Source organism: Psychrobacter sp. Ps3 (genome assembly GCF_022129275.1).
Lineage (GTDB): Bacteria > Pseudomonadota > Gammaproteobacteria > Pseudomonadales > Moraxellaceae > Psychrobacter > Psychrobacter submarinus.
The window spans coordinates 1-49,033 of record NZ_JADQAL010000019.1; the positions used below are offsets into that span (position 1 = coordinate 1).

The 49,033-nt window shown below is 44.9% G+C and carries 41 protein-coding genes and 2 tRNA genes; 31 read left to right on the forward strand and 12 right to left on the reverse strand.

Annotated elements, in window-relative coordinates:
* Positions 1 to 36 precede the first annotated feature (36 nt).
* The 5 genes from I3248_RS07440 to I3248_RS07460 all read right to left on the reverse strand — a co-directional run bounded on the left by I3248_RS07440 (position 37) and on the right by I3248_RS07460 (position 3,210).
* Complete coding sequence (locus I3248_RS07440; RefSeq protein ID WP_238063155.1) at positions 37 to 693, reverse strand: integrase arm-type DNA-binding domain-containing protein; 657 nt, start codon at positions 691 to 693, stop codon at positions 37 to 39.
* Between the two features lie 163 nt (positions 694 to 856).
* Positions 857 to 943, reverse strand: a tRNA-Leu gene (locus I3248_RS07445).
* Between the two features lie 150 nt (positions 944 to 1,093).
* A tRNA-Cys gene (locus I3248_RS07450) sits at positions 1,094 to 1,167 on the reverse strand.
* Between the two features lie 137 nt (positions 1,168 to 1,304).
* Positions 1,305 to 1,439, reverse strand: a complete 135-nt coding sequence (locus I3248_RS07455) for a putative transporter small subunit (RefSeq protein WP_213017893.1) — start codon at positions 1,437 to 1,439, stop codon at positions 1,305 to 1,307.
* Positions 1,440 to 1,557: 118 nt separating this feature from the next.
* Positions 1,558 to 3,210 carry a sodium:solute symporter family protein gene (locus tag I3248_RS07460; protein WP_346268424.1) on the reverse strand — a complete coding sequence of 551 codons (1,653 nt, stop codon included), beginning with the start codon at positions 3,208 to 3,210 and terminating at the stop codon, positions 1,558 to 1,560.
* 486 nt (positions 3,211 to 3,696) lie between these two features.
* Between I3248_RS07460 and folD the strand changes: the two genes are divergently transcribed.
* Positions 3,697 to 4,593: a bifunctional methylenetetrahydrofolate dehydrogenase/methenyltetrahydrofolate cyclohydrolase FolD gene (gene folD / locus I3248_RS07465; protein WP_201558708.1), complete on the forward strand. Its 897-nt coding sequence runs from the start codon at positions 3,697 to 3,699 to the stop codon at positions 4,591 to 4,593.
* 117 nt (positions 4,594 to 4,710) lie between these two features.
* Positions 4,711 to 5,229 carry a phosphate-starvation-inducible PsiE family protein gene (locus I3248_RS07470; protein ID WP_075103016.1) on the forward strand — a complete coding sequence of 173 codons (519 nt, stop codon included), beginning with the start codon at positions 4,711 to 4,713 and terminating at the stop codon, positions 5,227 to 5,229.
* Between the two features lie 119 nt (positions 5,230 to 5,348).
* Here the strand turns inward: I3248_RS07470 and corA are convergent, their stop codons facing one another.
* Together corA and I3248_RS07480 are read right to left on the reverse strand one after the other, a co-directional pair.
* Entirely contained in the window at positions 5,349 to 6,569 is a 1,221-nt protein-coding gene (corA, locus tag I3248_RS07475; RefSeq protein ID WP_238063157.1) for a magnesium/cobalt transporter CorA, read from the reverse strand.
* Positions 6,570 to 6,750: 181 nt separating this feature from the next.
* Positions 6,751 to 7,140 carry a DUF2237 domain-containing protein gene (locus tag I3248_RS07480; protein ID WP_025643740.1) on the reverse strand — a complete coding sequence of 130 codons (390 nt, stop codon included), beginning with the start codon at positions 7,138 to 7,140 and terminating at the stop codon, positions 6,751 to 6,753.
* Positions 7,141 to 7,711: 571 nt separating this feature from the next.
* Between I3248_RS07480 and I3248_RS07485 the strand changes: the two genes are divergently transcribed.
* The 12 genes from I3248_RS07485 (at position 7,712) to I3248_RS07540 (ending at position 23,980) form a co-directional block, all read left to right on the forward strand.
* Positions 7,712 to 9,022: an ATP phosphoribosyltransferase regulatory subunit gene (locus I3248_RS07485; RefSeq protein WP_238063158.1), complete on the forward strand. Its 1,311-nt coding sequence runs from the start codon at positions 7,712 to 7,714 to the stop codon at positions 9,020 to 9,022.
* Positions 9,023 to 9,179: 157 nt separating this feature from the next.
* A complete protein-coding gene (locus I3248_RS07490) occupies positions 9,180 to 10,469 on the forward strand; it encodes an adenylosuccinate synthase (RefSeq protein WP_201558692.1) in 1,290 nt (429 codons plus the stop codon).
* 290 nt (positions 10,470 to 10,759) lie between these two features.
* Positions 10,760 to 11,191, forward strand: a complete 432-nt coding sequence (ndk, locus tag I3248_RS07495) for a nucleoside-diphosphate kinase (RefSeq protein WP_025643734.1) — start codon at positions 10,760 to 10,762, stop codon at positions 11,189 to 11,191.
* Positions 11,192 to 11,682: 491 nt separating this feature from the next.
* Positions 11,683 to 12,921: a 23S rRNA (adenine(2503)-C(2))-methyltransferase RlmN gene (rlmN, locus tag I3248_RS07500; protein ID WP_238063159.1), complete on the forward strand. Its 1,239-nt coding sequence runs from the start codon at positions 11,683 to 11,685 to the stop codon at positions 12,919 to 12,921.
* 317 nt (positions 12,922 to 13,238) lie between these two features.
* Positions 13,239 to 14,141, forward strand: a complete 903-nt coding sequence (gene pilW, locus I3248_RS07505) for a type IV pilus biogenesis/stability protein PilW (protein WP_227675604.1) — start codon at positions 13,239 to 13,241, stop codon at positions 14,139 to 14,141.
* Entirely contained in the window at positions 14,132 to 14,950 is an 819-nt protein-coding gene (locus tag I3248_RS07510) for a RodZ domain-containing protein (RefSeq protein ID WP_238063160.1), read from the forward strand. The genes pilW and I3248_RS07510 overlap by 10 nt, the downstream gene beginning before the upstream one ends.
* A 56-nt stretch (positions 14,951 to 15,006) precedes the next feature.
* Positions 15,007 to 16,122, forward strand: coding sequence for a flavodoxin-dependent (E)-4-hydroxy-3-methylbut-2-enyl-diphosphate synthase (gene ispG, locus I3248_RS07515; RefSeq protein WP_238063161.1), 1,116 nt, complete (start codon positions 15,007 to 15,009; stop codon positions 16,120 to 16,122).
* 67 nt (positions 16,123 to 16,189) lie between these two features.
* A complete protein-coding gene (hisS, locus tag I3248_RS07520; RefSeq protein WP_238063162.1) occupies positions 16,190 to 17,491 on the forward strand; it encodes a histidine--tRNA ligase in 1,302 nt (433 codons plus the stop codon).
* Between the two features lie 72 nt (positions 17,492 to 17,563).
* Positions 17,564 to 18,388 carry a tetratricopeptide repeat protein gene (locus I3248_RS07525; RefSeq protein ID WP_238063163.1) on the forward strand — a complete coding sequence of 275 codons (825 nt, stop codon included), beginning with the start codon at positions 17,564 to 17,566 and terminating at the stop codon, positions 18,386 to 18,388.
* Positions 18,389 to 18,556: 168 nt separating this feature from the next.
* Positions 18,557 to 19,762, forward strand: coding sequence for an outer membrane protein assembly factor BamB (gene bamB, locus I3248_RS07530; RefSeq protein WP_238063164.1), 1,206 nt, complete (start codon positions 18,557 to 18,559; stop codon positions 19,760 to 19,762).
* 618 nt (positions 19,763 to 20,380) lie between these two features.
* The gene (der, locus tag I3248_RS07535; RefSeq protein WP_238063165.1) at positions 20,381 to 21,823 is read left to right on the forward strand and encodes a ribosome biogenesis GTPase Der; all 1,443 of its coding nucleotides are present in this window, start codon (positions 20,381 to 20,383) and stop codon (positions 21,821 to 21,823) included.
* Between the two features lie 192 nt (positions 21,824 to 22,015).
* Positions 22,016 to 23,980 (forward strand): HAMP domain-containing sensor histidine kinase, encoded by a 1,965-nt coding sequence (locus tag I3248_RS07540; protein ID WP_238063166.1) that lies wholly within the window; start codon positions 22,016 to 22,018, stop codon positions 23,978 to 23,980.
* Between the two features lie 143 nt (positions 23,981 to 24,123).
* Here I3248_RS07540 and I3248_RS07545 read toward each other — a convergent pair whose 3' ends face one another.
* Both I3248_RS07545 and I3248_RS07550 read right to left on the reverse strand, forming a co-directional pair.
* Positions 24,124 to 25,290: a D-alanyl-D-alanine carboxypeptidase family protein gene (locus I3248_RS07545; protein ID WP_238063167.1), complete on the reverse strand. Its 1,167-nt coding sequence runs from the start codon at positions 25,288 to 25,290 to the stop codon at positions 24,124 to 24,126.
* Positions 25,291 to 25,853: 563 nt separating this feature from the next.
* Positions 25,854 to 26,288, reverse strand: a complete 435-nt coding sequence (locus I3248_RS07550; RefSeq protein ID WP_238063168.1) for a hypothetical protein — start codon at positions 26,286 to 26,288, stop codon at positions 25,854 to 25,856.
* Between the two features lie 468 nt (positions 26,289 to 26,756).
* On the opposite strand from I3248_RS07550, the gene surE reads away from it, so the two are divergent.
* The 7 genes from surE (at position 26,757) to I3248_RS07585 (ending at position 35,249) form a co-directional block, all read left to right on the forward strand.
* Entirely contained in the window at positions 26,757 to 27,641 is an 885-nt protein-coding gene (surE, locus tag I3248_RS07555) for a 5'/3'-nucleotidase SurE (RefSeq protein ID WP_238063169.1), read from the forward strand.
* A gap of 196 nt (positions 27,642 to 27,837) precedes the next feature.
* Positions 27,838 to 28,635 (forward strand): peptidoglycan DD-metalloendopeptidase family protein, encoded by a 798-nt coding sequence (locus tag I3248_RS07560; protein ID WP_025643710.1) that lies wholly within the window; start codon positions 27,838 to 27,840, stop codon positions 28,633 to 28,635.
* Positions 28,636 to 28,822: 187 nt separating this feature from the next.
* On the forward strand, positions 28,823 to 31,003 hold the full coding sequence (locus I3248_RS07565; protein WP_238063170.1) for an ATP-dependent helicase: 2,181 nt from the start codon (positions 28,823 to 28,825) through the stop codon (positions 31,001 to 31,003).
* 328 nt (positions 31,004 to 31,331) lie between these two features.
* Positions 31,332 to 32,594, forward strand: a complete 1,263-nt coding sequence (locus I3248_RS07570; RefSeq protein ID WP_025643706.1) for an FAD-binding oxidoreductase — start codon at positions 31,332 to 31,334, stop codon at positions 32,592 to 32,594.
* Between the two features lie 99 nt (positions 32,595 to 32,693).
* Positions 32,694 to 33,032, forward strand: a complete 339-nt coding sequence (locus I3248_RS07575) for a RidA family protein (RefSeq protein ID WP_025643704.1) — start codon at positions 32,694 to 32,696, stop codon at positions 33,030 to 33,032.
* Between the two features lie 122 nt (positions 33,033 to 33,154).
* Positions 33,155 to 33,595, forward strand: a complete 441-nt coding sequence (locus I3248_RS07580; protein ID WP_037058521.1) for a hypothetical protein — start codon at positions 33,155 to 33,157, stop codon at positions 33,593 to 33,595.
* A gap of 130 nt (positions 33,596 to 33,725) precedes the next feature.
* Positions 33,726 to 35,249, forward strand: a complete 1,524-nt coding sequence (locus I3248_RS07585) for an acetyl-CoA hydrolase/transferase family protein (protein ID WP_238063183.1) — start codon at positions 33,726 to 33,728, stop codon at positions 35,247 to 35,249.
* 114 nt (positions 35,250 to 35,363) lie between these two features.
* Here I3248_RS07585 and I3248_RS07590 read toward each other — a convergent pair whose 3' ends face one another.
* A complete protein-coding gene (locus I3248_RS07590) occupies positions 35,364 to 36,554 on the reverse strand; it encodes a glycerate kinase (protein ID WP_238063172.1) in 1,191 nt (396 codons plus the stop codon).
* A 327-nt stretch (positions 36,555 to 36,881) separates the two neighbouring features.
* On the opposite strand from I3248_RS07590, the gene I3248_RS07595 reads away from it, so the two are divergent.
* From I3248_RS07595 to I3248_RS07605, 3 genes are all read left to right on the forward strand, one after another.
* Positions 36,882 to 37,193, forward strand: coding sequence for a tautomerase family protein (locus tag I3248_RS07595; RefSeq protein WP_238063173.1), 312 nt, complete (start codon positions 36,882 to 36,884; stop codon positions 37,191 to 37,193).
* A 90-nt stretch (positions 37,194 to 37,283) separates the two neighbouring features.
* Positions 37,284 to 37,859, forward strand: a complete 576-nt coding sequence (locus tag I3248_RS07600) for a GNAT family N-acetyltransferase (RefSeq protein ID WP_238063174.1) — start codon at positions 37,284 to 37,286, stop codon at positions 37,857 to 37,859.
* Between the two features lie 106 nt (positions 37,860 to 37,965).
* On the forward strand, positions 37,966 to 38,823 hold the full coding sequence (locus tag I3248_RS07605; RefSeq protein ID WP_201559220.1) for a universal stress protein: 858 nt from the start codon (positions 37,966 to 37,968) through the stop codon (positions 38,821 to 38,823).
* Positions 38,824 to 38,888: 65 nt separating this feature from the next.
* Here I3248_RS07605 and I3248_RS07610 read toward each other — a convergent pair whose 3' ends face one another.
* Entirely contained in the window at positions 38,889 to 39,887 is a 999-nt protein-coding gene (locus I3248_RS07610) for a helix-turn-helix domain-containing protein (RefSeq protein ID WP_238063175.1), read from the reverse strand.
* Between the two features lie 167 nt (positions 39,888 to 40,054).
* Here I3248_RS07610 and I3248_RS07615 point away from each other — a divergent pair, with 167 nt between their 5' ends.
* The 4 genes from I3248_RS07615 to I3248_RS07630 are packed head-to-tail and all read left to right on the forward strand — an operon-like array spanning position 40,055 to position 44,528.
* Positions 40,055 to 41,860, forward strand: a complete 1,806-nt coding sequence (locus I3248_RS07615) for an acyl-CoA dehydrogenase (RefSeq protein ID WP_025643697.1) — start codon at positions 40,055 to 40,057, stop codon at positions 41,858 to 41,860.
* A 46-nt stretch (positions 41,861 to 41,906) separates the two neighbouring features.
* A complete protein-coding gene (locus tag I3248_RS07620; RefSeq protein ID WP_238063176.1) occupies positions 41,907 to 42,926 on the forward strand; it encodes an NADP-dependent oxidoreductase in 1,020 nt (339 codons plus the stop codon).
* Between the two features lie 3 nt (positions 42,927 to 42,929).
* The gene (locus I3248_RS07625; protein WP_238063177.1) at positions 42,930 to 43,733 is read left to right on the forward strand and encodes an SDR family NAD(P)-dependent oxidoreductase; all 804 of its coding nucleotides are present in this window, start codon (positions 42,930 to 42,932) and stop codon (positions 43,731 to 43,733) included.
* A gap of 33 nt (positions 43,734 to 43,766) precedes the next feature.
* Complete coding sequence (locus tag I3248_RS07630; protein WP_238063178.1) at positions 43,767 to 44,528, forward strand: SDR family oxidoreductase; 762 nt, start codon at positions 43,767 to 43,769, stop codon at positions 44,526 to 44,528.
* A 146-nt stretch (positions 44,529 to 44,674) separates the two neighbouring features.
* On the opposite strand, the gene I3248_RS07635 is transcribed toward I3248_RS07630, so the two are convergent.
* Positions 44,675 to 45,871: an amino acid aminotransferase gene (locus tag I3248_RS07635; RefSeq protein ID WP_238063179.1), complete on the reverse strand. Its 1,197-nt coding sequence runs from the start codon at positions 45,869 to 45,871 to the stop codon at positions 44,675 to 44,677.
* Positions 45,872 to 46,126: 255 nt separating this feature from the next.
* Between I3248_RS07635 and I3248_RS07640 the strand changes: the two genes are divergently transcribed.
* The 3 genes from I3248_RS07640 (at position 46,127) to I3248_RS07650 (ending at position 48,850) form a co-directional block, all read left to right on the forward strand.
* Positions 46,127 to 46,840, forward strand: a complete 714-nt coding sequence (locus I3248_RS07640; protein ID WP_238063180.1) for a hypothetical protein — start codon at positions 46,127 to 46,129, stop codon at positions 46,838 to 46,840.
* Between the two features lie 242 nt (positions 46,841 to 47,082).
* Positions 47,083 to 48,063, forward strand: coding sequence for a 23S rRNA pseudouridine(2604) synthase RluF (gene rluF / locus I3248_RS07645; protein ID WP_238063181.1), 981 nt, complete (start codon positions 47,083 to 47,085; stop codon positions 48,061 to 48,063).
* A 265-nt stretch (positions 48,064 to 48,328) separates the two neighbouring features.
* Positions 48,329 to 48,850 (forward strand): helix-turn-helix domain-containing protein, encoded by a 522-nt coding sequence (locus I3248_RS07650; RefSeq protein ID WP_238063182.1) that lies wholly within the window; start codon positions 48,329 to 48,331, stop codon positions 48,848 to 48,850.
* Positions 48,851 to 49,033 lie beyond the last annotated feature (183 nt).

Below are 49,033 nucleotides of genomic sequence, written 5' to 3' on the forward strand. Positions count from 1 at the left end.
ACTTTGGACTTCTTTTTTTATCTTTTTTTTGAGCGCTTATCCCGAACTGGGGTTAGACTTAGCCAATTGGCTTTTGATTAATGCTGCAGGATTGCTGCTACAAAAGCCACGCGCGCCCGCATAGACGAATACGTCACTAGCGATACCTGCACAGCGCTCAGCCTTATCTGTGGGCTTGCCGGCTTTATTTAATGAGTTGGCTTGGATGTCTAATAGTACTTCAAGCATTTTAGGCGAGCTGATCTCACTAATTGGCTCATCACCAATGTAGGAACAAATCAGCTCAAGCCGACCTCTTTTGCGAATAAGTGTATTGCTCTTTTGCGTTTGATCTAAGCTATCAAAATATTCCCAAGCAAAATGATTAAAAGAGTTTTTAGTTTTACTAATAACACTGTTCTTTAATTCTTCACGATGATCTTTAGGGTCAATGTTACGGCTCAAGAGCTCTTCATAGTCACGCCAGATTTCACAGGCACGAGTGAACGAGACGTTTGGATAAACACCAAGCGATATACGTTTATTTTTTGAATGAGTAGGAGACAAGTAGCGATAAACCCAAGACTTAGTGCCGTTAGGTCTGACCATGAGATACAGCATGGGGTAGTTTTTGACAGAGACTAGGTATTCTTTGTCATCGGCTTTATGACTGCTGATACTGCGATCAGAGCTAATAGGTTTGCGTGCTGTCATAACTGATACCCCAATGTACATTTAAAAACCAGTGTACATAGTAGTGTACATCAGATGCATGGATTAGGATAGATAGAGCAGGACAGTATAGAACGCCAGATACAACAAAGCCCCTGATATCAGGGGCTTTAGCTGTTCTATAAGATAGTATAGGACTATGTAATGGTACCCGGAGCCGGACTTGAACCGGCACGCTCGTTAGAGCGAGGGATTTTAAATCCCTTGTGTCTACCAATTTCACCACCCGGGCAAAACTTGTTTTATCTAAAAAAGTAAGCTAGCTGATAGACCATCTAGTTACTAGATAAGTGCTCGATATTATAAGCCGTTATCTCAATAATGCAAGTCAAAATTGAGCTAAATTATCAAAAACAACGCGTACAATAATTGAGCTAAAAAGTGGAGGCTGGGGTCGGAATCGAACCGGCGTCTACGGATTTGCAATCCGCTGCATAACCACTGTGCTACCCAGCCAAGGGTCACTATATTAGCAAAATTAATTCAAAATACAAGCTATTTTTTGGCTAAATTGTGCTTATTTATCGTCGCACGCACGCAAGTGTTAATTAATAGAGCGAATACAAGCAGTTAGCTTACTTTAATGACATTGATTAGACAATATCTTTGTTATCGCGTTTGGCTCGTTTGATATCACGATAGGTTGCAGTGCAAATCAAGACTAGCACGGCTAAAGTGATAGCGGGCCAAATCAGGATATACAAGCCGTAAATAAAAGTGTTATCCATGTTATCTCCTTTGTATGGCTAATAAATAGGGTTTCAGTCATAGCCACTAAATCAGTTTTCAATAGTGGCTATAGACTCAAGACCGTCCTAAATTAAGCTAAGTTTTATAGCCTACCGCTTACGGGTTCTTAGAGGCGGGGGCGACCTTAGCTTTTTTATCATAGTTGCCGACGCGTTGTTTGATTAAATCAAAGTCAAAGCGCTCATTACTCATTAAGCTCACTAGCGTACAGACGATCGCACTAACGCCATAAGCCGTTAGGGAAGCGACTAACACCATATAATCACGCAAGAAGCCAGTGGCAAAGATCAACATCAAGATTAGCGTTATCAGGGCTGCACCCATACCTGCCTTACGGCCTAAGAAACCAAAGACCATCAGACCAATAACGACAGCTGCGCCAACACTCGCCATCGCCTCGAAGAATAGAGCGGTAACACCTGTGATAGGGATTAGCTCAAAACGAGCGATACAGAAGAATATCAAGGCGACAATTACCGCAGAGGTAAACGCGACATTGGTAACGCGGTTCCAAAACACGCTTGCGATGACCGGGAAGACGACCGCGCCCCATAATGCACCGACGAATACGAGCATCACTAAGATATCGAGCTTAAAGCTTGCAAATATCAGACCAGCAGCGGTGGCGACAATCATCGTACCACGGCCGACTAGCATCATCGTTCTTGGTTTGACTTGACCTTTTTTGGCGATGTTTTTACCGTAGACGTCCGCCATCATAATCGTCGATAATGCAGACAAATCAGAGTCTGCCGTTGAAGATAATGAGCCGATAACTAAAATAAAGAACAGTGCAATAAATAACGGATGCAGATAAGTGCTGACCATTTGCGGAATCAGATTATTCATATCGCCATTTAGCGGCTCGACACCGATGGTCAAAGCCATTAGACCTATCATACCTAGACCGATGACGATACCTGCGTAACCGATAGTGGCAGTAACAAAGGTGGGTTTGATTTTGTCTTGATCAATGGCGAATAGCCTTTGGGTAATCGTCTGGTTACCGATAGCATATGCTAATACCGCGACGAAGAAAGGCGCACCTTGCTGCAAGAAAGCTTCTGATGAAAAGAAGTCTTGCTGCTCAAGAGTTAGATTGGACAGCCCTTCTACCATGACGCTAGGACCACCCATAGAGAACAATACAGCCGGAATAATTACCACGCCGATAGCCATTAAGGCGACAAGCTGAGCGAAATCGGTAAAGACAGATGCTCGAAAGCCTGAGGTTAGCGTATAGCTTAAGACGCCGATACCAGCGATAAGTACACCGGTCTGAAACGATAACGGTGAGAGTACGGAAACTAAGGCGCCGGCGGCGGTGAAGTTGACCATCAAGCTAATTAAGCTGCCCATAAGGTTAGATATGGCTAAAATCAATTGGCTTGATGAACCGTGGCGGGCGTGAATAAGCTCGCCTAAAGTGTGACCGTTAGGGGCCAGTTCGCGAAAGCGCATGCCAAATGGGTAGATGAATAAAATCATCAATGCGCCCCAAAAGCCATAATGAATCGGACCGGACACACCGTATTTATAACCAGAAGTGGCCGCAGCATAAAAGGAGGCTGCCCAAATCCAAGTGGCGGTCATACTAGCGGCGCCCATACCGAAACCAACGCCGTGCCCTGCGACCATAAACCCACTGGTCGATTCTTTGTCTTTTTTGATCAGTAAAGAGAGTAAGTAAGTACCCCCATAAAAAGCGACTAACAGTAAAATAACGGTTAGCGCCGAAAATTGAAACAGTGACTCGTTTTGCAAATTCGCACCTCACTATACTTATCATTGACGTCATAAACTGACATAGATAGAAACGTAAAAAAGATAAATACCAAAGGAGTAGACCATTAGTATTTGATTTTTGTGTCAATAACCTAACACAGATGTAACTTCAAATCTAATGACCGCCCAGTTAACTTTTCTTCGCTTAACTTTGTGAGAATGCAAGAATCGCAAGCTCAGCTCTTACTGCAAATCTTAATATATGCACTATTACTTACACTATTAGGAAGTAACGCGAGAAGGAATAAAAAGGCTTAATGCGTGTTAAATAAGCTTCAATGTAACTTCGATATAACTTGGATATAACTTGGATATAAAAAAGCAGCTAAGTTTATGAAAGGCATTTTAATAGGTATAAGTGGGTAGGCTTTTGGCTGTAACAGAGGTACAATATCACGCGTGAATTATACGGGTTTCCTTTCTGTTCATCGCCAAAACTTTGGAGTTATCATGTCAAGTGCGTCAAACACTACTGAGCCATCAACTGAGCAAAAATCCGCTACGCTGTTAGATGGCAAAGCGCTCGCCAAACAGATAGAGCAGTCTCTGAGCCAGCGCGTGGCTACGCTCAAGGATAAGACGGGACGTACCCCAAGCCTTGCGACGATTTTGGTCGGTGCCGATCCTGCCTCCGCAACTTATGTACGTATGAAAGGCAATGCCTGCAAGCGTGTCGGTATGGACTCAATCAAGGTGGAGCTGCCATCCGAGACCACCACCGAGCAGCTCAAAGCAAAAATTGACGAGCTCAATAATAATCCAGATGTGCATGGTATTTTATTACAGCACCCTGTACCTGCTCATATCGATGAGCGTGCTTGTTTTGAGCAAATCGACTTGGCAAAAGATGTTGATGGCGTCACTTGCTTAGGTTTTGGTCGTATGAGTATGGGAGAGGCGGCATATGGCTCTTGTACGCCGCAGGGCATCATGCATCTGCTAGCGCACTATGATATCGAGCTATCCGGTAAGCAGGCTGTGGTGGTCGGGCGTAGTCCGATCTTAGGTAAGCCGATGGCGATGATGCTATTAAATGCGAACTGTACTGTGACGATTTGCCATTCAAGAACCGAAGATTTGCAAGCGCATGTACAGCGCGCTGATATTGTCGTTGGCGCGGTCGGCGTACCTGAGCTGATTAAAGCCGAGTGGATTAAACCCGGCGCGGTAGTGGTCGATGCCGGCTTCCATCCTACGGATAACGGCGGCGTTGGTGATATCGAGATGACGGGCGTGGCTGATATTGCTAGTGCCTATACGCCAGTACCAGGCGGTGTCGGGCCAATGACGATCAATACCTTGATTCGCCAAACCGTTGAAGCTGCAGAAAAGGCTGCAGGTTTGTAGACTGGTACAACTATTAAATAAATGATAGATTCGAATATTCATTGCTCATAGATAAGGCGTCTGATGCTATAGATTATCAGACCAAATCAACCAAACAAAAAGTTGATAGGTTCCCACATGTCTAAAAAAAATGTAGATCTTCATGAGCGTTTACAGCATATTGGCAGAGAGTTCGTCGATATTTGCCACTATATTATTTTATTTTTGATCAGTTTGGTGGTGATCTGGACAGCAGGTAAAGAGTTTATTGTTATTATTCAAAAAGGTTCAGCGGCGCTAAAAGATATTTTGATGTTATTTATTTATCTAGAGCTGCTTGCTATGATTGGCATTTATTTTAAGACCCATCGCTTACCTGTACAGTTTTTAATCTTTATTGCCATAACAGCACTGTCACGACATCTAGTAGTAGATGTCCAAGCGGTATCTGACTACTTTCACTTGTGGCTACTCGCAACGATTTCTGTAGTGATAATCTTACTAAGTGCCTCGATAGTTGTACTCACATGGACAGCCCGAACCTATGGTCGACCAGAGGATAATTTAGATAGTGCTCACGTCAATTCTACTACAAAAGCGTTACTACCTGACAACGCTCAGGCACCTAAGAGCAACACGAAGCATCGCCGTGAATAGAGAAGTAATTGCCACAGTTAGACCATAAGAACAGTTAGACCATAAGAAAGGACGGAGTTCTGTGCAATACAGAACTCCGTCCTTGATATAAAATTAGCTCGTCTAAGATTTGTATGGCTTTACAGCCATTTTACCTTTTTAAACTTATAGTATAAGTAGCTACAAGTCGTCGCAATCAAAAATAGAATAACAAAATAAGAGTATTTCCAATGCAGCTCAGGCATAAAGTCGAAGTTCATGCCATAGAGCCCAGCGACGGCAGTCGGTACTGCCAGTATACCGGCCCAAGCAGCAAGCTTTCGCACCACCTCGTTTTGACCCATATTGACCATAGCCATATAGGTATCCATAGCTAAGCTTAGCATCTCATTGAGGCCATTAACCGCATCTAGTGAGCGCAGCAGATGGTCATTAATATCTCGAAAGTAAGGCTTAGCAGCGTTAGGGAAGGCGGGTACTAAATCGCTTTTTTGATGATTAATGAAGAAGTTACAGATGTCTTGTACTGGCAAGATTACCGCGCGCATATGTACCAGTTGCGACTTAATCTCATAGAGGTTTTTTAGGGTGTCTTTATTAAACTCATAAGTAAAGATATTACGCTCTTGCTCGCGTAAGTAGCTGCCGAGTCTATCGGTGATGGGCAAGTAGTTATCGACAATAAAGTCGAGAACAGCGTGCAAGATAAAGATAGGCCCCATTCTTAGCTTTTCGGGGCGCAGATGACAGTGCTCGCGGATCGGCGCATAGGCGTTTGAGGGACCCGTACGGATAGTGATGAGATAGTTTTTACCCATAAATATCGCAGTTGTGCCGTAGCGGATATAATTATTTTCAAGCTTGGCGGTACGAACGACCAAGAATACCGTATCATTGTTATAGGCTTCGATTTTGGCACGTTGGTTGTCCGAAAACGCATCTTCTATAGCCAGCTCATGCAGATCAAAAGCGTTTTGCACTTCGGCAATGGTCTGTAAGCTCGGCTCATAAAGCCCTAACCAAATAAACTGGTTATTATTGGTCAAAGCTTTATTCACATCGCCAAGCGCCAACTGACTGATTTGTTTACCGGTCTTACGCGAGTAGGAGTAGCAGTTGACCACTTCAGCTTCGCTTGAGACGACAATATCCTCATAACGCTCTGAGTCGGGGTCGTAGACGGTCATGGTCTCAAGCGTATCTTCTTCCGTCGCTTCTGCATCACCGTAAATATAGCTGTCGTAATCGACTAAGTTTAGCGGCGCCTCAACATTGTCACCATTGTCAGAGTAGATACGTTCGATGTTAGAATCTGGGGCGATACGTATCGTCTGGAGTGACGGCTCATCATCACGGTGCATACACGCTCTTCCTCGTCGTTAAAGCCTAGCTGTTAAAGATTAGTCGTTAAAATTAAATCTTTATATAAAAGTATCTTTATCACATAGGACTTGCCGCATCTTAGACAGTGCAGGGGACGCAAATGTGCAAGACACCTAATATCACTAGTCAAATATTGAGACCTAAATAGCAAGCGGAAGACTATAAAGCATAACGCTTTAAGGTGTCGATATCGACAAGCGTCAGTAAGCTCTCATGACAAGCTTCAAGCTTAATAGGCGGCGCGATATCGAAGTCCAATGCTTCAACCCAGCGTAATGCACAGATACACCAATAATCACCGGGCTTTAAACCAGCAAAATTATACTCAGGTAAAGGGGTGATGAGGTCATTACCGCGACTCGATGAAAAGTTCAAAAATTCGCTAGTCATCTTAGCGCAGACTGTATGTTGGCCAACATCTTGGTTGCCAGTATGACAAAAACCGTTACGATAATAACCGGTGATAGGATCAAAGCAGCAGCTAGCCAGTGCAGTGCCTAGTACATTGGTTTGATTGATCTCGGGGTTAGGATGATAATCTGTGGACATAAAAATTCCAAAAAAAATATGAGTTAGTGTAACACGGGTCTAGCGCATAGAGATAAGCCAAAAACGCCTACTTTGTTAGCAAATGATTATTGACGCTCCACTGCGCTTACCTCTACCAGGGGAGTCTTAGCGCTTTTTAAGGACTGCTGTCTATAGCTGTTGAAAAGTGCTGAGTAATCGGTAGCCATCGCTAGTGATTACTCAGAATTGTGACTAGTCGAATCTTAACGGCTATGCTAAACTAAATCCTCAAGTGCTGTGAGCATTTCGCGTCAGTGTGTTCAAACGTTTTATGTTATATATCTAATATAGTATGTCAAATGTTTGAAGTGCACAGCGATAGCTTTTATCACCCTCGTCTATTTATTATCATAATTAAAAACGACTATACTTAAATCGGTCAACTATATAACGATCTAGATTTTGCATGACCTAAACTGAAAAATATTTGGTATTGAGATGACCTAGTTGCTTTATACGGATTGGGTCAGTGATAGTGCGTGCTAAAAATACAAACCGCTCATAAACTTATCGTATCGCGTTTGCGCGATAAGCCAAACAAGGATTTATTGTGTCTGTCAGTTCTGATTCTACTAGTTTTGCTCACTCCTCTTCGGCGACTCAGCAGAGTACCCAAACGACACCTACAGGGGCTAATAATGGCCTATCTTACTTAAGTAATCATGCCGCTGAAGTGGCGAATAATTGGCTACTACCGGATGGGGTTGGCGATGTACTGTTTTCTGCGGCCCAAAAACAAGAAGTGCTGCGTTATCAGCTCATCCAGCAGCTGATCACTCATGGCTATCAGCCAGTCAGTCCTCCTTTGATTGAATATACCGAGTCATTATTGAGTGAGGCCTCAGAGGACCTTAAGCGGCAGACATTCAAGATTATCGATCAGTTGACCGGCCGCTTGATGGGTCTGCGCGCCGATATCACGCCGCAGATTCTACGTATCGACGCGCATCACGGTAAAGGCATAGCGCGCTATTGTTATGTGGGTCACGTCATCCATACGCTGCCCTCAGGATTATTTGGCTCACGCACACCGCTGCAGTTGGGCGCTGAGATCTTTGGCTATGATGATCTAAAGGCGGATATTGAGCTTATAGATGTATTATTTACTATGGTCAATGGCTTGAGTCTAAAGGCAAGTCTCCATATCGATTTAGGTCACGTGGCGATATTTAAACGCTTAGCTGAGCTGGCACAGTTATCTACCAGTGATACCGACCAGCTGATGACGCTGTATGCTAATAAAAACCTACCAGAGCTTAAGCGCATAAGTAAAGCTCTGCCGATGGGGGACGATTTTTATGCGTTAGCGCGCTATGGTCATGATATGACTGAACTGCTGGCTAAGCTATCTGCTACGGCTAAGCAAGATACCAAGATTGCGCAAGCAGTCGACGAATTACAACGCTTGAGTACACATCTGCAGCAGCAATGGCAGTGCGATGTCAGTATCGATGTCACCGAACTATCAGGTTATCATTATCATACGGGTATCGTCTTCAACGGTTATATCAATAGTGAGACCCAGCCACTAGTGCGCGGCGGTCGCTTCGATGGTATGCAAAGTCAGGACAGTCAACTGACCGATGCTCAAGCGCCGCGTGCCGCGACTGGGTTTAGTATGGATGTCAGCCGATTGCTGGCACATATTGAGCTTGCAGCGCCAGCGGTAGTCATTGTTGATTATACTGACATGACTGAGGCCGATAGTGCGCGCAAACAAGCGTTACAACAGCAAATCGAAAATTGGCGTCAGCAAGGGTACCGGGTTATAGTGCCTTTGAGCGAAGATGACTGTCCAGCTGATGTTACCCATCGTTTAAGCCTAGCTGATGAGAGCTGGCAATTAATTAATATCAATTAATCAGTACAGTACCGAAATATATAGTGGCGGGGTAACGCGCCCTAACACTGAATTCAATATCTGATTCAATCCATAGCTAAGTCTGATAACTCGCTTAGCTGTTTAATTTAATAGTCGTTTATTAACCTACTCAAATACATTACTGTAAGGATCTATCATGGGTAAGAATGTCGTAGTTTTAGGAAGCCAATGGGGCGATGAAGGTAAAGGCAAAATCGTCGATTTGCTTACCGAAAAGTCCTCAGCAGTGGCGCGTTTTCAGGGCGGTCACAATGCAGGGCATACGCTAGTCGTCGATGGCAAAACTACCGTACTGCATCTCATTCCTTCTGGTATTTTGCGTGATGATGTCACTTGCTTCATCGGTAATGGTGTGGTCTTAGCTCCTGATGCTCTACTCAAAGAGATGAAGGAGCTTGAGGATAATGATGTACCAGTACGCGAGCGCCTGCGTATCTCGCCAAATTGCCCGCTTATCATGCCGTATCACGTGGCACTCGATCAAGCGCGTGAAGCCAAACGCGGTTCAGGTAAAATCGGTACCACTGGCCGCGGCATCGGTCCTGCATACGAAGACAAAGTCGCACGCCGAGCGATCAAGCTTGCTGACTTGTTCCGGGATGACTTAGAAGAAAAACTACGTAACCTTATCGAGTATCATAACTTCCAGTTGACTCAGTACTATAAAGTCGATGCGATTGACTTTGATGAGACTTATCAGCTGTGCCAACAGTGGCGCGACGAGATCAAAGGCATGGTTACTGATGTGACCGAAGATTTGAACCAGCTGCGTCTAGCGGGCAAGAACTTAATGTTTGAGGGCGCGCAAGGCACGCTACTTGATATCGATCACGGCACTTATCCGTTTGTGACCAGCTCAAGCGTAACGGCAGGCGGCGTTTCTACCGGTACGGGTATTGGTCCGTTATACTTGGACTACGTATTGGGTATCACTAAGGCTTATACCACGCGTGTTGGTAGCGGTCCATTCCCAACGGAGCTATTCGATGATGTTGGCGCGCATTTAGCCAAAGTTGGTCATGAGTTTGGCGCAACAACAGGCCGCGCCCGTCGCTGCGGTTGGTTCGATGCCGAAGCGCTACGCCGTGCGGTCGTACTAAACTCACTATCAGGTATTTGCTTGACTAAGCTTGATGTGTTGGATGGTTTAGACGAGCTTCTGATCGGTGTTGGCTATAACTTGCCTGAGACAGAATGCGCAGGCGCTCATGATGCCGAATTCTACGAAGCGGTTACGCCTAAGTATGAGACATTGCAAGGCTGGAGCGAGTCGACTGTCGGTATCACCAACTATGACGATCTACCAGAGAACGCCAAGATCTACATCAAACGTATTGAAGAGCTGATTAATTGCCCAGTCGATATCATCTCAACCGGCCCTGACCGCGAAGAGACTATCGTCCTACGCGATCCATATGATGCGTAAGCGATAAAGCGCTAGAAGTATAATCAAATCCCAGTGTCTAAATTATACAAGGCACTGGGATTTTTTAATCAGATGAGGGTATTTACGGTTTAGCAAGACACAATCATAAATTAACCCTATCATTTATAGTGTTAATCATTATAATAGTCAGCAATCATCCACTAAGGGCAGTGTGTTCGCATTGATAACGCACTAGTTTATCGGTTTATTTAGCTGAATTGGTGTGATGATCACAGATAACTTACCTCTTTATTTTACGGCTAACTCAATCCACTTTATAGGAGCTTTTCATGGCTAACGAACGTACTCTATCTATTATCAAACCTGACGCAGTTGCTGGCAATCATATCGGCGCTATCTATGATCGCTTTGAGCAAGCGGGTCTAAAAATCGTTGCTGCTAAAATGATGCAACTTGATGACGAAAAAGCGGGCGGCTTTTACGCTGAGCACGCTGAGCGTCCATTCTACAACGACCTAAAGTCATTCATGACCTCAGGCCCAGTATTAGTATCAGTATTAGAAGGCGAGAACGCTATCGCTAAGCATCGCGAAATCATGGGCGCAACTAACCCAGCTGATGCAGACAAAGGTACTATCCGTGCAGATTTTGCTAGCAGCATCGACGAAAACGCCGTTCATGGTTCAGATTCTGCTCAGTCCGCTGAGCGTGAAATCAGCTACTTCTTCAATGATAATGAAGTGTGTGCTCGTACTCGCTAATTCATACGTTGATCAGTATGGACGAGTATTGAGGCGTTGCTGTTAATAGGTTATGTTGGGGTTTAGTATTTATAACTACCAGCAGTTGACTGCTAGTCAGCCTATAGTCATTTATTCAATAGTAGCGCAAGACGGCTTATACTCAGTAGGGTGTAAGCCGTTTCTACTATCAGCTACTCACTTCATAGTCTAAGCGTTGAACGTTGAAATAACCTAGGATTACCCTAATATTCAGTATAGCGTTACGATTATCGGATTATCGTAAGTCTCATTGTTATGCAAATAACTACTATACCAATCTAATCTAACTATAAAAGCGCTCAAGTAACTTTCTAGGGTTCACTAGGGCTCATAGCGTTAGCAATCCCTTATCAGCATCTCATTATCAGTGACCAAATAAAACGAGAGCTGATATAATAACGCTCATAATGGATTGCTCATGCTCCACAATATTGCACAAGCTTTTTAGCTCAGGCAAAAAGGTATTTATTATGTCCATGGTACAAACATCCACTCCGTCAGCTGACACTCAGACTAAGACTAATCTCTTGGGTATGACCCAAGAGCAGCTTGCCGATTACTTCAAAAGTATTGGCGAGAAGCCTTTTCGCGCCACCCAAGTGATTAAGTGGATATACCAATACGGCGTCACTGACTTTGAGCAGATGACTAATTTGAGTAAATCCCTGCGAGAAAAGTTAGCGCAGCACGCTTGCGTCACTGCGCCCAAGGTTATTCATCGTCAATATAGCGATGATGGAACCCGTAAGTGGGTGTTCGAGGTCACTGGTGGCTCACTGGTTGAGACCGTGCTGATACCTGCTGACGATAGTAAAGTCGATGGACGTAAGACTCTGTGTATCTCATCACAAGTGGGCTGCGCGCTTGATTGCAGCTTTTGTAGTACTGGTAAGCAAGGCTTTGAGCGCGATCTCTCCGCCGCTGAGATCGTAGGTCAGCTATGGGTTGCGAATGCCTCTTATATGAGCGATGAGAATGACAGCTTAGAGCATGTCGATCATAGTCTTTGGGAGAATAAAGTCACTAACGTCGTTATGATGGGCATGGGCGAACCTTTATTAAACTATAAGCCTGTAGTTGGCTCGATGGAGCTTATGCTTAGCGATCATGCTTACGGCTTATCTAAGCGCCGGGTGACGCTCTCAACCTCAGGTGTTGTGCCAAAGATGTATCAATTAGCGCAAGATATCGATGTCGCTTTAGCTATCTCGTTGCATGCGCCTAATGATGAGCTACGTAATGAGCTAGTACCTATTAATAAAAAGTATCCGCTAGCAGAGCTGATGGCCGCTGCTCGTAACTATGTGTTCGATGCTAATCCGCGCCACAAAAAACACGTCACTATCGAGTATGTGATGTTAGATGGCGTCAATGATAGTGATGTACACGCGCGCCAGCTAGTCGCGCTGTTAGGCGATTTACCAAGCAAAATTAACTTAATACCTTTTAATCCGTTCCCGCACGCCGATTATGGTAAATCGAGCAATAACCGTATTCATGCTTTTAGTGATATTTTGAGCCAAGCGGGTTTTGTCTGTACCATTCGTCAAACTCGCGGCGATGATATCGATGCCGCATGTGGTCAGCTCGTCGGGCAAGTGGCCGATCGTACGCGCCGCTCAGAGAAGTGGCAGCAAAGCATCAAAGATAGAAGCGCGCAAGCCGTTACTATTAAAGATAGCCGCTTTAAGCGCGATGCCAAGGCCTAAACGAATTCCCAAACAAAGTCCCAAACAGAGTCTCAGTACAGTGACAAAGTGACAGGGCGAAAACAGTGTAATATAAGTGCAATAAGCCTTAACAAATAGCGTGAGTAATTATTGAGCCCTTAAGGTAGATAAGAGGTAGACTAACGGTTTTTATCGGTATAAAGTCATATAAATTCAATAGCTAAGTACTTGTTACAAGGTACTAAGTTTACAAGGTACTAAGTTATAAGATGCTAAGGGATTAATATGATGTTAGTAAAACCAAGGATTTAGGGGCTATGAGTGATGATAAAATTTGTAAATCAAGGCGTTCGTCTATGACTATCAAACCATATACCTCGCATAATCCGCCAACCGCTTTGACGAAGCTCATTAAGCTTACTAAAGCCCGAGTAATGATGAGTGGCTTGTCAGCTTTGTTACTAGCAGGCTGTCAAAGCACAACCGATCCTGACTTGACAGGTAGTACCCGTTATCAGGGGTCTGCGCCAGTAAGTAATAGTAAAAACCTGAATAAACAAGAGATTGCTCGCGTTCGCACCTCACTTGCTGCCCAGTATATCCGTAAAAACGAGCTTGATGCCGCCCAGCGTCAACTCGAAAAAGCTTTCGCTGCTAATAGCCGATACGCGCCAGCCTATGATATGATGGGCGTTTTATTGCAGCAAGAAGGCAGCCGTCTTAATCTTGAAAAGGCGGATGCGTACTTCAAAAAAGCGATTGCGCTTGACGGCGACTTTGAACAGGCCCGTAATAATTACGGAGTTTATCTGTCGCAGATGAAGCGCTATAGTGAGGCGGCTCAGCAGTTTGAAATTGCAGGCTCTGCTTTAGGTTATGAAGGCCGTATTAGTGCTCTAGAGAATCTAGGACGCACTTATTTACAGCTGAATGATAGTGCTGCTGCGGCAAAAGCATTTTTGCGCGCTTTAGATGGCAATCGCAATAGCTTAGTGGCTCATATCGAGCTGGTTGATTTATTATTGGCCCAAAACCGCGTACAGCAAGCGCAGCGCTTGTATGATGAGACGCTAATATTGGTTCAAGGGCAGGGCATCAGTCCGCGTCTGCTACTGCAGGGAATCAAATTGGCCGAAGCGCAAGGCGATAGCAACCAGCGTCAACAGTTATCGCGTCAATTATTATCCGCTTATCCGTTAAGTGATGAAGCAAAACAACTCAAGACTTGGCTTAACAATCCAGAGGCACCATGGCAATGACCGAACCATCACTAAATACCCAACTCAATGCGCAAAACTCATTTGGTGCCATGCTGCAACAAGCTCGCAATACTCAACAAATCAGCTTGGAGACGGCAGCCGCTGAGCTGTTTATTCTAAAGCGTCACTTGCAAGCGCTTGAAAACGAGAATTTTGCAGAGCTGCCGCAAGTCGCTTTTGCACGCGGTTTTGCGATTAACTATGCTAAATACTTACGCCTAGATCCTAATACGGTCGCAAGTGCCTTTGATGCTGCTTATCCTAATGAGCTAAAAGACCGCTCAGCGAATAACACCGAATCTTTATTACAGCCGATGGGGACGCTACAGCGCGATACGAGTAGCCGTATTCGTATCAACCCCTTATTGATAATCGGAGTTATCGTACTTATTGTTTTGGCTTTCTTTTTGTTTCGTATGGTGAGTAACGCTAGCCGCGATAGCGAAACAGCTGCGCCTGTGATTGATGATATCACGGCTACAGAACAAGCTCAGGGCGCAGCAGTAGTGACTGACGACGATAGTATTGGTGCTTCAGGCTCAGCGCTGAATCTAGGCGATGATAGTCAAAGCAATGCTACATTAGAAGTTAAGTTGACCGATGCTGTCGATGTCAATATTGCTGATGCATCAGGCAATAGTTTGATGAATGGCGAGCAGACCAGAGGGAATTATACCTTAATAGGAGTGCCACCGTTTAGTATTCAGATCGATGACGTCGATAATGCCAGTTTAGTGCTTGATCAACAAGCAGTGGCGCTTGAGCAGTATACGACCGGCAATCGCGCTATATTTGAGCTTGCACCATAAGAGTATAGCTCTTAATATTTAGAAATATTCTATATACTTTAAGTAAAGGATTTTGTATGTCTACATCAACGCCTATTCATCGCCGCCCTACCAAAAAAATACATGTCGGTAGCGTAGCAATTGGCGGCGATGCACCGATCAGTGTGCAAAGTATGACCAATACTGATACTTGTGATGTGGCAGCTACAGTAGCGCAAATTCAGCGCTGCGTGGAGGCGGGCGCGGATATGATGCGCGTATCGACTCCAACGATGGATACAGTCAAAGCCTTTAGTGAGATTCGTAAGCAGGTCAGCGTACCGCTTATCGCCGATGTGCATTTTGATCATAAAATTGCACTGGCCGTCGCTGAAGCCGGCGCTGATTGCTTGCGTATTAACCCAGGTAATATCGGTAGTGACGCTAAGGTGCGTGAAGTTGTAGCCTGTGCTAGACATCATAATATTCCGATTCGCATTGGCGTCAATGCCGGCTCTTTAGAAAAAGAAATTCAGCGTAAGTACACGGAACCAACCGGCGAGGCGATGCTTGAGTCTGCCATGCGTCATATCGATATTCTTGAGCGTCTCAATTTCGATCAGTATAAAGTCTCAGTCAAAGCCAGCAATGTGTTTTTGACGATGGATGCCTATCGTTTGATATCAGCGCAGATAGATAATCCGCTACATCTAGGAGTGACAGAAGCGGGCGTCTATCGTACTGGTGCGGTCAAGTCGGCTATTGCTCTGGGCGGGCTGTTACTCGATGGTATTGGCGATACTATTCGCATCTCTTTAGCGGCTGAGCCTGAAGAGGAGATAAAAATTGGCTTTGATATTCTAAAGTCACTAAATATCCGCTCTAACGGCGTAAACTTCATTGCTTGCCCAAGCTGCTCGCGTCAAGAGTTTGATGTCATTAAGGTGATGACGGCATTAGAGTCGCGCTTAGAAGATATTCGTGAACCGATGAACTTATCGGTGATTGGCTGTAAAGTAAATGGCCCAGGTGAGGCTAAGGAGGCCGATATCGGTATCGTCGGCGCCGCGCCTAAGTCTTTGGTCTACCGGATGGGCGACAAGAGTCATCTCATCGATACCAATAACTTAGTGGACGAAATCGAAGATATGGTACGCGCCCACGCCGCAGAGATTGCTAAGTCACGCGAAAATGAAATTATTCGCGTCGGCTAGTGCTTCATAAAACAGACATTTCAAAATAAAAAACAATCGCAATAGAGTTTGAGGGTATAACCGCACCATGATTAAAGCTATTAAAGGGTTCAATGATATTTTGCCACAGCAATCGGCAAAGTGGTTACGCCTAGAAGCCGTTTTACAAAATGTACTGAGCCGTTATGGCTACGAGAATATCCGCTTACCTATTGTTGAGCAGACCGATCTGTTTGCTCGTGCTATCGGCGGCGCAACTGACATTGTCGAAAAAGAGATGTATAGTTTTGCCGATAAGTCAGAGCCGCCAACGCCTCTAACTTTGCGCCCTGAAGGCACGGCAGGCGCGGTACGCGCGGTTATCGAGCATAACTTACTGCGCGGCGATACGCCCAAACTTTGGTACATCGGCCCGATGTTTCGCTACGAGCGCCCGCAAAAGGGGCGTTATCGTCAGTTCCATCAGCTTGGAGTCGAGAGCTTCGGTAGTGCTTTGCCCGATGCGGATGCTGAGCTGATTGCGATGACGGATCTTATGTGGCAAGAGCTTGGCCTCAAAAATGAGATGCGCCTACAGCTCAATAGCTTAGGCGAGAGTGATGAGCGTCGTGCTTATCGTGATGCTCTAGTGCGTTATTTGACCGATAAGCAAGAGCAGCTCGATGAAGACAGTAAGCGCCGCTTAACGACCAATCCGCTACGGATTTTGGATAGCAAAGACGCGAGTACGCAAGCGTTATTGAATGATGCGCCAAAGCTCGCTGACTTTTTGGGTACGGAGAGTATGGCGCACTTTGAGCAAGTACAGGCGTATTTGACAGAGCTTGGCATCGATTTTGAGATTAACCCGCATCTAGTGCGTGGTCTTGATTATTATAACAAGACCGTCTTTGAGTGGGTGACTGACAAGCTAGGCAGCCAAGCTACGGTTTGTGCTGGCGGCCGCTACGATGGTCTAATTGGCCAGTTAAAATCAATGGACAATAAAGGCAAAGCCCAAGAGAGTAAGCCAGTAAAGTCTGAGCCTGCTGTTGGTTTTGCTATGGGTCTTGAGCGCTTGTTATTATTGATAGAAGCGGTTGCGCCTTTTACAGAAGACTCTGCATGTGATGTCTTTGTTGCCGCGCATCCTGAAGTATATAGCGCTGGTATCGCTTACGCGCAAAATCTGCGCTATAAGCGCCCAGATCTGCGTGTAAAGATGGCGAGCGCGACTAGCCTGAAAGCGCAAATGAAAAAAGCGGATAAGTCAGGCGCTGCGTTAACGGTGATTATTGCGCAGCAAGAGCTGGATCAGCAAATGATTAGTATCAAAGATATGCAAAATGGTGAGCAAAAAAACGTGCCTCAAGATTGGTTGGCGGATAGCGCTAACTTTTTGGGTCAGTAGTCTTAGCTCAGATATTAACAAGCAACCATTTCTCATAAAGTATTCATTATAAACTTCATCAGGTAAATACCCATGGCTTTGAATCCTAGTTCGCCAAACTCAGACAATTCGATGCAAGCGCTAAAACAGTATGGTGGCAATATTGTCACTATTATATTGTTAGCGTTGGCTGGCTATTTTGGTTGGACTTATTGGCAAAATAACCATGCCCGTGTGGATACGGTAGCTGCCGACCAGTATGCAGATATTCAGCTGTTAAACGAGCAAGTCAGCTTGGCGGCGCAAAACCCAGATTTAGAAGACGATGCTTTAGCAGCACTGAGCGAAAGCCGCGAGCAGCTAAGTGATGATATCGATAGCTTAGTCAGCGCTCACGGTGATTCAGTATACGCTTGGCAAGCACTAATGATGAAAGCGCGGATGCAAGTAGATAATGATGATTTTACAGGCGCGGCAGCAAGCCTCAAGCAAGCCCTAGCTATCGATTTAGATGATGCAGGGCTCAAAGCTATTACACGTCTGCGTTACGCGCAGGTGTTATTAGCCAATGATGAGCTAGAAGCGGCATTATCTGAAGCTAAAAGCGATGTGCCCATCTCCTTTGAAGCAAGCCAGCAAGAGCTACTAGGTGATATTTACCAAGCGCAAAATGATAAAAAGGCGGCGATTAATGCTTATAATAATGCTTGGAATCTAATCAGCGAGCGTAATGAAGAGCGCGCAGTACTGGCGCTAAAAATGGAGAGCTTAGGTATCTACCCTGAACCCATCAAAGCTCAAGACAGTCTTATCCAGCAGCCAGCAGCACCGCAAGGATTGACGGTAGATAATACCGTAATGATGGATAATGACAGTGATGCTATCAATGAAAATAATAATAGCAACGAGCCTGAATAATCGACACAGTAAGTCAGTCATATCCTTTGCGCTGTAGAGACTGATAAAGCTCAGTGTGAACCCAAACTAGTTTTAACCCTAATTATAGTAGTGGCTGTGCAATAAAGACTGATATTATCTTTAGCTATAGCTTCTTATTGACCGTTAATTTTTTGTAGTGAGAATACAATGACCCGATCTGTTCGTGCAAGCCAGACTATAAAAAGCAATACCCTAAAAAAGACTGCTATGCAAGTGGCAGTAGTGGCTTTGATGGCTACCGCTGCTGCGGGCTGTAATCGCGGTATAAAACCGGAGGTTAACGATCCTGTCAAGCTGGTACAAATTGCGCAGCCAATCAGTTTTTTGCAGCCCGTGTTCAGTGTTAATGCTGGCAAGAACGCCAGCAAAAAAGATCCGTTAGACCTACAAGTCGGCTATGAAAATGGTCAGATGGTCGTTGCCGGTCGTGGCGGTGATCTAACCGGTTATGATAGTAATGGTCAGCGCTTATGGTCGTTCAACGTCGGTGAAGAGATTACTGGCGGGGTCGCTTTAGATGCCTTTAGTCAGACCGCTGTGGTCAGTACTCGCGGTGGCCGGATTATAGCGCTCGATAGTAGTACTGGCGCTAAACGCTGGCAAAAACAGCTGTCAGGATCGGTATTGACGCCGGCACTGATTACCAATAACCGCGTTATCTTATCGGCGAATGATGGTTTTTTGCATGGGTTATCGCTACAAAGCGGGCAGTCAGTCTGGCAGTTTGCCACTAGTCTTCCTGCTATCAGCGTTCGCGGTGCTGCTGCGCCAACTTTGCTAGATGATACAACCGCTTTGATTGCCACCGCTGATGGCCGTCTGCACGCAATCACCTTAGATAACGGTTTGCCAAAATGGTCACGCCGTATCGGTATCGGCACCGGCAGCAGTGAAGTTGAGCGTATGAGCGATGTCGATGGTCAACCTGTCATTGATAATAATCAGCTATTTGCTATTAGCTATAGCGGTCAGTTATTAGCTATCGATTTGGCTTCAAGAGAGGTCATGTTTGTCAAAGAGCTTGCTAGTCTTAAGTCGCTTGCGGTCAATAGTCAGCAAGTCGTTGCGACAAGCTTAGAGGGCAAAGTGGTGGCTTATGATCGTCGCACCGGTGAAGTGTTATGGGAGAGCGAGGAGCTTGCTTATCGTAAGCTTACCAATCCAGTAATGATTGGGGATTATATTGCGGTCGGCGACTTGGATGGTATTGTCCACTTGTTTGATCCAGCGACAGGGACTATTGTGAGCCGGGTTGAAACCAAAGGCGCGCTGAGTAGCTTACAAGTGGATGGCTCGCGCTTAATGACGCAAAGTAAAAGCGGTCAAGTAGCGATATGGCAGCTACCAAGATAAGTCTTTGCTAACTGATTTGAGTCGTTATAGGCTAGGGCGTGTTGAACATTCGACCATGGCACTGACAGCGACTATTTTTTAGGCGATTCGATGTTAAAAATAATAAGTTTAGTCATTCTAAGCGCTTATTTTTAACGATGAAGCGGCAAAAAAGAGTCCTGTCCCCTGCTTTTATCGTTGGGGCTGATGCTAAAATTGCCCCATACTGCGTTACAAATCTCGCTAAGGTATCTGCATTATCGTCGCTTTGTGCCTTGTCTGGAAAAATTTTAGCGATCAGCAGTGCCTATTTGCGAATGTTCAACACGCCCTAATATAAACTAAGCAATAATACCTTACTCCTCATAAACGCTGCTCGTTCAGCGTTTAGTGCTTTTTATTGAAGCTGGTTTAAAACTTGTTTAAAGCTGCGATTTGACGTACTCTTGCGCCCTATTATTTATTGCGGCCGAAACGCGACAGTAAGCCAAGCACTGAGTGGTTTGCAGATTAGAGTCGTTAAGGTTATTGTTAACCGAGTTATTGTATTTTATTTATTATCATTATTTATTTAAGTCTAAGATAGTGGCCAGCCTATTGCTGCTATTATCTGCTAATGACTATTATCGAGAGTAACCCATGAGTATCAAGCCTGTAGTGGCTTTAATCGGTCGCCCAAACGTAGGTAAATCTACCTTATTTAACCAATTCACCAAAAGTCGCCAAGCTTTGGTCGCTGACTTGTCAGGACTGACTCGTGATCGCCAATACGGCGATGCGGTGTATGAAAACAAAGCTTTTATTGTCGTAGATACCGGCGGTATTGGCGAGGCGGATGATGGCAGTGGTAACATTGATGACTATATGTCTGAGCAGTCGCATACGGCTATTCATGAGGCTGATATTATCGTCTTCGTCGTTGATGCTAGAGCAGGTATGATTGGCGCTGACGCCGAGATTGGCAAATTCTTACATACTTTAGGAAAGCCGGTCTACGTGGTCACCAATAAAGTCGATGGCGTGCATGATGCTGCGCCGGCAGAGTTTTATGCTTTGGGCTTAGGCGAGCCTTTCCCTATGGCGGCCAGTCATGGACGCGGAGTCGGTAACTTGTTAGAGGTCATTACTGCTGACATGCCAGAGCAAGATACCCTACAAGAGCCAGATGGTCTGAAGCTGGCGATTATTGGTCGTCCTAACGTCGGTAAATCGACGCTGGTCAATAGACTGCTCGGTGAGGATAGAGTAGTGGTCTATGATATGCCAGGCACCACGCGCGACAGTATTTATATCCCTTATCAGCGCGATGGCAAAAACTATGTCCTTATCGATACCGCTGGCGTGCGTCGCCGCGGTAGAATCGATGAGAAAGTAGAGAAGTTCTCTGTCATCAAGACCTTGCAAGCGATCGAAGACTCAAACGTCACAGTGATTGTCATTGACGCGCAAGAAGGCATCGTTGACCAAGATCTACATATGATAGGGTATGCTCTTGATGCTGGCCGCGCGTTGGTAGTCGCGATTAACAAGTGGGATGGCTTAAGTGTCGAGCAAAAGGACTATATTAAGATTGAGATGGATCGCCGCTTTAGCTTCATTCCTTATGTCAAAGTGCATCTAATATCAGCGCTGCATGGTACAGGTGTCGGCAATCTTTATCCCTCTATCTTAAAAGCTTATAAATCCTCGATGTTTGAAGTGTCAACCAACCGTTTAACACAGATACTGCAAGATGCGGTTGCCGCTAATCCGCCGCCTACCGTATCAGGTCGCCGTATCAAGCTGCGTTATGCTCACATAGGTGGACATAATCCGCCGGTAATTGTAATTCACGGTAATCAGACAGGCTCGTTACCCAAAAGCTATCAGCGCTATTTAGAAAACCAGTTTCGCCAAGTGTTCAAGCTTGAAGGCACACCACTCAACGTCGTCTTTAAGCTCAACGAAAACCCTTATGCCAACAAGAGCGACACGCCTACCAAAGCTAAAGCCCAACAGCTCAAACAACGAGAGCGTAATCGTGCGCATAAGTACACCTCGCGCGACAAAAAGAGTGATAAAAGAAAGAGTAACAAGCGTTAATCATTGCTGATAGCTGATAGCTGATAGCTGATAGCTAGAAGCTTGGTAATAAACAAAAGGCGCTCGTTAAGGCAAGGAGTAATTCGTATTCCTTGCTTTTTTATTTTATGATAGAGCGTATGACAGATTGATAACCGTGCGCTGTATCGTCAGCGCTTAGATCTCTAAGCTCTTTTGACTCAAGTGAGTAATATGAGTAACCCCTCCTCAGTAACTGTTTCTTCCCTTATTCGGCGCACGGTTTTTCAGGCCGTGTTGCTGATTGTTATCGTGATGTGCTTTTTGTCTTTTTATTATGGCTTTGTGCAGCACTATAAGCAGCAACGTCTGCAAGTACAGCAGTTATCAGAGCTACTCGTCAATAGCGCCTCGACTGTAGACGGTGCAAGCCTAGTGGCACAGCAAGTTGATATCTTGCTAGCCGGCGACCCTACGCTTAGCAGTATCGTGTTTTATTCTTCTGACTCACCTGTATTAGCGCTCGATAAAATCGATATCGAGCAGCAAAACCGTGATTGGTATAATGCTTGGTTTGCCGATAGTATGAGCTTTAATGAGCCAGTGACCAGTCGCTATCTGAGCACGAGTAGCTACTATCAGCCCTCAGCGACAAACAGTGGCATAGATACTAGTACTAGCGATGGGGTAAACAGTGGCAGCGTAGTAGAGAGTAGTCCTCTAGGAGCGCAAGACGTCTTGATTGGCTATCTTAATATCACTTTAGATATCCATAAACTACGAAGCGAATGGTTGTATCAAAACGCTTGGCTATTATTTATTATTATTGGCGCGACAGTAATCAGTATGTTGCTGCTGCTGCGCCGTTTAACTTGGGTCGCCGATAGTGCGACGGAATTAGCCAAAGTGTGTCAGATCGTTGTCAGTAACCCAGACGCCGAGCAGCTACCGGTAATCCAGCAACGCTTGAGCTTTAAAGAAACTAGAGATATGAGGCTGGCATTGGCGAGTTTATTTAATCGCTCAAAAGTGCTGGAAGATAAGCTTCGTTCTCTAGCAGCCTATGAGCAGCAGTTACATAATAAAGACCTGTCTCTCAACACGCAGCGTAATAGTTTTCAGAGTATGATTACTCATGAGCTTAAAACCTCGCTGAATGCTATCGCGGGCGGCTTACAGCTATTAGAGAGCCAGTATGCTAGTGCTGAGCAAAAAGATTCGTTATCCATTATTCATAAAGGCAGTCAGCGTTTAGAGGCAACGATTGAGCAAATCATTCAGCTCAATAGGATAGAAAAAGGTCAGATGAGTATTCATGTGACTGAGTTTAATCCCTTGCAGCTATTATCAGACTTGTTTACTGAGTTTGAGGAAGCGGCAAAACAAAAGGAACTTGAGCTGACTAGCCGCATTCATCACATTGATTATAAGCTTAAAGGCGATGCCGATAAAATTAAGCAGATACTGACCGCTTTGCTTGAAAACGCTATTAAATTCACCGACAGTGGTGAGATCAGCGTTGAGTCGCAGCTGACGCATTTTAATACTAGTGTGCGCTGGGAGATTAAGGTGAAAGATACAGGGATCGGTATTGATAATAAGTATTTTGAGGATATTTTTACGCCGTTTTTTCAGGTCGATCCTAGTGGTACTCGGCACTATGAAGGTGTAGGCCTGGGCTTGCCGGTGCTATCACAGATTGTACAGCTACTTGGAGGGTCTATCGACGTTGCAAGTGAGCCCAATGTAGGTAGTCAATTTACCGTGATTCTCCCGCTACAAAGCGTTTATCAAAGTCAGTCGCGCTATTCGCAAAAGCCATTCGCCGGGTTAAGTATCCTTTGTTACTATAATGAGGATATAGGAGTGTTAGCCGAGCAGCTACGCGGCTTTGGTGCGACAGTCAGTGCCAAGCAGCATGAATTATCAGTCCTACAAAAACTCAGTAAGACTCAAGTAGATATGGTGATGATCACCCAAGAGGTGCTACCAGAAAAGGCAATACAAATGGCGCGGCTGATACGCGCTGAAGAAAGTCGCTACCGAGTATTAATTATTTATTGGTATCCGCCGCACAAGCAAGATAATTTAGATAATTTTGAGTACTCACTGAAAGCTGCAGGGGTAGACTTCTGCTATCCAGCTACTGAGGACAGTAAAACACTCTATAAGTTGATAAAAAAAGACGCTAGGTACTGATTTTCAAAGGCTAAGTTTTTTAAAGGCTAAGCCGATAAAGTCTGGCCTTTGAAAAGAGTATAGCGTCTATTTTCTTTATCGTTTTTTGATATTACAGTCAAGTCAATACTTGACTAAGATTCCATATAGTCCGCCGTTACAGATTAAAATAAGTTCTGTGCCCAGCGTACTACATGTTGCCACATACGACTAAAAAATCCAGATTGTTCTACATCATTAGTAGCAATAATAGGGGTCGAAGCTACGGCCTTGCCTTCAATGACTGCCATCATTTTACCGATTTCTTGGCCTTTAGTGATAGGCGCCTCTAAACTCTCTGGAATATCAACCACGGTGGTGATTTTATTTTTTTGTGTTTTAGTCGTTAGTATTTTTAGGTTGTCTGCGGTTGCAAGCTCAATCTCTTCTGCTTCACCGAACCAGACAGGTATCTTGCTGACGAATTGACCCGCCGGGGCTTTGGTGACGGTAGTAAAATGACCATAGCCCCAATTAAGTAACTCGCGCGACTGATCAGCTCGATCTTGTGCACTCTTAGTACCCATGATTACTGATATTAGACGCATATCATCACGCTCGCTTGACGCAACTAAGCAGTAACCGGCTGCATTGGTATGACCGGTCTTTAGACCATCGACAGTAGGGTCTGTAGCGAGTAAGGCGTTACGGTTGCCTTGGGTGATGCCATTATAAGTAAACTCTTTTTCAGCATACAGATCATAGTATTCGCCGCTATTTTTTATGATAGCGCGGGCAAGCTTAGCTAAATCTAGTGCAGAAGCCTCATGACCTTCATCTGGCATACCAGTGGAGTTCATGAAGTTGGTATTTTCCATACCTAGTTTTTGCGCTTGCTCATTCATCAAAATCGCAAACGAAGATTCACTACCCGCAATGTGCTCGGCCATAGCCTTTGAGGCATCATTACCCGATTGAATAATGATTCCGCGCAGCATATCGATAACGCTGGCTGTTTGATTCACCGGCACATACATACAAGACTGGCTGCTACTGCCGCGGCACCAAGCATTTTCACTCATCAGCACTTGCTCATCTTCGCTCAAGTCGCCTGAAGCCAGACGCTGCTCAATGATGTAACTGGTCATCATTTTGGTCAATGAAGCGGGAGGCAATGGCTGGTTGGCGTTTTTCTGTGCCAATATCTCGCCGGTGTTGTAATCCATCAATACGTAAGCGGTATTGTCCATGGTCGGTGGTTGAATGGCGGCATTGGCGGCTACTGCACCGATTGAGACACTAACACCGATTACTAATTGTACAAGCTGTTGTTTTACACGCTTAACTGTCATAAATTATTACACCACATCATAAAACCAAAAGTATCTATCGTAAATGAACCGCAAAACCGTCTGCAAGCTGCTTTGAATAGACATTAAATGAACCCTTATCATAACCATACAGTGAGTATAGAGCACAAAATCTAGTATGATAAAGGAGATAAAACAAAGAATATGGGCTTGTTTAGGAAGTGCTAAAAAAGCTATATCAGAGCTATCATAGCGCCATAACCCGCTTAGCGATAGCAGTGATAGCGATTGCTGCTTGCAAGAATAATCGAAAAACCTATAAGCGGCAATAGTAGATAGCGGTATTGATTAAATTTATCAGGTTTAGTCAATAATGCCTTAGTATTGCCGAGACTTTATGAGGCTAAAAACAGCTTTTTGTCTACAAGCCTAAAAAAGCAGTCCGCTAAAAAAAAGCTTGCAGCGCGTCTCAAAAGTTGAGAGTAGCGCCGACAAGCTTTTTTAAGTAATCGCCAATTGGGTAATCATTGATCAAGTTGCTAAAAACATAAATCGTCATCAGTAAGATGCAATATCTATCTCAAAGTATTTGAATGATAAAGACATTAATAAGGGGCATCAGCTAAATCTTGGCAAAGTGCTTTGTTTTCACTTTTTGAAAACCCCATCGTCCAACTGCGAATACCTTGCAGGATTTGACGGTAGTCTTGCTGAGTAGACAAATATTGAATAGCGGCTTTAGGGTCTTCTAATGTAGGCATCAGCTCTTGAAGCTGTACGTTATAAGACTTATAAAAGCGCTGTTTTTGCTGACCATTGAGCATCGAGGGGCAGATCTCAGATAGTACTTGCATAACCGCAATTTCATGCTTGGTAATATTCATGCCAGACATATCAAGAGGAATAGTAGTGGCTACATTATCGGCTGCTTGGCTAACTTGAGACAACATCGCAGCGGACATGATGAGACTGGCAATGCCAACTTTAGAAGCCATTTTTTTGGCAACAAAAAGAGTAGAGAGTATCAATTTATTAGTCATCCGGTATCACGCTCGCTTAACAGTATTGAGTGGTATCATGGTAATAGTAAAAGCATAAAATGTCACATAAAATATGAGTCGATCTGTAGATGTATTGTGAGCTAAAGGCGTTTTATAGCAACATAGCGGTAGTATATTTAAATAGGTTACCCTAACATTAACCGATAGCTTATTATTGTTATCTTACATCATGTTTATTGAGATTTAATCTATCCATAAGCCAAATAATAGCTCGAAGAGTAGGGGCTCTTAGTATAGCTGCTAGAGTCGCTAAAAATTTACTCGCTCAATCTATTTGACATCTCAAGGATAAAGCCTTAGTTTGTCATTTTATATTATAATAGCGCTATGTTTTGACTCTTTGCTTTATTCAACTATTGGTTTGATGCGGCAAGGATAGCGTTATTTTATAAAAATAAATAGTACAAGTTATGACTCACCAAACCCTATTAGGTATGTTCAGCCAATATGAAGTTTTTGATTAGTAATGATGACGGGGTACATGCTCCAGGGTTATTAGCGTTATACCGTGCGCTCTCTGAGATTGCAGAGGTGTACGTGGTCGCGCCTGATTCTGAGCAAAGCGGTTCTGCTAGTGCCTTACGTATCACGCAACCTTTATATACCCAAAAAACCGCTCTAGGGTTTATCGCTGTTAATGGTACGCCGGCTGATTGTATATACTTGGCGCTGCATGAGCTCTACTGTGATGTGAGCTTCGACTGCGTCATTACTGGGATTAATTTTGGAGCCAACCTTGGTCAAGACGTCTTATTCTCTGGTACCTTTGGCGCTGCGTTAACGGCTCAAGTCTTCGGCGTGCCTGCTATTGCAACCTCACTGGCAGGCGGCGCTAGTAATGCCGATCAAGGTAGTCTCGATGATGAAGCAAGTCACTATACCATAGCCGCTGCAGAGATCGTCAAGCTTATCACTGAGACGGGTATCCTAACTGCGCTCAAAGCCATGCCGTATCATGTGCTCAACGTCAATATTCCTGATGTTGAGCAGGCGAGTGATATCCAAGGGCGTAGGCTGACTTGCTTGACCCATAGCCAAATTGCCAAACCGGTACATCATATCATCGATCCACGCGGCCGCGATGCTTATTGGCTGTGCTTGCGTAAGTCGGTGCACACGCCCCTAGAGACTGAGTTAAACGAAGCGACTGCAGAAACGCAAACAAGCTTAGCACGATCAACTGCAGCGAATCAGCGTCACAATAATCACGATATTACCAATAATGTTACCGATGCTCAGGCGTTGGCAGAGCGATATGTGAGCTTGTCACCGGTCAGATTGCACCATACACCGCTTGAGAGCTTAGAGACGTTATCGACTTTAGCATTATAAAAGCGATGCTGCACTTGTGCCTGATTAGCGCTCATAACAATAGTAGTAACCAAACTATCAGCAATCGAAATATCAGTAAACATGAGTATTCATCACTATAAGCACTTGTTCGTTTAATTGCCGTTTAATCATTAATTTATAGCCTGTCCATCCTGTCCATGAAGAGCATGGCGTACATGAACTATAGGAAAATTTTATGAAGAAGCTTACTCGTAAGTCAACACTAACCACCGCCCTTGTTAGCTCATTGAGCGTAGCGACGCTTGCTATGAGCGGCTGCGCGACCAAACCGACTTATCAGAGCAGCAGCGCTGCCGGTCCCACGATTGTCACCAATAGCCAAGGCGTGCCTAATTATCATCTGGTTAAGCGCGGCGATACTGTCAGTCAAATTGCACAGCGCTATGGTCTGAACTATCGTCAAATCGGCGCGATCAATAACCTAGATAGTAAATACACGATCTATAGTGGTCAGTGGCTTAAGCTTTGGCAAGGCAGTCAAGCGGCTACTAATACTACTTATAATGTCAACAATCGTCAGCCTGTCCAATCTCGTCCAACGTACAACCCTAATCCTGTACCAGCGCCTTCTACAGTGCCAGCTTATCAGAACACAGCCACTTCTACCTCAGGCTACCTATATCCTAGCCAAAACCAAGTCATCCGCAATTTTGATGCAGCAGGCGGTAATATGGGTATGTGGTTTGCAGGCCAAGAGGGCGATCCGGTGCAGGCAAGCCAAAGCGGTACCGTGCTTTATGCAGGTAATGGGCTAGAAGAATATGGTAACTTGATTATGATTCGTCATAGCGATAACTACATTACCGCTTATGCTCATAATAGTCAGCTGTTAGTAAGCGAGGGCGAGCAAGTCCAAAGCGGACAACGTATCGCAACGATGGGTAGCAGCGGGCAGACCAATCAAGTCGGCCTAGAGTTCCAAGTGCGTCTCAATGGTAATCCTATCGATCCGCGTGCCGTACTAGGACGTTAATATCAGCGTAGTTTTAATTATGGTTGTTGATTATTTCTAGTTATTGGTTTTGGAGCTGGTCATTGATAGTATTGATGATCAGCTTTTCATATTGAGCGCTATAGTAAAGACCAAACTCCAAAACATCGTCAAGCCAAATCATAGAGCTATAGAGCCAAAACGACTAAGCAAAAGGGTATTGCCAATCATGCAAACCACTGTCTTTAATACTGAAACTTATCACTATCCGCAAAACTTCGCTGATATCAAACCCAAACTCGAGCAGCTCCAGCAAGCGATAAAAAAGCTTGAGGCTAATTTGATTGACGCCGATAGCGATACTGATATCGTTATGAGCAGTGAGTTAAAAGTTGATTATGCCAGTGAGCTCAATCCCAATCAGCTGTTAGCAGCAACGACTATCGAGGGTAAAGTACTTGTGATCGCGGGAGCCGGCTCCGGCAAAACCAAAACTCTCACTTACCGTACCAGTTATTTGCTCGAGAACGGCGTTGCAGCAAAGCAAATCCTGCTCTTAACTTTTACCCGTAAAGCGGCAAATGAGATCAAAAGCCGCGCTAAAGCCTTGTTAACCAATAGCCTGACGGATGAGCAGTTATCTGAAGATGCTCTGTCTACTCATATAGCACCAACTAGCAAAGCGCTTAACGATATCACTAGCGGCACGTTTCATTCGTTCTGTAACAGGCTGCTGCGTCAGTATTCAGGTCTGCTCGGTATCAATCCGCGCTTTACAATTTTGGATACTGGCGATAGCGAGGACGCTATAGATCTGATATACAAAGAAAAAAAGTACCCGGTGCAAACCAAGAAACAAGCGTTTCCGCGTAAGCGCACCTTACAAAATCTGTTTTCGACCTCTAGAAATCGGCGTATCCCTATCTCTGAGCTGGTTGAGGACAATTATCCTGATATCGCCATGCATATTCCGATCATCGAGCAATTGGCGATTGATTTTCATGAATATAAGCGTGCCAATCACTTATACGATTTTGATGATATTATCAGTCAAGTGGTGCGTCATCTAAAAACCAATGATAAATTTCGCCAGCTGCTACAAGAGAGTTATCGCTACGTGATGGTCGATGAATATCAAGATACTAATATTCCGCAAAAGCAGCTGATCGATCTGATCTGCGCCCCGGCCTCAGTATCACTGATGGTCGTCGGTGACGACAATCAAAGTATCTATGCCTTTCGCGGCGCTAATTACGAGAATATCCTACTCTTTGGCGAGACTTACCCTGAGGCGAAGTTGATTAAGCTTGAGCAAAACTATCGTAGCACCCCAGCTGTGCTCGACTATGTCAATGCCTTATCTGCGCAAATCACCTTGGGCTATCAAAAGCAACTTTATTCAAACGCTAGCATAACCGGTGATAAGCCGGTCTTTAGCCGCGCTAGTGATGAGACAAAAGAGGCGAAATATATCGCCGATACAATCGCCGCGCACAAAGTCGACTATGATTACAGCGATTATGCGGTACTGTGCCGCACCTCTTTTCAGTCCAACTACGTGCAGCTTGAATTTATGGAGCGCGGTATTCCGTTTATTGTTGTCGGCGGCATCAAGTTCGTTGAGCGTCGCCATGTCAAAGACGTCCTTGCCTTTATCAAGATCCTGTATAACCCCAACGACACCATTGCTTGGCACCGTATATTGACCTTGTTTAAAGGGGTAGGGGCGGTCACCGCCACGCGTCTCACACAAGCTATCAATGGCGCTGACAACTCGTTTGAGCCGCTGTTATTACCGAAATTTAGTAAAAAAAGTCCGCAGCTTGAGCCGTTATATATGACTCTAAGTAAAGCGCAACAAGCGCAGTCGGTCGCGACGACTATTGAGCTGATTTTAGAGTTTTACATTCCTATTTTAAAGACGGCCGAGGAGAATTGGCGCGAGCGCAGTGAGGACTTTCGCGTGCTAAAAAACCTAGCCAATGAGCACAATAGTCTCGATGACTTCCTAGAAAACCTAGCGCTTGATCCGCCCAACGACTCTGTCGCGGCGGTCGATAAGCCTGAGGACGATGACAATGATAAGGTCACTATCTCAACCATTCATAGCGCTAAAGGACTTGAATGGCCGATAGTGTTTGTCAATTCACTTGTTGATGGCATGACGCCGCATCATCGATCTTTAGATGATTTTGAGGAGTTAGAAGAGGAGCGTAAGCTGTTTTATGTGGCCTGCAGCCGTGCCAAAAATAAACTCTACTTAACCGCGCCGGATTACTTCGCCAGTTATTCTGGCTATTTTGATAAGCCCTCAAGGTTTATCGCCGAGCTGCCCGCAGATAAGGTCGAGGTGAAGTCATCACTAAAAGGGCTCGCGGCGCTGGCGAGTGCTGATCCAGTATGGTGGTAGGATAGGTGTTTTTATACCGTGCTCTATAAGCTTAGTTCTATACTTTACTTGTTTATTATTTAGCAATAAAGACTCACTGCTTTTAATGCCAATACTATCTAGATACTGCCTAAATACTGCTCAAATACACTTAAAAAAATAGCTAGAATATCTTTAAGTTATTAGATTTATATTTGTATATAACTAAAAGTAATTCATTGAAAAATTTATTGTTAATTAGTGCTTTAATATTCGCTATAATGCGTTACCATAACCACTTTAAATTTTCTGTCTCATCTACCTAAAAACTGCTACTACGGCATGGTTTTTACTATTTGAAGGGTATGTTATGCGTTATGACGTTATTGTTATTGGTGCGGGCATGGTCGGCACCTCAACTGCTTGGCATCTACAAAAGAACAATTCTAAAGTACTAATGCTCGACAGAAAGCTGCCAGGTCTTGAGACCTCGTATGGTAATGCTGGTCTTATTCAACGCGAAGCTATCCATACCCATCCTTTTCCGCGTCAGATTACTGAAGTGTTTCGCGTCCTGCCCAATCAAGGCACCGATATACGCTACCGAGTTCCGGCTATTCTGCGTTACCATCAGGCGCTATTACAGTACTGGAAGTACTCATCGCCGGCCTCAGTCAAGAAGATTGAGAGTGAATGGCAAACCTTGATTGCGCATTGTACTAGCGAGCATCAAACGATGATTGAGGCATCTGGCGCTGATGAGCTTATCACTCGTGATGGTTGGTTGCAGCTGCATCGCTCAAAAGAGACACTAAAAGCCGCTGCCGATACCGCTGAAGTCGACCGCGCGCAAGGCGTAGAGCATAAAGTACTCAGCTTAGAAGAGTTAAAAGCCTTAGAACCAAATGCTAATTTTGACGGTTTTGTCGGCGCTATTCATTGGTTAAACTCTTGGCAGGTGTCTAACCCAAGCTTCCTAGTCAAAGCTTACGCTAAGAACTTCGAGCAGATGGGCGGCTCGATACTTGAAAGCAATGTCACCGAGATTCAGCCTGACAACAGTAATGAGGCTCAGGGCTGGAAAGTGGTCACTGATACCGACACTTACTATAGTGATAATCTGGTCATTGCTGCAGGTCCTTGGTCCAATGAGCTGATAAAACCACTGGGCTATACTCTGCCACTATTCCCTATGCGCGGCTATCATCAGCATTTTAAACTCCATGAAAAAAATACCATTCATCATAGTATGTTCGATATGGATAAAGGCTTTGTCATGGGGCCGATGCAGCAAGGCATTCGTATCACGACGGGCGCTGAGATGACGACGATGAACGCGCCAAAGAACTTCGGCCAACTCAAGACCGTACTCAAGCTGGCTCGCAAAATTCTACCTTTAGAAGACGCGGTAGAGAGCGAGGCGTGGGCCGGCTCGCGTCCTTGTATGCCAGATATGAAACCGGTTATCGGACCTGCCGATAAGCACGACAAGTTATGGTTTGCTTTTGGGCACAGTCATCAAGGCTTCACCTTAGGGCCTATCACTGGTCGCCTAGTTGAAGAGCTGATCCATAACAAGCCGTTGACTGTGGATGTTGCGCCATTTAATGCTCAGCGTTTCACCAAAAAATAACGCTATATTTTTAGCCGCCATTTGGCTTGCCCTATTGATGACTGGTGTTTTAATCATCTGCTCAATAAATTTTGCTTAATAACTTAAGGACAACCCATGATTAAGAAGCTCCATAGCACTCAGCGTATGAGCAGAACCGTCATTCACAATCAGACCATTTATCTGTGTGGTCAAGTCGGCAACGCGGAAGACGATATCAAAGCGCAAACGCTCACTTGCTTAGAGAAGATTGAGAGCTTACTCAACGAAGTCGGTAGTGACAAATCCAAACTTCTCTCGGTGACCGTGTGGATTAAGGATATGGCAGACTTTGCCGCGATGAATGAGGTTTATGATAAGTGGTTTGAAGGGGTGCAGCCACCAGCTCGTGCTTGCGGTGAGTCTGCTCTTGCGCGCCCCGAGTTACTCGTTGAGATGATCGCTATCGCAGCTGAGTAGGTAGCAGCTGAGCTGAAAAGACATGATACCGGCTATCCTGTCTTTTTTAATAAAGCGACTTCTACTAAAAGATTTGACACTAAAGTCATCTATCCTGAGTTACAGAGTTAAGAGTCCCGCTGATGAGCAATCGCAAAATCAATACGAAGATTTATAAGGCTATCTATCTGTTAGCTGAAGAGCTGTTAGAAGCAGACCGAATAGGCGATCAAGCCGCCTTTGACGGGTTTTATGCTGAGCTAAAAGCGCTCTGTGTGGACAATGAAGATACGGATAAAGATCATCCCGAGCAGTGGGAGACATTGGCAGATTTTACCGAAGATCTTGATGCAGCACTTATTATTTATGATAAAGCACTAGCCAAAGCGCAAGCTATCAATGCCAAGGATCACTTAGCTTCGATAGCTTTTTCGATGGCAGTTTTGCAAATTGAATTAAATCAAACCGATAAAGCTATCGAAAATCTGCAGAATGCTAAAATCGCCGCGAATAAAAGCGAAGATAAAGAATTTAAGGTTGAAATCGATGAGCTGCTAACGACCTTGTTAGCAAAGCAAGATTGATACGACAGCCAGGACTTAGTTTTTCAATATGAAACGGACGCTGCATTTGTAGCGTCGTTTTTACACGCTCTTATTACTGTATTAAGAGTTTAATTTAATAAGGAAGTTGAAGGAAAATAATATGAGTTCAATGAATCATGAAGGTCGCGTACTGCACGAAGGACTAAACAAAAAAATCATGTCGGCTGAGGAAGCAGCTCGCTTTATCAAAAACGATATGAATGTTGGTATGAGCGGATTTACAGGGGCGGGCTATCCAAAAGCTATTCCAGCTGCCCTTGCTAAGCACATGGAAGCGGCGCACGCTCGCGGTGAAGACTTTCAAATTGGTTTATTAACGGGCGCCTCTACTGCTACCGAATGTGACGGTGTATTAGCAGAGGCTAACGGCATCAAATGGCGTACGCCGTATCAATCAGAGCCAGCCTTGCGTAAGCAAATCAACGCGGGTAAAGCCTTTTATTTTGATATGCACTTATCACACGTCGCTCAGCAAAGCACCATAGGCTTTTATGGTGATATGCATATGGCGGTGGTAGAAGTGGCTGGTATCTTGCCTGACGGTCGCCTGATTCCATCGACCTCAATTGGTACAAGTAATGCTTGGCTTGAAAATGCCGATAAGATTATCCTAGAAGTTAATGCTCAGCAGAGCTTAATGCTTGAGGGTATGCATGATGTCTTTAACGATATCGGTATGCCGCCCAATCGTAAGCCAATTCCGCTAGTCACTCCAGGTGGCCGCATCGGTGTACCCTACTTACATTGCGATTTAGATAAAGTGGTCGCTGTGGTATTAACTGACTCGCCAGATCGTAACAGTAAGTTCGCTGATCCGGACGAAAAATCAAACAAAATCGCCAGCCACATCATTGATTTTTTCCATGAGGAAGTCAAAAAAGGCCGCATGCCGAAGAATCTACTACCGATCCAATCAGGCGTCGGTAACGTCGCTAATGCAGTACTAGCTGGACTTGAGAATAGTCCGTTTGAGAACTTAACCGGTTATACCGAAGTACTACAAGACGGTATGCTCGATCTGATTATGTCTGGCAAAATGACGATGGCTTCGGCGACAGCGCTATCGTTAAGCCCAGTAGCGCTAGAGACTTTTAATGCCAATATCGAAGAGCTGCGCGCGCGCATCGTACTACGTCCACAAGAGATTACCAACCATCCTGAGGTCTCACGTCGCCTAGGTGTGCTTGCGATCAATGCGATGATTGAGTGCGATCTGTACGGCAACGTCAACTCGACTCACGTTATGGGTACGAGCATGATGAACGGCCTAGGTGGTTCAGGAGACTTTGCCCGTAACGCTTACACTTCGTTCTTTGTCAGCCCGTCAACGGCGAAAGACGGCGCTATTTCTTGTATTACGCCGATGGTCTCGCATCATGATCACACTGAGCATGACGTCATGGTAATCGTCACTGAGCAGGGCTTGGCAGATCTACGCGGTTTAGCGCCACGTCAGCGCGCGCAAGCAATTATCGATAATTGCGCGCATCCAGACTATCGTCCGATGCTGCAAGATTACTTCGATCGTGCTTCTGCCGCTGAAAATGCCGGCATGCAAACGCCGCATATCTTAGAAGAGTCTTTGTCTTGGCATCAGCGTTTCGTTGAGACGGGTGATATGCGCATTAAGTAAGTTTTTTTAGTATAAAACTGAGTAACAAACACCCCTTAGTTATTGCTTAGCTAAGGGGTGTTTTATTATAAGACTGTTTTTGGATGCGCTACTAAAAGTCTGACTAGCAGCGGCCTAGTTCAGTTTTTCCCCTAAACGCATCGCTGCGGCAAGATTTAGAGCAGTGGTCTCGATATTGGTATAAGCGCTATTGAATACCTCATCAATAGGCGCAAGCTGCTGAATACTAGGCATTACCACAGCGAACAAAGTGTTCATGGCAGATTCATTATGAGCGCTTTTATGATAGTCCTCATGGTCAACCGCACCGCAGATTGCGATGACCGGTTTATTTTGCGCTTTTGCCATCAGGCCAACACCATTAGCGACTTTCCCCATCATGGTCTGAGCATCGAGCTTTCCTTCTCCAGTAATGACCAAGTCAGCCTTAGCAATATGCGCTGATAAACGCGTAGCCTTAGCGATAAGATCAAAGCCGGATTGCAGCTCTGAATCAAGAAAAGCCATAAACGCAAACCCTAATCCACCTGCCGCTCCAGCACCTGCTACTTTTTGATAGTCATCATTATCATCTTGCATGTTTTGCTGTGCATAAATATGGGCAAAATGCGCTAGTGCTTTATCTAAAATAGCGACTTGCTTGTCGTTCCCGCCCTTTTGTGGACCGAAGACAGCACTAGCTCCATTGACGCCGCATAAAGGGTTAGTTACATCACAGGCGACTGCAAAAGGGCGCGTACTTTGTGCCAGTAACGCTTTAGTTTTTGGGTGTAAGGTAGAGGTATCGATACGCTGCACATTGGCTAATTGCGCGCCGCCTTGGGTTAACGCATTATCATTCGCATCATAAAATCTAACGCCTAAAGCCATAAGCATACCAAGGCCTGCGTCATTAGTAGCGCTACCGCCCAAACCTATGATAAAGCGCTGTGCACCGTTCTCTAACGCATCCAAGATAAGTTCGCCTACGCCGTAGCTACTCGTTATTAAGGGGTTTTGCTCGGCACTCGTCAATAAGGCTAAACCGCAAGCTTCTGCAATTTCTATCACCGCGGTGTTATCCGCTAGCAGCAAGTAATTTGCATCAACAGCTCTCATTAAAGGGTCATGCACCTTGGTCGTTATCCAGCGCCCCTCAAGCGCGTAGGATAGCGCTGCAGTAGTGCCTTCGCCGCCATCAGCCATTGGTAGTAGCGTGTAGGTAGCATCCGTAAATACTTGCCTAAACCCAGATTCTATAGCCCGGCAGACCTCTAGAGCTTCAAGACTTTGTTTAAAGGAGTCGGGCGCAATTAAGATGTTCATAGCTGACCTCTAAGCGTATTATTTAGACCATAATAATAGTCTATCTGCTACCATAGCGGTTTATTTAGCTTACGTTACTTTTTTTGAAGTTTTCTCAATATATAATGAGCTTATTGTCTTAGAGTTTTATTGAGTTTAATGTGACCTTAAGGTTGTATAGATCGTTATTGCTTAACCCAGCTATTTTTGCAACTATGTTTGTCTGCTTTGTTTTTAGCTAAAGAAGTTATTTGTAGTAAAGAGTGGATGACAAACTGAACGTACTTACTTTTTACCGTTAATATACCACTATCAAGGATGATTTTATGACTATTGCTACCTTACTGTATGCAGTCGGTACTAGGGATGCCAGAAGGCAAAAAGGCTCAGCGTTTTGTACCGCTTAATGCGGAAGATTTTTATTATCCTAGTGATCGGTCAGCGGCTTATACCGTCATCGAAATCAACATAATGGCAGGGCGGACGATGGCCACGCAAAAAGCGCTCATCAAAGCGTTATTTCAGCAGATTGAATCTCAGCTTGGTATCAAGACGATCGATGTTGAGATTACCATTAAAGAGCAGCCTGCGCATTGTTGGGGTTTTCGTGGAATGACGGGTGATGAGGCGGGTGATTTGAGTTATAGAGTCAGTGTTTAAAGCGATTCAAACGGTGTAAACAATTTATCTATAATTTTTTAGTCCATTCTTCCTCTAGCCCAAAACCCACCTTAATTGCGGTTTCAAACTATGATAAAACCGACTGCGACGCTAGCAACCGAACGTTTGCTGTTAAGGCAATGGCAGCCTAGTGATTTGCCAGTTTTTGCCGAGATGAATGCGGATAGCGAAGTCATGCAGTATTTTCCTAAGGTACTCTCTAAACAGACAAGTAATCTCATCGCCAATAAATGCCAACAACTGATTGAGGATAACGGCTGGGGGTTTTGGGCCGTTAGTCTTAAAGAGGGTGCTGCTGATACCTTTATTGGCATGGTGGGGTTAAATCAGATTCACGCCGATATGCCTTTTACAGGTGTAGAGATTGCATGGCGCCTGCATAAAGACTATTGGCGTAACGGCTACGCGTTAGAGGCCGCACAGGCCGCGCTAAAATACGCTTTTGACGTCTTAGCTCTTGAGGAGGTAGTCGCCTTTACCTCTATAAGCAATCAGCCGTCACAGCGCCTGATGCAGCGCTTAGGAATGACTAATACTAATCAGGTCTTTGATCACCCTATGTTAAACGCCAATCATCCGCTTGCGCCGCATGTACTACATAGAATAAGCCGAGAAGACTGGCAGCAATTACAAATCAGAGATTAGATATTTGTTTTAAATTTTAGAAATACTATCAATACGGGTTAATAATCTGCTATAAATATGAGTATCAATATTAGGATAATGCACTCAGCGCATTTAAGGATAAATTATGGCGACGCAACATATTTTAGCTTGTATTGATGGCTCGGCAGTGACCGAGTCCATTTGTGGTTACGCCGCATGGTACGCTAATCGGCTGAGTCTGCCGGTTGCTTTGTTGAATACAATCGAAGTGCCAGCCTCAGTTAGGCGTGACCTCTCAGGGACCATTGGCGTTGACAGTCGTCAGATTCTATTACAGGAGTTGTCGGAGATAGATGAACGCCGAGCCAAGGTGGCTAACAATTATAGCGCCGCCTTGGTGAATGACGCAAAAAGCTATATCAATAGCCATTTCGATGTCGCCGTTGATATCTATCAGCGTCATAGCAAGCTATTACCTGCTATCGAGCATTTCAGTGATATGAACCGAGCGATCGTCATGGGGCGCCGCGGTGAGGACCACAAAAATAGCCGCATCAATATTGGCAGTCAAATCGAAACCGTTGCGCGCGCATCGAATGTACCCATTTTGATTTGTTCAGAGCCGTTTCAAGAGCCAAGCAGTTATATGATTGCTTTTGACGCGAGTAAAACTGCTATCAAAGTCATCAAACGCATCGCTAAGAGCGAAGTGCTAAAAAAGCTACCAGGCCACTTAGTGATGGTGGGTAATCACGATAGCACTTCCAAAAATAGCCTATCCGCGGCCGCTGCAGAGTTACTAAATGCAGGCTATAGTATTGACTGTCATCATCTGCCGCAAGGCGATGCGGTCAATGGCCTACTCAATTTTCAACTAGAACATCATATCGATATTATGGTGATTGGCGCTTATGGTCATTCTAAATGGCAGCAGATGTTCCTAGGCAGTACGACGACTGAGATTTTGGCGAGTACAGTCTCACCGGTGATTTTAGTGCGTTAATTTTTGGATCAGCTATATTGAATACAGCTATAAAACCTAAATTTGCGGCTTGCAAGACTTCGTCTTTAAATCGCTAGCCGCGAAAACTTATCTCGATACTCCTTTGGCGTCAGCTCGGTCGCTCGCTTAAAAAGCCGGGTAAATGAGGAAAGATCGCTATAGCCAACCTGATAGGCAAGCGACTTGATAGTGACGGCTTGTGATTCAAGCAGCCTCTTGGCCTGCTCAATTCGCACTGCTTGAATATATTCAATAGGGCGCATATCGATACTGGTCTGAAAGCGTCTATTCAGCGTACGCGGCGTGACATTGACAATGGTAGCTAAATCACTGACTTGTAGCGGCTGAGCGAAGTTGTTTTCGATATACTCTTGCACTTGTTTGACTAGTGTATCGCCGTGCGGCTTATGCAGCGTCACGTTGGTATAGCTGTTTTGACTGCCTCTTTTGCTATCAATAATCTGAGTCTTGGCTACTTGCGTTGAGACCTCGCGGCCGCAATAACGCTCAATGAGTAGCAGTGCTAAATCATAAAAAGCGCTCCCTCCTGCCGCGCAAAATATATTCCCTGATTGAGTGACAAACTGATTGTCTTGTAAGTCAACTAAGGGGTAATCACTTTTAAATTTATCAGCGTAGCCCCAATGGGTAGTCGCGGTTTTGCCATCGAGGAGTCCTGCCTCAGCTAGAAAAAAAGCGCCGCTACAATTGCTTGCGATATCAGCCTCAGTTGCGGCCAAACGCTGCAAATGCGGTAGCAGCTTTGCGTTTTGTTTGAGTACCTTGTCTATCGAGTCGCCAATGGTTGGGATAAGGAGTAAGTCACACTTGCTCACTGTAGTGATATCGCAGTGTGCTTGAATCACTAGCCGATTACTGGCGGTAATATCCACACCGCCAAGGCTTGCAATCTGCACCTTAAACTTTGGCTTTACTTCTAAATCCAAAAAACGCTGCCAGCTGACGCCAGTAAAAGAAAACAAGTCCAGCGCTCCTGAAAGCACGCTACCGAGCACGCCATCAAATCCGAGGATAATCACTTCATAGGGCTTGGTTTGCGGCATTGGCTACTCTCCTTATTGACTATTATTATGCAGGCACTCTTTATACCAGTGTCATACCAATGTCGTTTTTCACCTCAATTATGTCATAAATGACAATACGGTAAAGCAAAAATTTAGCTTATGATTACTCTAATGCTAATGATGAGCTTTAATAACAAGGGAATATTATGGCGACCGATACTTTAATTAACGAATATGAACTACCTTTCCAGCTCTACGATGTATTAGATGTTGAGCGTTTAACTGAACATACTAAGTTTTCAGAACATAACCGCGAAACCTTTGATGCCGTGCTAGATACTGCAGATAAGATCGCGACGGATTTGTTTTTACCGCACAATCATCTCGCGGACAAAGATGAGCCGCAGTTCGATGGCAAAACCGTCAGCATGATCGACGATGTCAAAGTCGCCTTTGATGCTTTTCGTGACTCCGGCTTTATCGCTGGTCGTTACTCTTTTGAAGTTGGTGGTATGCAGCTACCTGAGACGGTAATGACCGCAGTCGCAGGTTATTTTATGGCGGCGAATCCGTCGACTACCGCTTATCCGTTCTTGACGACAGCCGCGATCAATGTTATCTCGCATTTTGCCAGTGAGGACGTCAAAGATGCCTTTATGCCGCGTATGCTGACAGGTGAGTTCACCGGTACGATGGCGTTGACCGAACCGCACGCGGGCTCTTCACTAGCGGATATCAAAACAACTGCCACCGAGCAAGAAGACGGCTCATATCGCATTAAAGGCAGCAAAATCTACATCTCAGGCGGCGACCATGAGCTGTCTGACAATATTGTGCATTTAGTGTTGGCCAAAATCCCAGGCGGACCTGCCGGCGTGAAGGGCATCTCGCTCTTTGTAGTGCCGAAGTATCGCTTAAAAGAGGATGGCTCCATCGGCGAGCGTAACGATGTACATTTGACAGGGCTGCTGCATAAGCTTGGCTACCGCGGTACGACGTCTACCGCGCTGAGCTTCGGTGATAAAGGCGAATGTTATGGTTACCTAGTCGGCGAGCCGCACTTTGGTCTACGCTATATGTTTAAGATGATGAATGAAGCGCGTATCGGTGTCGGCTTTGGCGCGGCGATGATCGGCTATCGTGGCTATCAGTACTCGCTTGATTATGCTAAAGACAGAACCCAAGGCCGTATCGCTCCGAACAATAAGCCTGAGCATGACGCTACGGCTATTATCAATCATGGCGATGTCAAGCGGATGCTGCTTGCGCAAAAAGCTTATACCGAAGGCGCAATAGCATTGTGTCTGTACGGCTCAAACTTAATTGACCGTATCAATACCAGCGATGATGACACGCTACAGAACGAGCTATCCGAATTATTAGATTTATTAACGCCAGTGATCAAAGCTTGGCCATCAGAGTATGGGCCCAAAGCCAATGATTTAGGCATTCAGGTATTAGGCGGCGCCGGATATACACGCGAATATCATGCCGAGCAATTCTGGCGTGATAACCGTCTGAACCCTATTCATGAAGGCACGAACGGCGTACAGGCGCTTGATTTGTCATTTCGTAAAATTTGGCAAAATCAAGGCTTAGGGATGCAAGTTCTTAAGCGTGAGATTACTAATGACTTGCAAAGTATCACGACGCCTGAGTCGGCGAAGCTCGCAGGCAAGCTGATGCCTTACACTGAGCATTTGCATGAAGTGCTTGTGCATTTAAGCAAAATACTACCGACCGAAAAAGCGCTGACATTGACGGGTAACGCGCAAGCATTGATGAATATCTTTGCCTCAATCGTGGTGAGCTGGATGTGGATTCGTCAAGCAAGCACAGCTGAGCAGCTATTGGCTCAGGAACAGGCGAGCGATAAGCAAAACTTCTACCATGGTAAAATTCAAGCGGCCAAATACTTTATCGACTGGGAGTTGCCAACGATTCAGCGTGATATTGACTTATTAAACAACGATAATTCAGTCTGTACCGATATGGAAGTAGAGTGGTTTTAGACTCGATAAATGGCACGAACACAAAATTAATTTAAAGGAATAAATAATGACAGCTGAAAATACACCGATCAATAAGCAGTGGCGACTCAAAGAGAGACCGACAGGCAAACCGAGCCGCGATACTTGGGACTATACCGAGACCGAAGTACCTAGTATTGGTGATGGCAAGATCTTAATTAGAATTGATTATATCTCTATTGACCCTGCGATGCGCGGCTGGTTAAACGATGCCAAATCCTACATTGAGCCGGTGCAAATAGGCGATGTCATGCGCGCTGGTACGGTTGGCGAAGTCATCGAAAGTAATAATAACAAATTCAACGTTGGTGATTTCGTCTCTGGTCATAACGGTGTGCAGTCCTATGCGGTCAGTGATGGCAAGGGTTTGTATAAGATCGATCCGAATCTAGCGCCGCTGCCTTATTATCTTGGCGTACTCGGTATGCCAGGAATGACCGGCTATTTCGGTCTGCTAAAGACCGGCGAGCCCAAAGCTGGCGAGACGGTAGTGGTCTCAGGAGCGGCGGGAGCTGTCGGCGGCCTAGTTGGCCAAATCGCCAAAATCAAAGGCTGCCGTGTCGTTGGTATCGCCGGTGGTCCTGAGAAATGTCAGTTTTTGATTGATGAGTTAGGCTTCGATGCCGCGGTCGATTACAAAAACGAGAACGTCAAAAAAGCGCTTAAGCAAGCATGTCCTGACGGCGTTGATGTATATTTCGATAACGTCGGTGGCGAGATTCTAGATGACGTCTTAACTCAAATTAATGTCCATGCGCGTATTGTGATTTGCGGTGCGATTAGTCAGTATAATAATACGACAGCGGTCAAAGGCCCTGCCAACTATCTATCTTTGCTGGTCAATCGCGCGCGTATGGAAGGCATCGTCGTGTTTGATAATATCAAAGAGTACCCGGTAGCGATGAAAGATATCGCCGGCTGGATTCAAGCAGGAGATATCACTGTAAAAGATCATATCGTCAAAGGGATTGAGACGTTCCCAGAGACGCTAATGATGTTATTTAATGGTGAAAACTTTGGCAAACTTATTTTACAAGTAAAGGAATAACTGATGACTAGCAATGGACTTGCAGCAAACAATTTAAGCAACCTACCTGCCTCAAACGTTGCAGGCAAACGCATTTTGATTACGGGCGGCGCCTCAGGCATTGGTGCGGCGAGCGCTAAGTTATTAGCCAGTCGCGGCGCAAAGGTCTTGATCGGCGATAGAAACGAAGAGCTTGGTGATAGCGTCTATAAAGAAGCGCTAGAGGCCAATCATAGCATTACCTTTAGACGAGTCGATGTCACCGATGGTGATGATGTTCGCGCGCTATTTAAGTTCGCTATGAGCGAGCTTGGTGGCCTTGATGTGGTCATTAATAATGCCGGTATCGACCATGCACCCAAACCGATGCATGAGCTGAGCGATGACGATTTTGATCGTAATATCGCGGTGAATCTCAAAGGCGTTTGGCACTGTATGCGAGCGGCAGTTGCTTGCTTAGCGCCTAATGGCGGCGGCCATGTGATCAATGTGGCCTCTATCGCAGGCTTGCGCTCTGCGCCATTATTATCTGCTTATAGTGCAGCTAAGCATGGCGTTATGGGGCTCACAAAGTCAGCGGCTCACGAGTATGCTCGCGCAAACATTCGCTTCAATGCCGTGTGCCCAAGCTTCATTGATACACCGATGGTACAGAACACCATGGCAAAAATGGATGAGCGTGCTCAGCAGGCCACTATTAAAGCCAGTCCGCTGCGCCGCTTAGGTCAAGTAGAAGAAATCTCAGGCGCTATCGCTTGGCTTGCCAGCGATGAGAGCAGCTTTATGAATGGTCATGCCTTTACTTTAGATGGTGGTATGTTAGCGTAATCATTAGATATTTAAGAATATTATGGAGGAGTAATGAAAGATTTATTTGATTTAACAGGGAAGATTGCCTTAGTTACAGGCGCGAGTCGCGGTATTGGCGAATCTATTGCGCGCTTGCTGGCATCACGCGGTGCGCACGTTATCGTTTCAAGCCGTAAGATTGACGCTTGCCAAGCGGTTGCTGATAGTATTGTAGAGAACGGCGATAAAGCCAGTGCTTATGCTTGTCACGTCGGCGAGATGGATCAGATTGATGCCATCTTTGAGCACATCAAAAGCGAATTTGGTCAAATCGATATCTTAGTCAATAATGCCGCGGCCAACCCTTATTATGGCCATATCTTAGATACTGATTTGGGCGCATTTGAAAAGACTGTCGATGTCAATATTCGTGGTTATTTCTTTATGTCTATTGCAGCGGGCAAAATGATGAAAGAGCAGGGCGGCGGCGTTATTTTAAACACCGCCTCGGTCAACGGCATTGTCGTTGGTGACAAGCAAGGCATCTATTCAATTACCAAAGCTGCTGTTATCAGCATGACTAAATCGTTTGCCAAAGAATGTGGCCCGTTCAATATCCGTGTCAACGCTTTATTACCAGGCCTTACTGATACCAAATTTGCCTCAGCACTGACGTCAAATGATAAAGTATTAAATATGGCACTACATGCGATTCCGCTAGGGCGCGTGGCCGACCCTGATGAGATGGCAGGCACCGTATTGTACTTAGTGTCAGACGCGTCGAGTTATACTACTGGCGCTTGTGTGCTCGTGGATGGTGGTATGCTTGCGTAATCATTACCTTTTTTTAAAATTAATTAGCAATTGATTTTAAATAGACTGAAAATGAAAGAGGACAGAATATAGTTATTCTGTCCTTTTTTTAATTAATGATGTGATTAATGTAATTAAAGCGATAAGCTGTTCTGACCGCTCAACTTTTAATTTGTGAGCACCGACGCGATCGACTCAGCGACGTAGTCGACATTATTGACATTAAGACCTGCCATACACATCCGCGAGTTGGACACCAAATAAACCCCAAACTCATTTTGCAAACGCTCAATCTGCGCCGCTGTAAGACCAGTAAAGCTGAACATGCCTTTTTGCCGAGTCAAATAGCCAAAATTATGCTCAGGCAGCTTAGCCTCTAATACCGATTTAAGCTTTAAGCGCATTGCTTGGATACGATCGCGCATCCCATAGACCTCGCTTACCCATTGCTGCTGTAGCTCTTCATCATTCATCACGATGTCGACCACATGACCACCGTGCGAAGGCGGGCTGGTATAGATACGGCGCACGGTGTAGTTGAGCTGCCCGAACACACGCTCAGTCTCATCGCTAGTGGGGCAAACTACAGAGAGACCGCCAACACGTTCACCATATAGTGATAGGTTTTTGGAGAACGAGTTACTAACGAATACCGGCAGACCCATATCAGCCGCTTTACGTATAGCATAAGCGTCTTGCTCCATATCTTCGCCAAAGCCTTGATAAGCAATGTCCATAAAGGGAATAAGCTGGCGCTGTTTGATAATATCCAACACCTTATCCCATTGCTCAGTAGATAGATCCATACCTGTCGGGTTGTGGCAACAAGGATGCATAAGCACTACGTCATACGGGTTTAGTTGGTCAATAAAATCGAGCATTGCTTCAAACTTTAGGCGACTAGTAGCGTTATCATAATAAGGGTAGCTGCCCACTTCGATATCACAGCCTGCAAAGATAGCAATATGATTACTCCAAGTTGGGTCACTGACGTAGCATTTAGACTGCGGAAACCATTCTCGAATAAACTCAGCGCCGACCTTGAGCGCGCCTGAACCGCCAAGGGTAGCAATAGTCGCCACCCGCTTCTGTGCTAATATTTTAGAGTCTTGACCGAAGAGTAGGTTTTGACAAGCGACCCGATGCCCGAGCAATCCTGCCATCGGCAGATAGGGGCGCGGGGTGACCGGATCGGCGATCATGCGCTCAGCCGTCTTGACGCATTCAAGCACCGGTAGCTTACCAGCTTCATCGTAATAGATGCCGATGCCTAAATTGACTTTATGCGGATTGCTATCAGCGACGAACTTATCCATCAAGCTTAAAATAGGATCGCCAGGGTAGTAGTCGATATGTGCAAACATAATACTTTCTCTTATCAATAAACCATCAAAAAGCATAAGCCAGAACTGCAGTTAACTCAATACTGAATTTGGCTGACGACCGCTTTAATTAAATCAAGAGGCTAACAGGCTAACAGGCTAACAGGCTCAGGATAACAATAAACGTTGGCCTTGTAGCGAGGTTGAAGGTTATATCACCCGCGAGTCGTTATCAAAGCCAATATCAACTCAACTCTTGCTATAATGCCTATCGAAATCGAATAAAGACTATAAACCATGCCACAAAATCAAAACGCTGTAGAACAAAGACCGGTATTTATGCCCAGAGTCAATAGTGACAACCTAGTCAAAACAGATATGGTTCGCTTTGAGCGCCATGTCGGATTTGCCAGCCGTCAAAAGAAAAAATCTATCAACAACTTGCATCAGGTCATCCGTAAAAAATACGGCTTTAATAATGTTTTAGAGCTATCAAGTAAATCGGGCAATAAGTTAAGTTTCTTAGTCAGCCCACTCAGTTTGCAGCTCACTGATGAGCACAGTGGCGGGCAATATAGCGTGGAGAATATCTTTCAGGCGAGTAAGGTGTTTGAGCGCGGTGGCCCCTTTACTGACCTGCTTGATGCGCCGTCAAGACAAGCCAAAAAAGATGAGCGCTTACACCATTCAGGTCAGCTTATTGGTTACAATGACTCTGGGATGGAGTGGAATTTAGAGCCGCTAACCATGTTTTATGATTGGCTATACGTCAACGCGCTTAAACAAAATACACAGCTCCATAGCGAGGTAATGCAGTATCAAGCCTTTACCGATATCACCTTCAATCCCAAAAAGTCTATTCACAGCGCCGCTTATGCTTTAGCGCTATTTGTGGCACTAAACAAACGAGATTTGCTCGATAATATAGAAGACCCGATAGCCTTTTATGATTTATGTGAGGGCTTTAAAGTGAGTAATACCGAGCACCTTTTGCAGAGCGGTTGGTTCTAATCGTTAGATGATCGCTACATCTACTGCTCATTCGTATAGGTTTGAGACTTTAAAAGCATCAATAAGATATTTTAAAGTCATTCTGGTTAACCCTATAATGGATACAGGCTGCTCGAAATAAAACTAATACTCAATTTCCTATATAATAAAATCAACTCAGTTCTACTCATACATTACGACTCATTCATTTAATATAAGCTTTCTTGGCAATAAAAGCTTTTCATCAGCTAAAACGGTGCTCTATGTTCAATAACTCAACTCGCTTAAATAAATACATCAGAGAAAGTGGTATCTGCTCTCGTAGAGATGCGGACCGCTTTATTGAGCAAGGCAACGTATATATCAATGGCAAGCGGGCTCAAATCGGCGATCAAGTGATGCCTGGAGACACAGTAAAAGTCAACGGACAGCTCATTGAGCCGCAAGACGCTGATGACTTTGTATTTATTGCACTCAATAAGCCAGTTGGTATCGTGAGTACGACGGAAAAAGCTGAAAAAAATAACATCGTGGATTTTGTCAGACATGGGATACGTATCTTTCCTATTGGCCGTTTGGATAAAGACTCGCAAGGTTTGATATTTTTGACCAGCAATGGTGATTTGGTCAATAAGGTATTACGGGCCGGTAATAACCACGAAAAAGAGTATTTAGTAACAGTAAACAAGCCAATCACTGAGAGCTTTATTAAGGGTATGGCAGGCGGGGTACCGATTTTGGGACAAATGACCAAAAAATGCCCAGTGTCTAAAGTAGCGCCCACGGTGTTCAACATTACTTTAGTGCAAGGCCTAAACCGTCAAATCCGCCGTATGTGTGAGCATTTTGGCTATGAAGTCGTCAAGCTTGAGCGTACGCGGATTATGAATGTCAATCTCAAGGGTCTTGCTATTGGAGACTGGCGCGACTTGACCCAAAAAGAGATGTCCGTTTTACTTAAGTCGATAGAAGGCTCTGCGTCAGAGGACAGTAACGCTTCTAAGAGGTCTGCTAATACACGCCGCAAAAAATATAATAATAATCGCTCTTCACAATCAAAAGGTACAAAAGAAAATAGTAAGCGCTCCAAGAATGGCGCTAAAACTCCGGCGGCTTCTAAAGGTGGTCGCCCTTTTGGACGTGGTAAGGCTACCGGCGGTAAGAGTTCTGTCGGTAAAGGTAAGCGACCTACTAAAGGCAGAGGGGGCAAAGGGGGCAGAGGTTCGAAGCGTTCCTCTAAATGATAACGTCAGTTGAAGATAAAAATGTTATGAATCTATTAAACGCGCTACTGGAATGCTCTTTTTAAAACATAAGTTGCGCAGCATCGAAGGAACGCAGCACGCCAGTAAAATTTATACCAGTAGCGCTATAACACTTTTAAGATGAATGGACTATAGCGTCAGACACGTACATATCATTTAAAAAAACGATTTAACACAACGCAAAAAAATCCTCACTACTTTGAACTGACCCCCATAAGTTGGACACAACTTATGGGGTATTTTTATGCGTTATAATCTAGACTATAAGCTTCAAGTCATCGCATACTATATGCAAGGACATACTGGTCGTGCTACAGCTGAGGAATTTAACCTAGATAATAAGATAGTCATCAAATGGGTTAAGCAATATCAAAGCGGTGGTATTGATGCTATAAAGCCAAAGACCAGCAAAGCCTACTATAGTCGCGAGTTTAAACACAAAGTGCTTACAACGATGCTTAGCCAAGGCTTGAGTCAATTGGAAGTTGCGTTAAGGTATAACATCAGCTCACCGGCGCTTATTAGTCACTGGCACAAAGCGTATCGGCTACAAGGTATGTCTGGACTAACATCTAAACGCAAAGGTAGAGCTACCATGAGTAAACCCTTTATCACAGACAAGCCAGATGATGAAAAAAGCTTAGCAGAATTGAAGCGTGAGAATGAGTACCTACGTGCGGAGAACGCCTACCTAAAAAAGCTGGATGCCTTGCTCAAACAGAAGAGGAAACAAGCAGGCAAAAAGCAAGGCTCATCGAAGGACTAAGGCAAGACTATCCTTTATCAGCTTTGCTAGACATCGTTAAGATGCCTAAAAGCGTCTTTTACTATCATAGAGCAAGGCTTGGTGATAAAGATAAGCATGCTGACTTAAAACAGCGTATTACTAAGCTGTATCACCAGCATAAAGGCAGGTACGGCTATCGCAGGATAACGGCAGCGCTAAAGC

Bases quoted from the DNA above. Each gene is read 5' to 3' on its own strand.
- I3248_RS07440 (WP_238063155.1), bottom strand. From the start codon at position 693: ATGACAGCACGCAAACCTATTAGCTCTGATCGCAGTATCAGCAGTCAT.
- I3248_RS07455 (WP_213017893.1), bottom strand. From the start codon at position 1,439: ATGGATAACACTTTTATTTACGGCTTGTATATCCTGATTTGGCCCGCT.
- folD (WP_201558708.1), top strand. From the start codon at position 3,697: ATGTCAAGTGCGTCAAACACTACTGAGCCATCAACTGAGCAAAAATCC.
- I3248_RS07470 (WP_075103016.1), top strand. From the start codon at position 4,711: ATGTCTAAAAAAAATGTAGATCTTCATGAGCGTTTACAGCATATTGGC.
- corA (WP_238063157.1), bottom strand. From the start codon at position 6,569: ATGCACCGTGATGATGAGCCGTCACTCCAGACGATACGTATCGCCCCA.
- I3248_RS07480 (WP_025643740.1), bottom strand. From the start codon at position 7,140: ATGTCCACAGATTATCATCCTAACCCCGAGATCAATCAAACCAATGTA.
- I3248_RS07490 (WP_201558692.1), top strand. From the start codon at position 9,180: ATGGGTAAGAATGTCGTAGTTTTAGGAAGCCAATGGGGCGATGAAGGT.
- ndk (WP_025643734.1), top strand. From the start codon at position 10,760: ATGGCTAACGAACGTACTCTATCTATTATCAAACCTGACGCAGTTGCT.
- rlmN (WP_238063159.1), top strand. From the start codon at position 11,683: ATGTCCATGGTACAAACATCCACTCCGTCAGCTGACACTCAGACTAAG.
- pilW (WP_227675604.1), top strand. From the start codon at position 13,239: ATGACTATCAAACCATATACCTCGCATAATCCGCCAACCGCTTTGACG.
- I3248_RS07510 (WP_238063160.1), top strand. From the start codon at position 14,132: ATGGCAATGACCGAACCATCACTAAATACCCAACTCAATGCGCAAAAC.
- ispG (WP_238063161.1), top strand. From the start codon at position 15,007: ATGTCTACATCAACGCCTATTCATCGCCGCCCTACCAAAAAAATACAT.
- hisS (WP_238063162.1), top strand. From the start codon at position 16,190: ATGATTAAAGCTATTAAAGGGTTCAATGATATTTTGCCACAGCAATCG.
- I3248_RS07525 (WP_238063163.1), top strand. From the start codon at position 17,564: ATGGCTTTGAATCCTAGTTCGCCAAACTCAGACAATTCGATGCAAGCG.
- bamB (WP_238063164.1), top strand. From the start codon at position 18,557: ATGACCCGATCTGTTCGTGCAAGCCAGACTATAAAAAGCAATACCCTA.
- der (WP_238063165.1), top strand. From the start codon at position 20,381: ATGAGTATCAAGCCTGTAGTGGCTTTAATCGGTCGCCCAAACGTAGGT.
- I3248_RS07540 (WP_238063166.1), top strand. From the start codon at position 22,016: ATGAGTAACCCCTCCTCAGTAACTGTTTCTTCCCTTATTCGGCGCACG.
- I3248_RS07545 (WP_238063167.1), bottom strand. From the start codon at position 25,290: ATGACAGTTAAGCGTGTAAAACAACAGCTTGTACAATTAGTAATCGGT.
- I3248_RS07550 (WP_238063168.1), bottom strand. From the start codon at position 26,288: ATGACTAATAAATTGATACTCTCTACTCTTTTTGTTGCCAAAAAAATG.
- surE (WP_238063169.1), top strand. From the start codon at position 26,757: ATGAAGTTTTTGATTAGTAATGATGACGGGGTACATGCTCCAGGGTTA.
- I3248_RS07560 (WP_025643710.1), top strand. From the start codon at position 27,838: ATGAAGAAGCTTACTCGTAAGTCAACACTAACCACCGCCCTTGTTAGC.
- I3248_RS07565 (WP_238063170.1), top strand. From the start codon at position 28,823: ATGCAAACCACTGTCTTTAATACTGAAACTTATCACTATCCGCAAAAC.
- I3248_RS07570 (WP_025643706.1), top strand. From the start codon at position 31,332: ATGCGTTATGACGTTATTGTTATTGGTGCGGGCATGGTCGGCACCTCA.
- I3248_RS07580 (WP_037058521.1), top strand. From the start codon at position 33,155: ATGAGCAATCGCAAAATCAATACGAAGATTTATAAGGCTATCTATCTG.
- I3248_RS07585 (WP_238063183.1), top strand. From the start codon at position 33,726: ATGAATCATGAAGGTCGCGTACTGCACGAAGGACTAAACAAAAAAATC.
- I3248_RS07590 (WP_238063172.1), bottom strand. From the start codon at position 36,554: ATGAACATCTTAATTGCGCCCGACTCCTTTAAACAAAGTCTTGAAGCT.
- I3248_RS07595 (WP_238063173.1), top strand. From the start codon at position 36,882: ATGCAGTCGGTACTAGGGATGCCAGAAGGCAAAAAGGCTCAGCGTTTT.
- I3248_RS07600 (WP_238063174.1), top strand. From the start codon at position 37,284: ATGATAAAACCGACTGCGACGCTAGCAACCGAACGTTTGCTGTTAAGG.
- I3248_RS07605 (WP_201559220.1), top strand. From the start codon at position 37,966: ATGGCGACGCAACATATTTTAGCTTGTATTGATGGCTCGGCAGTGACC.
- I3248_RS07610 (WP_238063175.1), bottom strand. From the start codon at position 39,887: ATGCCGCAAACCAAGCCCTATGAAGTGATTATCCTCGGATTTGATGGC.
- I3248_RS07615 (WP_025643697.1), top strand. From the start codon at position 40,055: ATGGCGACCGATACTTTAATTAACGAATATGAACTACCTTTCCAGCTC.
- I3248_RS07620 (WP_238063176.1), top strand. From the start codon at position 41,907: ATGACAGCTGAAAATACACCGATCAATAAGCAGTGGCGACTCAAAGAG.
- I3248_RS07625 (WP_238063177.1), top strand. From the start codon at position 42,930: ATGACTAGCAATGGACTTGCAGCAAACAATTTAAGCAACCTACCTGCC.
- I3248_RS07630 (WP_238063178.1), top strand. From the start codon at position 43,767: ATGAAAGATTTATTTGATTTAACAGGGAAGATTGCCTTAGTTACAGGC.
- I3248_RS07635 (WP_238063179.1), bottom strand. From the start codon at position 45,871: ATGTTTGCACATATCGACTACTACCCTGGCGATCCTATTTTAAGCTTG.
- I3248_RS07640 (WP_238063180.1), top strand. From the start codon at position 46,127: ATGCCACAAAATCAAAACGCTGTAGAACAAAGACCGGTATTTATGCCC.
- rluF (WP_238063181.1), top strand. From the start codon at position 47,083: ATGTTCAATAACTCAACTCGCTTAAATAAATACATCAGAGAAAGTGGT.
- I3248_RS07650 (WP_238063182.1), top strand. From the start codon at position 48,329: ATGCGTTATAATCTAGACTATAAGCTTCAAGTCATCGCATACTATATG.